Annotated in this window: 48 protein-coding genes and 3 pseudogenes (2 of these 51 only partly in view); 32 read left to right on the top strand and 19 right to left on the bottom strand. The window is 70.1% G+C overall.

The genetic code is table 11. From position 1 onward, the window contains the following. A protein-coding gene (locus ACZ7M2_RS30995; RefSeq protein ID WP_471598104.1) for a glycoside hydrolase family 43 protein crosses the window boundary here: on the top strand, positions 1–1,254 show its 3' portion. The gene continues 258 nt to the left of window position 1, outside the view; 1,254 of the gene's 1,512 nt are visible here — the last part of the coding sequence; its start codon lies beyond the left edge, outside the window; the stop codon is at positions 1,252–1,254. A gap of 640 nt (positions 1,255–1,894) precedes the next feature. Here the strand turns inward: ACZ7M2_RS30995 and ACZ7M2_RS30990 are convergent. After that, on the bottom strand, positions 1,895–2,596 hold the full coding sequence (locus ACZ7M2_RS30990; protein WP_471598103.1) for a TetR/AcrR family transcriptional regulator: 702 nt from the start codon (positions 2,594–2,596) through the stop codon (positions 1,895–1,897). Positions 2,597–2,693: 97 nt separating this feature from the next. Between ACZ7M2_RS30990 and ACZ7M2_RS30985 the strand changes: the two genes are divergently transcribed. After that, positions 2,694–3,632, top strand: coding sequence for an NADP-dependent oxidoreductase (locus tag ACZ7M2_RS30985; RefSeq protein ID WP_471598102.1), 939 nt, complete (start codon positions 2,694–2,696; stop codon positions 3,630–3,632). Positions 3,633–3,708: 76 nt separating this feature from the next. Next, a complete protein-coding gene (locus tag ACZ7M2_RS30980) occupies positions 3,709–4,389 on the top strand; it encodes an SDR family NAD(P)-dependent oxidoreductase (protein ID WP_471598101.1) in 681 nt (226 codons plus the stop codon). Positions 4,390–4,589: 200 nt separating this feature from the next. On the opposite strand, the gene ACZ7M2_RS30975 is transcribed toward ACZ7M2_RS30980, so the two are convergent. The 4 genes from ACZ7M2_RS30975 to ACZ7M2_RS30960 all read right to left on the bottom strand — a co-directional run bounded on the left by ACZ7M2_RS30975 (position 4,590) and on the right by ACZ7M2_RS30960 (position 7,948). Beyond that, positions 4,590–5,606: a zinc-dependent alcohol dehydrogenase family protein gene (locus tag ACZ7M2_RS30975; RefSeq protein WP_471598100.1), complete on the bottom strand. Its 1,017-nt coding sequence runs from the start codon at positions 5,604–5,606 to the stop codon at positions 4,590–4,592. 32 nt (positions 5,607–5,638) lie between these two features. Beyond that, the gene (locus ACZ7M2_RS30970; protein ID WP_471598099.1) at positions 5,639–6,037 is read right to left on the bottom strand and encodes a (R)-mandelonitrile lyase; all 399 of its coding nucleotides are present in this window, start codon (positions 6,035–6,037) and stop codon (positions 5,639–5,641) included. Between the two features lie 70 nt (positions 6,038–6,107). Next, positions 6,108–6,395, bottom strand: a complete 288-nt coding sequence (locus ACZ7M2_RS30965) for a carboxymuconolactone decarboxylase family protein (protein WP_471598166.1) — start codon at positions 6,393–6,395, stop codon at positions 6,108–6,110. 161 nt (positions 6,396–6,556) lie between these two features. Further along, the gene (locus ACZ7M2_RS30960; RefSeq protein ID WP_471598098.1) at positions 6,557–7,948 is read right to left on the bottom strand and encodes an MFS transporter; all 1,392 of its coding nucleotides are present in this window, start codon (positions 7,946–7,948) and stop codon (positions 6,557–6,559) included. 157 nt (positions 7,949–8,105) lie between these two features. On the opposite strand from ACZ7M2_RS30960, the gene ACZ7M2_RS30955 reads away from it, so the two are divergent. Both ACZ7M2_RS30955 and ACZ7M2_RS30950 read left to right on the top strand, forming a co-directional pair. After that, complete coding sequence (locus ACZ7M2_RS30955) at positions 8,106–9,002, top strand: helix-turn-helix transcriptional regulator (RefSeq protein WP_471598097.1); 897 nt, start codon at positions 8,106–8,108, stop codon at positions 9,000–9,002. 427 nt (positions 9,003–9,429) lie between these two features. After that, positions 9,430–9,534: pseudogene (locus ACZ7M2_RS30950) on the top strand (IS3 family transposase); the annotation flags it as partial. 252 nt (positions 9,535–9,786) lie between these two features. Here the strand turns inward: ACZ7M2_RS30950 and ACZ7M2_RS30945 are convergent. The 5 genes from ACZ7M2_RS30945 to ACZ7M2_RS30925 all read right to left on the bottom strand — a co-directional run bounded on the left by ACZ7M2_RS30945 (position 9,787) and on the right by ACZ7M2_RS30925 (position 16,464). Continuing rightward, the gene (locus ACZ7M2_RS30945; protein ID WP_471598096.1) at positions 9,787–10,482 is read right to left on the bottom strand and encodes a LuxR C-terminal-related transcriptional regulator; all 696 of its coding nucleotides are present in this window, start codon (positions 10,480–10,482) and stop codon (positions 9,787–9,789) included. Between the two features lie 332 nt (positions 10,483–10,814). Next, the gene (locus ACZ7M2_RS30940; protein WP_471598095.1) at positions 10,815–11,741 is read right to left on the bottom strand and encodes an SGNH/GDSL hydrolase family protein; all 927 of its coding nucleotides are present in this window, start codon (positions 11,739–11,741) and stop codon (positions 10,815–10,817) included. A 137-nt stretch (positions 11,742–11,878) separates the two neighbouring features. Further along, positions 11,879–12,535, bottom strand: a complete 657-nt coding sequence (locus ACZ7M2_RS30935) for a response regulator (protein ID WP_471598094.1) — start codon at positions 12,533–12,535, stop codon at positions 11,879–11,881. Next, the gene (locus ACZ7M2_RS30930; RefSeq protein WP_471598093.1) at positions 12,532–13,854 is read right to left on the bottom strand and encodes a sensor histidine kinase; all 1,323 of its coding nucleotides are present in this window, start codon (positions 13,852–13,854) and stop codon (positions 12,532–12,534) included. The genes ACZ7M2_RS30935 and ACZ7M2_RS30930 overlap by 4 nt, the downstream gene beginning before the upstream one ends. Positions 13,855–13,992: 138 nt before the next feature. Next, on the bottom strand, positions 13,993–16,464 hold the full coding sequence (locus ACZ7M2_RS30925; RefSeq protein WP_471598092.1) for an MMPL family transporter: 2,472 nt from the start codon (positions 16,462–16,464) through the stop codon (positions 13,993–13,995). A gap of 478 nt (positions 16,465–16,942) precedes the next feature. Here ACZ7M2_RS30925 and ACZ7M2_RS30920 point away from each other — a divergent pair, with 478 nt between their 5' ends. Next, positions 16,943–17,116, top strand: a complete 174-nt coding sequence (locus ACZ7M2_RS30920) for a hypothetical protein (RefSeq protein ID WP_471598091.1) — start codon at positions 16,943–16,945, stop codon at positions 17,114–17,116. A gap of 562 nt (positions 17,117–17,678) precedes the next feature. On the opposite strand, the gene ACZ7M2_RS30915 is transcribed toward ACZ7M2_RS30920, so the two are convergent. Then, complete coding sequence (locus ACZ7M2_RS30915) at positions 17,679–18,398, bottom strand: TetR/AcrR family transcriptional regulator (protein WP_471598090.1); 720 nt, start codon at positions 18,396–18,398, stop codon at positions 17,679–17,681. Positions 18,399–18,497: 99 nt separating this feature from the next. Between ACZ7M2_RS30915 and ACZ7M2_RS30910 the strand changes: the two genes are divergently transcribed. From ACZ7M2_RS30910 to ACZ7M2_RS30895, 4 genes are all read left to right on the top strand, one after another. Further along, complete coding sequence (locus ACZ7M2_RS30910) at positions 18,498–19,409, top strand: SDR family oxidoreductase (protein WP_471598089.1); 912 nt, start codon at positions 18,498–18,500, stop codon at positions 19,407–19,409. Between the two features lie 142 nt (positions 19,410–19,551). Beyond that, the gene (locus tag ACZ7M2_RS30905; protein ID WP_471598088.1) at positions 19,552–21,003 is read left to right on the top strand and encodes an aldehyde dehydrogenase; all 1,452 of its coding nucleotides are present in this window, start codon (positions 19,552–19,554) and stop codon (positions 21,001–21,003) included. A gap of 546 nt (positions 21,004–21,549) precedes the next feature. Then, complete coding sequence (locus ACZ7M2_RS30900; protein ID WP_471598087.1) at positions 21,550–21,711, top strand: hypothetical protein; 162 nt, start codon at positions 21,550–21,552, stop codon at positions 21,709–21,711. A 500-nt stretch (positions 21,712–22,211) separates the two neighbouring features. Then, the gene (locus ACZ7M2_RS30895) at positions 22,212–22,682 is read left to right on the top strand and encodes a hypothetical protein (RefSeq protein ID WP_471598086.1); all 471 of its coding nucleotides are present in this window, start codon (positions 22,212–22,214) and stop codon (positions 22,680–22,682) included. On the opposite strand, the gene ACZ7M2_RS30890 is transcribed toward ACZ7M2_RS30895, so the two are convergent. Next, positions 22,677–23,620 (bottom strand): IS5 family transposase gene (locus ACZ7M2_RS30890; protein ID WP_471598085.1). Its coding sequence is split into 2 segments (ribosomal slippage): positions 22,677–23,224 and positions 23,224–23,620, totalling 945 coding nucleotides; the frame shifts between segments, so codons are not numbered across the junction. The two genes, ACZ7M2_RS30895 and ACZ7M2_RS30890, sit on opposite strands and share 6 nt — an antisense overlap. Positions 23,621–24,047: 427 nt before the next feature. Then, positions 24,048–25,229, bottom strand: coding sequence for an aromatic acid exporter family protein (locus ACZ7M2_RS30885; protein ID WP_471598084.1), 1,182 nt, complete (start codon positions 25,227–25,229; stop codon positions 24,048–24,050). A gap of 260 nt (positions 25,230–25,489) precedes the next feature. Here ACZ7M2_RS30885 and ACZ7M2_RS30880 point away from each other — a divergent pair, with 260 nt between their 5' ends. Then, positions 25,490–25,762, top strand: coding sequence for a hypothetical protein (locus tag ACZ7M2_RS30880; RefSeq protein WP_471598172.1), 273 nt, complete (start codon positions 25,490–25,492; stop codon positions 25,760–25,762). Positions 25,763–25,787: 25 nt separating this feature from the next. Here ACZ7M2_RS30880 and ACZ7M2_RS30875 read toward each other — a convergent pair. The 3 genes and pseudogenes from ACZ7M2_RS30875 to ACZ7M2_RS30865 form a co-directional block, all read right to left on the bottom strand. Then, positions 25,788–26,201, bottom strand: a pseudogene (locus ACZ7M2_RS30875) (helix-turn-helix domain-containing protein); the annotation flags it as partial. A gap of 55 nt (positions 26,202–26,256) precedes the next feature. Further along, complete coding sequence (locus ACZ7M2_RS30870) at positions 26,257–26,595, bottom strand: aldo/keto reductase (protein WP_471598165.1); 339 nt, start codon at positions 26,593–26,595, stop codon at positions 26,257–26,259. Positions 26,596–26,603: 8 nt separating this feature from the next. Continuing rightward, on the bottom strand, positions 26,604–26,798 hold the full coding sequence (locus ACZ7M2_RS30865; protein ID WP_471598083.1) for an aldo/keto reductase: 195 nt from the start codon (positions 26,796–26,798) through the stop codon (positions 26,604–26,606). Positions 26,799–26,929: 131 nt separating this feature from the next. Between ACZ7M2_RS30865 and ACZ7M2_RS30860 the strand changes: the two genes are divergently transcribed. Continuing rightward, positions 26,930–27,553, top strand: a complete 624-nt coding sequence (locus ACZ7M2_RS30860; RefSeq protein WP_471598082.1) for a helix-turn-helix transcriptional regulator — start codon at positions 26,930–26,932, stop codon at positions 27,551–27,553. A gap of 199 nt (positions 27,554–27,752) precedes the next feature. Here the strand turns inward: ACZ7M2_RS30860 and ACZ7M2_RS30855 are convergent, their stop codons facing one another. Further along, entirely contained in the window at positions 27,753–28,208 is a 456-nt protein-coding gene (locus ACZ7M2_RS30855) for a MarR family winged helix-turn-helix transcriptional regulator (protein ID WP_471598081.1), read from the bottom strand. Positions 28,209–28,333: 125 nt separating this feature from the next. Between ACZ7M2_RS30855 and ACZ7M2_RS30850 the strand changes: the two genes are divergently transcribed. Then, complete coding sequence (locus tag ACZ7M2_RS30850) at positions 28,334–29,197, top strand: NAD(P)H-binding protein (RefSeq protein ID WP_471598080.1); 864 nt, start codon at positions 28,334–28,336, stop codon at positions 29,195–29,197. Between the two features lie 161 nt (positions 29,198–29,358). On the opposite strand, the gene ACZ7M2_RS30845 is transcribed toward ACZ7M2_RS30850, so the two are convergent. Continuing rightward, complete coding sequence (locus ACZ7M2_RS30845) at positions 29,359–30,684, bottom strand: lipase family protein (RefSeq protein ID WP_471598079.1); 1,326 nt, start codon at positions 30,682–30,684, stop codon at positions 29,359–29,361. Positions 30,685–32,276: 1,592 nt separating this feature from the next. Continuing rightward, positions 32,277–32,351, bottom strand: a pseudogene (locus ACZ7M2_RS30840) (IS5/IS1182 family transposase); the annotation flags it as partial. Positions 32,352–33,182: 831 nt separating this feature from the next. Here ACZ7M2_RS30840 and ACZ7M2_RS30835 point away from each other — a divergent pair. The 19 genes from ACZ7M2_RS30835 to ACZ7M2_RS30745 form a co-directional block, all read left to right on the top strand. Then, a complete protein-coding gene (locus ACZ7M2_RS30835; protein WP_471598078.1) occupies positions 33,183–34,655 on the top strand; it encodes a sugar transferase in 1,473 nt (490 codons plus the stop codon). A 70-nt stretch (positions 34,656–34,725) separates the two neighbouring features. Next, positions 34,726–36,051 (top strand): nucleotide sugar dehydrogenase, encoded by a 1,326-nt coding sequence (locus tag ACZ7M2_RS30830; protein WP_471598077.1) that lies wholly within the window; start codon positions 34,726–34,728, stop codon positions 36,049–36,051. Beyond that, positions 36,041–37,306, top strand: coding sequence for a glycosyltransferase family 4 protein (locus tag ACZ7M2_RS30825; RefSeq protein WP_471598076.1), 1,266 nt, complete (start codon positions 36,041–36,043; stop codon positions 37,304–37,306). The genes ACZ7M2_RS30830 and ACZ7M2_RS30825 overlap by 11 nt, the downstream gene beginning before the upstream one ends. Then, the gene (locus ACZ7M2_RS30820) at positions 37,303–38,673 is read left to right on the top strand and encodes a Wzz/FepE/Etk N-terminal domain-containing protein (protein WP_471598075.1); all 1,371 of its coding nucleotides are present in this window, start codon (positions 37,303–37,305) and stop codon (positions 38,671–38,673) included. Before ACZ7M2_RS30825 ends, ACZ7M2_RS30820 begins: the two co-directional genes overlap by 4 nt. Then, positions 38,670–40,223 (top strand): Wzz/FepE/Etk N-terminal domain-containing protein, encoded by a 1,554-nt coding sequence (locus tag ACZ7M2_RS30815; protein ID WP_471598074.1) that lies wholly within the window; start codon positions 38,670–38,672, stop codon positions 40,221–40,223. Before ACZ7M2_RS30820 ends, ACZ7M2_RS30815 begins: the two co-directional genes overlap by 4 nt. Positions 40,224–40,226: 3 nt before the next feature. Further along, positions 40,227–42,161 (top strand): asparagine synthase (glutamine-hydrolyzing), encoded by a 1,935-nt coding sequence (gene asnB, locus ACZ7M2_RS30810; RefSeq protein ID WP_471598073.1) that lies wholly within the window; start codon positions 40,227–40,229, stop codon positions 42,159–42,161. Positions 42,162–42,177: 16 nt separating this feature from the next. Further along, positions 42,178–44,358: a bi-domain-containing oxidoreductase gene (locus ACZ7M2_RS30805; RefSeq protein WP_471598072.1), complete on the top strand. Its 2,181-nt coding sequence runs from the start codon at positions 42,178–42,180 to the stop codon at positions 44,356–44,358. After that, the gene (locus ACZ7M2_RS30800) at positions 44,355–46,295 is read left to right on the top strand and encodes a heparinase II/III family protein (protein WP_471598071.1); all 1,941 of its coding nucleotides are present in this window, start codon (positions 44,355–44,357) and stop codon (positions 46,293–46,295) included. The genes ACZ7M2_RS30805 and ACZ7M2_RS30800 overlap by 4 nt, the downstream gene beginning before the upstream one ends. Positions 46,296–46,303: 8 nt before the next feature. Further along, positions 46,304–47,851, top strand: a complete 1,548-nt coding sequence (locus tag ACZ7M2_RS30795) for a right-handed parallel beta-helix repeat-containing protein (RefSeq protein ID WP_471598070.1) — start codon at positions 46,304–46,306, stop codon at positions 47,849–47,851. A gap of 1 nt (position 47,852) precedes the next feature. Then, entirely contained in the window at positions 47,853–49,085 is a 1,233-nt protein-coding gene (locus tag ACZ7M2_RS30790; protein ID WP_471598069.1) for an O-antigen ligase domain-containing protein, read from the top strand. A gap of 2 nt (positions 49,086–49,087) precedes the next feature. After that, positions 49,088–50,329 carry a glycosyltransferase gene (locus ACZ7M2_RS30785; protein WP_471598068.1) on the top strand — a complete coding sequence of 414 codons (1,242 nt, stop codon included), beginning with the start codon at positions 49,088–49,090 and terminating at the stop codon, positions 50,327–50,329. Further along, positions 50,326–51,576 (top strand): class I SAM-dependent methyltransferase, encoded by a 1,251-nt coding sequence (locus tag ACZ7M2_RS30780; protein ID WP_471598067.1) that lies wholly within the window; start codon positions 50,326–50,328, stop codon positions 51,574–51,576. The genes ACZ7M2_RS30785 and ACZ7M2_RS30780 overlap by 4 nt, the downstream gene beginning before the upstream one ends. After that, complete coding sequence (locus ACZ7M2_RS30775; protein WP_471598066.1) at positions 51,573–52,358, top strand: sugar phosphate nucleotidyltransferase; 786 nt, start codon at positions 51,573–51,575, stop codon at positions 52,356–52,358. Before ACZ7M2_RS30780 ends, ACZ7M2_RS30775 begins: the two co-directional genes overlap by 4 nt. Then, positions 52,355–53,002, top strand: coding sequence for a PIG-L deacetylase family protein (locus ACZ7M2_RS30770; RefSeq protein WP_471598065.1), 648 nt, complete (start codon positions 52,355–52,357; stop codon positions 53,000–53,002). Before ACZ7M2_RS30775 ends, ACZ7M2_RS30770 begins: the two co-directional genes overlap by 4 nt. Positions 53,003–53,005: 3 nt before the next feature. After that, on the top strand, positions 53,006–54,031 hold the full coding sequence (locus tag ACZ7M2_RS30765; RefSeq protein WP_471598064.1) for an NAD-dependent epimerase/dehydratase family protein: 1,026 nt from the start codon (positions 53,006–53,008) through the stop codon (positions 54,029–54,031). Continuing rightward, on the top strand, positions 54,019–55,302 hold the full coding sequence (locus ACZ7M2_RS30760) for a DUF4910 domain-containing protein (RefSeq protein ID WP_471598063.1): 1,284 nt from the start codon (positions 54,019–54,021) through the stop codon (positions 55,300–55,302). The genes ACZ7M2_RS30765 and ACZ7M2_RS30760 overlap by 13 nt, the downstream gene beginning before the upstream one ends. After that, complete coding sequence (locus ACZ7M2_RS30755; RefSeq protein ID WP_471598062.1) at positions 55,299–56,606, top strand: hypothetical protein; 1,308 nt, start codon at positions 55,299–55,301, stop codon at positions 56,604–56,606. Before ACZ7M2_RS30760 ends, ACZ7M2_RS30755 begins: the two co-directional genes overlap by 4 nt. Then, positions 56,603–57,550 (top strand): glycosyltransferase family 2 protein, encoded by a 948-nt coding sequence (locus tag ACZ7M2_RS30750; protein WP_471598061.1) that lies wholly within the window; start codon positions 56,603–56,605, stop codon positions 57,548–57,550. The genes ACZ7M2_RS30755 and ACZ7M2_RS30750 overlap by 4 nt, the downstream gene beginning before the upstream one ends. Further along, positions 57,547–57,671, top strand: partial view of a polysaccharide pyruvyl transferase family protein gene (locus ACZ7M2_RS30745; RefSeq protein ID WP_471598060.1) — the start only. Its footprint extends 1,105 nt past the window's final position; only the first 125 of its 1,230 coding nucleotides appear in the window; its start codon is at positions 57,547–57,549; the stop codon falls past the right edge of the window. Before ACZ7M2_RS30750 ends, ACZ7M2_RS30745 begins: the two co-directional genes overlap by 4 nt.

Below are 57,671 nucleotides of genomic sequence, written 5' to 3'. Positions count from 1 at the left end.
CGCTACCACGACGGCCGCTTCTGGCTGATCGTCACGAACGTCAGTGGCGACGGCAATGTACTGTTCACGGCCACCGACCCGGCCGGCCCCTGGTCCGATCCGATCCGGCTGCCCGGGGTCCACGGCATCGACCCGGACCTCGCCTGGGACGATGCCGGCAGTTGCTGGTGCACCGTCGCGGGGGTCAGCCAGGTCCGCATCGATCCGCACACGGGGGAGACCTTCGGTGAGCCGCGGCGCCTCTGGTCCGGCACACCTGGCGCCAAAGCTCCGGAGGCGCCGCATCTCCACCGCGTCGGCGACTACTGGTACCTGCTCATCGCCGAGGGCGGCACCGAGCGCTGCCACGGCGTCTCGATCGCCCGCGGCCGCACCCCCAACGGGCCGTTCGAACCCTGCCCGGCCAACCCGATCCTGACGCACCGCGGCACCGAGCATCCCATCCAGAACACCGGCCACGGGGACCTGGTACAGGGGCCGGACGGCTCATGGTGGATGGTGTTCCTCGGAGTCCGACCGCGCGGTGGCACACCCGGCTGGCATGTACTGGGCCGCGAGACGTTCCTGGCTCCGGTGACCTGGGTCGACGACTGGCCGGTCGTCGGCGAGGTGTCACTCGCCATGTCCTCGCCCCCGTGGCCGCTTCACGAGCCTGCCGTCGTACCGCTCCGCGACGACTTCGACCTCAGCGAACTCGCCCACGGCTGGATCTCGTTGCGCTCCCGGCCGACGGAGAACTGCACCACGAAGGAACGGGCCGGCTGGCTGAGCCTGCGCGCCCGCGGCGCATCGCTGGACGATCCCGAGGTAACGTTCGTCGGCCGCCGTCAGCAGCATCTTTCCTGCCGTACGCGCGTCCTGGTCGACCCGGCCCAAGGACGCGGGGGCCTGACCGTCCGTCTCGACGAGCAGCACCACTACGAGGTCGAGGCGATGCCGGGCCAGGTGCAGGTCCTTGCCCGCATCGGCCCTCTGCGATCGATCGTGGCGTCCCGTCCGACGGCGGGCGGCCCGGTGACGCTCAGGATCGAGGTGGCCGCCACCCAGGAGGTCACCGACGCGCGCCAGGGGCCGGACACCATCTCGCTCGGCGTCGAGGATGTGGAGGGCACGTTCGTCGAGCTTGCCTCGCTCGACGGCCGGTACCTGTCCACCGAGGTCGCCGGCGGCTTCACCGGCCGGGTCATCGGTGTGTACGCCGCGGCCGGAACCGTCCATTTCGACTGGTTCGACCACGCGCGGCTCGAGGACTGACGTGTGACCGTCCGGCTCTCGGCCGAAGCGGCTCGGGCGGGAGTCGGCACATCCCACTCGGCAACGTACCGAACAGTGACTCGCCGATCGGTACGTGTCCGAGCTGGTCGCGAGGTCTGCCGAACCACCCACTCATCACTCGATGGCCGGACTTTCTCCCAGCGCCCGTTCGCTGCGACGCAGAGGGCGCGATTTTTCCGTGCTGGCCCGCGCCGAAGGCGCCGTAGGGCCTCGGGGGCGACGTCCAGCTGCAAGGGGCGGAGGAGGGCGTCGGCGCGATGTTCCGCAAGCTGCCCTTCGTCATTCTGGTGCCGGCCGCCGGGGTGTTTCTCACGGGCACCCCCGCAATGCGTCATCGGGGGCCTGTTGTGCGAGACGGCGGTCCATCTGGGCGTCAGGGTGTCTCACGCGGGCCTGCTGATCACATGATGACGATCATGCGGCCCGGCGAAGACTGAACGGGGGACCGAAGCGGGGGAAGGCCACGGAGGGCCTTCCCCCGCTTCGTCCTTACGCGGCCCGCTTCGGCCCGGACCGGAAGGGAGCGTCTGTTGGAGATGGGGGTTCGGCCTGGAGGCGCGGTGTGAAACCGCATCAGCGCCCCGGCGCTCTGAGTGGTGGCGGGCGCTCGCGCCTGCTGTCAGCGTGCGGGCCGGGTGTCGTGGGGCCGGCCGAGTCGGATCATGGCTCGGTAAAGGGCGGTGGGTGCGGGCGCGTCGGCCAGTGGGGGGATGGCGGTGCCGGGGGTGGCGTAGGAGCGGAGCATGTGGCCGACGAGGCGGCGCCAGGTGTCGGGGGCGGCGTCTGCGGTGGCGGCGACGACGCCGGCGTTGGCCATGAGCAGGATGACGAGATCCTCTGAGACGAAGTCGTCGCGCAGGTGGCCGGTGGCCTTGGCGCGGTCGATGAGTTCGAGGAAGCCGTTGTACGCCTCGGTGCGGCGGGCCTCGAGGGTTTTGGCAGCGGGGAAGGTCATGGTCAGGACGTCGGCGAAGCCGCGGTCGGCGGCCTGCATGGCGCAGACGGCCTGGATGTAGCGGGTGAAGCCGTGCCAGGGGTCGGTGTCGGTGAGGGCTTCGGTGACGGCGATGGCGTAGGCGTCCATGCGGTCGGCGAAGACCGCGTTGATGAGGTCTTCGCGGGTGGCGAAGCGGCGGGAGAGAGTGGCCTTGCCGACGCCGGCCTCGCGGGCGACGGAGGCCATCGAGGCGCCGAGCCCTTCGGTGGCGTAGAGGCGGCGGGCGGCGGCGAGGATGAGGTCGCGGTTGCGTTCGGCGTCGGCGCGCAGTCCCGGTTCGGGTTGCCTGCCTGGGGTTTCGTCGGGGGCTGCGGATGCGGTCATACCCCCATCCTAGCGAAGTGGAACAGGCGGCCCACTTGAGGTGTTACCTTGTGGCGGGAAGCGGGAAGCCCGTTCCACTTATGTGAAGGTGATGGTCATGCGTGCTGTAACCCTGGATTCCGTTCCTGCCACCCCGGTTGTGGGCGAGGTGGAGCTGCCGCGCCCGGAGGCCGGCGAACTCCTGGTAAAGGTGGCTGTCTCCTCCGTGAACGGCTTCGACGCGGCGACCGCGGCCGGCTACCTGCAAGGAGCGATGGAGCACCGCTTCCCGCTGGTGGTGGGCAAGGACTTCGCGGGCACCGTCGAGGCCCTCGGTGAGGGCGTGGAGGGCTTCGCGGTCGGTGACGCGGTCTTCGGTGTGGTGATGAAGCCGTTCCTGGGCACCGGCTCGCTGGCCGAGTACGTCACCGTGCCCGCCGGCTACGGCGTCGCGGCGATCCCGGAGGGTGTGGACGTGCGGGACGCGGGCGCGCTGGGGCTGGCCGGGACGGCGGCGCGGGACAGTGTCGACGCGGTGGCTCCTCAGCGGGGCGAGACGCTGCTGGTGTCCGGTGCCACCGGTGGCGTGGGCGCTCTGGCCGTGCAGATCGCCGCCGCGCGGGGCGCGAAGGTGATCGCCACCGCTCGCCCCGGCGCGGAGGCCGACTTCGTCACCGCGCTGACGGATACCGAGGTCCACCTGGTCGACTTCACCGGTGACCTCGCGGCCCAGGTCCGCACGCTCGCCCCGGGCGGGGTGGACGCGGTGCTGCACCTGGCGGGCGACGGCGCCCAGCTCGCGGGCCTGCTGCGGCCGGGCGGCCGCATCGCCTCGACCCTCGGCTTCGGCCCCGACGCCGTCGAGGAGCTGGACGTCACCGCGTACTCGGTGATGGCCGACGCGAACACGCAGACCCTCGCCGTCCTGGCAGCCGAGGTCGCCTCCGGCGCGCTGCGCGTCCCGGTGACCGCCACCTACGCCCTGGAGCAGGCCCCGGAGGCCTTCGCCGCGTTCGGCGTCGGGGCGCTCGGCAAGCTCGCGGTCACCTGCTGCTGACCTGCCCGCACCACCCCATTCCCACCGCCACCTTCCGACCAATCGCATTCGCACCTCTCACGGAAGAGACCTGATCATGCCCACTCTCGCCATCGTCGGCGCCGGCCCCGGCATGGGCCTGGCCATCGCCCGCACCTTCGGCACCCGCGGCTTCGACGTCGCGCTGCTCGCCCGCACCCCGCAGAAGCTCGACGACCTCGTCGCGCAGCTCGGGCAGGAGGGAATCACGGCCGCCGCGTTCCCCGCGGACGTGCTGGACCGCCCGTCCCTGACCACCGCCCTGGACGCCGTCCGTGCCCGCTTCGGCCCGATCGATGTTCTGGAGTACTCCCCGGCGCCGCACTCCCCGGTGCCCGGCTTCACCATGGCCCCGCCCAGCGAGGTCACGGTCGACAACCTTCAGCCACAGATCGAGTACACCTTCTACGGCGCGGTCACCGCCGCCCGCGCGGTGCTGCCCGCGATGCGCGCGGCCGGAGCGGGGACGCTGCTGTTCACCACCGGCGGCGGCTCGATCCATCCGGTCCCCATGTTCGGCAACGTCAACGCCGTAGGCGGCGCCCTGCGCAACTGGGTGCTCAACCTGCACAACGAACTGGCCGGCAGCGGTGTCCTCGCCGCGCACGTGGCGATCAGCACGTGGATCGGCGAGGGCGGCCCCGAGGGCATTCCCTCGGCCACCCCCGAGCAGATCGCGCCGCTGTACTGGGACCTGCACGAACGCCGTGACCAGGCCGAGATCGTCTTCAACGGCTAGGGGTCGGCCAGGGGCTGTCCGGCCGATCACGGTGGAGGGAAGCAGCGGGGCCGGGAACCAGGCTCGCCACCATCCGTCTCGCACTGCTGAAGGACGGTGCTCAACTCCGCCCGGCCGGGTCCCGTCCGGGCCGCCCGAGGCGGAGCTGAATCGTCTGGGGGTCGAATCCACCGCCGCGTGAAGCGCCGACATACGACGGTTCAGGGACGCAGGAGCGTCTTGATGGCGCGGCGTTCGTCCATGGCCTGGTAGCCCTCGGCGGCCCGGTCGAGAGGCAGGGCGAGGTCGAAGACACGGCCGGGGTTGATGCGGCCGGTCATGACACGGTCGATGAGGTCGGGCAGGAATCGGCGCACGGGGGCGGGGCCGCCCTGGACGGCGACGTGGGAGTAGAACAGGGCCGCGCCGTCGATCTGGACACCGTGGGGGACGCCGGCGATGCCGACGCCGCCGCCGGGGCGGGTGGAGTTCAGGGCCTGCCGGGTGGACTGCGCGGTGCCGACGCATTCCAGGACGCGCCCGGCGCCGATGCCGCCGGTCATGTCCTTGATGCGGGCCACGCCCTCCTCGCCGCGTTCGGCGACGATGTCGGTGGCACCGAACTCACGGGCCAGTTTCTGGCGGCTTTCGTGGCGGGACATCGCGATGATGCGTTCGGCGCCGAGTTCGCGGGCGGCCAGGACTGCTGAGAGTCCGACGGCTCCGTCGCCGACGACTGCGACCGTGTCGCCGCGCTGCACGCCGGCGGCCATGGCGGCCCACCAGCCGGTGCCCATCACGTCGGAGCAGGCCAGCAGGTCGGGCACCTGTGCGTCGGTGGGCAGTTCGGGGGTGGCCACGAGGGTGCCGTCCGCCCACGGGATGCGGATGTACTCGGCCTGGCAGCCGCCGACGAACTCGCGGTGGAGGCAGTTGCTCGGGTAGCCGTTTCGGCAGTGGGGGCAGGTGCCGTCGCCGGCGAAGAAGGAGCCGACGACGAACTGGCCCGGCCGCACCGTGGCCACCTGGTCGCCGACTTCCTCGACAAGGCCGACGTACTCGTGCCCCATGGGGGCGGGGTCCTTGGCGGGGTTGATACCGCGGTAGTCCCACAGGTCGGAACCGCACACGCAGGTGGCGAAAGTGCGGATCACAGCGTCGGTGGGCTTGAGGATCTTCGGGCTGTCGCGTTCCTCGACGCGCACGTCCTTGGGGCCGTAGAGGATGGCTCCACGCATGGCGATGCTCCTTGCTGGTGTTCGCGGGTGGCTCAAAGGGCGTGCGTACGGGGGCCGCCGTATTCGGCGTCGGTGACGTGGTCGAGCCAGCTGACGTCGTCGCCTTCCCACAGGGCGATGTGGGTCATGAAGTGGTCGGGGGCGGCGCCGTGCCAGTGCTCCTCGTCCGGCGGGGTCCAGATGACCTGGCCCGGGTGGGCTTCGAGGATGTTTCCGCCGCGGGACTGGATCAGGGCGATCCCGGAGACGATGTAGAGGGTCTGGCCCACGCCGTGGGAATGCCAGGCGGTACGGGCGCCGGGCGCGAAGTTCACCGCGTTCACCCGCGCGTGCGACGGTTCTTCACCGCGGTAGATGACATCGGCCCAGGCGTCGCCAGTGAAGTTCGCCTCCGGCAGCTTGCGGGTGGCGGGCCGCTTCAACAGCTCCATGAGATGGCTCCTTGTCGGGTGGGCCGCGCGGGGTGCGCGGCGGTTCGGCGGGTCGAGCTGACCGGGCGGGTCAACTCCTGAAGAGGTCCTTGGCGACGGCCATGGCGGACATGGCGTGAGGCCAGCCGGTGTAGAAGGCGAGGTGCGTGATGGCCTCTGTCAGCTCGGCTTCGCTGACCCCGTTGTCCTTGGCCCGGCCGAGGTGGTGGCGCAGCTGCTCGGTACTGCCGCTGGTGACCAGGCTCGCCACCGTGATCAGCGAGCGGTCGCGGGCGGCGAGGCCGGGGCGCTGCCACACCTCGCCGAACAGGACGTCGTCAGTGAAGTGCACGAGCTGCGGGGCGAAGTCGCCGAACATCCGGGCGGCGCCTGAGGGTTCGTTAATGGCCACGGTCTGCTCCTTTCGTCGGGCCGGCCCGCCCTGCCCAGCCATGGCGGGGCGGTCGCGGTATCGGCTGAGGGGGAATGGGGGTGTCCTGGTGTGTGTGACCGGCGTCCGGTCACGGCCGGACGGCGAGATCACTCGCCGGTGCGGGCGCCCATGCGCGGGGCAGTCAGGGCCGCCAGGAGCGCGATGGCGGCGGCCAGCGCGAGGCTGATGCGCAGGCCGTGCTGGAAACCGGCCGGGGCGGAGATCAGTGCGCCGAAGACGGCCACGGCCAGGGCGCCGCCGATCTGGCGGCTGGTGTTGAACACCCCGCTGGCAGTGCCCGTCTGCTCGGCGGGCACATGCTCGAGGAGCAGGGCGGTGGTCGGGGGCATCACCAGCGGGCCGGCCATGCCGACGGGGATCAGCAGCAGCGCGCTTCCCCAGACCGGCACCGAGGCGGGTACCAGCGCGAGGGCGAGGGAACCGGCCGCGATCAGGATCAGCCCGGCGATGACCGGAACCCGGGGCCCGGTGCGCTCGGCGATCCGCGCGGAGAACGGGGTCAGGACGGCGCTGAGCAGCATCATGGGCAAGAACGCGATCCCGGCGCCCAGCGCGGACAGGCCGTGCTGCTGCTGGAAGTACAGGGAGAACAGGAACGGCAGGCCGTAGAAGCCGACCATGAACGCGAACCCGATACCGGTGGCGACGAGCACGGTCCGGGAGCGAAACAGGGCGAGCGGCACCATCGGGTGGGTCACCTTGGCCTGCGCGGTCACGAACCCGGCCAGCGCGACGATCGCGATGCCGAGCGAGACCAGTACCTGTGGCGCGGTGATTCCGGCGTCACCGGCCTCGATCGCCCCGAAGGTGAGCCCGCCCATCGCGAGGACAGCGGTGATCTGCCCGATCCAGTCGAACGGCGCGGGCCTGGTCGGCGAGTGCTGGGTGCGGGACAGCAGCACCAGGGTCAGGATGCCGGCCGGCAGATTGATCCAGAAGATCGTCCGCCAGGAGACCAGGCTCAGCAGACCGCCGAACACCGGGCCCGCGGCGGCAGCCACGGCGCCGCCCATCGCCCACACGCCCACCGCGCGCGCTCGGCGGGCCGGGTCGGGGAACGCCTGGCGCACCAGCGCCATCGAGGTCGGCATGGTCACCGCGGCACCGATGCCCTGCACCACCCGAGCGGCGATGAGCACCGGCAGCGACGGGGCCAGTCCGCACACCACCGACGCGACGATGAACAGGCTCAGGCCGCCGGCGAACGCGCGGCGCGCCCCGATCCGGTCCGAGAGGGCGCCCGCGGACAGCAACAGCGCGGCGAACATCAGCGTGTAGGCGTCGACCACCCACTGAAGGCCGGTGATCCCGCCGCCCAGCGCGTCACGGATCGAGGGCAGAGCGACGTTCACGATCGTCGCGTCCAGGGTGATCACGAAGAAGCCGAGGACGGCGGCGGCCAGCGTCGCTGTGGCTCGCCGGTCCGTCTCGGGCGCGCCCGCTTCCGACGACCGGTGCCGTGAAGCAGTGAGAGACATGGCGGTAGGTGATCCTTCCGTGCGAGGGGCCTGATGCCGGGCTTGCTGGCCCGGTCACACGTTCACGGAATCATGAACCCCATCTGACCTGGGAGTTCTTGTCAGGAGGGGTACTGGCAGGGACCCCCCGACCCGGGGGCTGTCCTACGCTGAAGCCGTGCCAGCCGATCCCGTCCGTGAGGACATCAGCAAGTTCCTCACCAGCCGCCGCGCCCGCCTCACCCCGACGAAAGCCGGTCTGCCCGACTTCGGCGGACGGCGCCAGGTCAGCGGCCTGCGGCGCTCAGAGGTCGCCCAGCTCGCCACGATCAGCGTCGAGTACTACACCCGCCTCGAGCGCGGCAATGTCCGTGGTGTCTCCGAGGAGATCCTCGACAGCCTCGCCACCGCCCTCCAGCTCGACGACGTGGAACGCGCCCACCTGGCCGCCCTCGTGCGCGCCGCCAACGCCCCGCACCGCACCACCGACCGCGACGGCGGCACCTCGCATGTGCGCGCCAGCCTTCAGCAGATCCTCGACGCCATGACCGGCGCCGCCGCCTTCGTCCGCAACGCCCATCTCGACATCCTCGCCACCAACCAACTCGCCCGCGCCCTGTACGCGGACGCACTGGACACCACCGGGCAGCCACCCAACCTGGCCCGCTTCGTCTTCGGCGACCCCCGCGCCCGCCGCTTCTACCGCGACTGGGACGGCATCGCCCACGACGCCGTCGGCAGCCTGCGCACCGAAGCCGCCCGCACCCCCGGCAACACCGACCTTGCGGACCTCATCGACGAACTCGCCACCCACAGCGCCGAGTTCGCCATGCGCTGGGATGCGCACGACGTCGAGTACTACCGCAGCGGCCAACAACGCTTCCACCACCACACCGTCGGCGACCTCGACCTCGACTACGACGCCCTCGAAATTCCTGCCGACCCCGGACTGACGATCGTCACCTACACCGTCGCCCCCGCCTCGCCTTGTACCTCCGCGTTCCTCCGGCTGCGGCAACACAGCCCGGTCTCCGCTGAGGAATCGAGCTCGAGGACAAGCAGCAGCCCGTCTTGAGCCCCCGGCAACAGCCTGCCGCCGGATCTGAGGAAGTGACACGCGCGTGAGACAAGGGCGCCCTGACACGACCTCAGACAGCCGGCGAGCACCGGCCGGAGGATGAGTGCCGTGTCGTCGGCGGCCGTCGCCACGTCTTTGAGAGCTCTGACAGGCCTGTCGGTTGTCATTTCCAGCTCGGTGCCGACAGCTGCGCGAAGTCGCTGATCCGGTGTTCCGAGCGGGACCGCAGGATTGCTCGCCCCCCGAGAACTGCTGAAGTCGGCGCTCAACGCGGACGGGTAGGGACGCTGATGCGCCCCAGAACGGTTCAAGAGAGCCTCAACCGGCCGGCGCACCAAAGACCAGCATCAGCTGGCCGGGATCGGTGAGCAACAGGCGGGCGACCCGGTGAGGGGGCAGGGCCGGGCCTCGACAGTCCGGCGGGATCCACGGCGCGCCGCGCGTGCACGCCGTCCTCGAACGCGGAGGCGTGTCCGTGGGCCGCAAGCGGGTCCAGCGACTGATGCGCGACGCCGATCTCGCGGGCCTCAGCCCGCGCCGAGGGTTCCACCCGTCGCGGGCCGAAGGCCCGCAGGGACGCCGGCATGGTCCCGTCCTCGCTGAAGTACGCCCTGACCATCCGCGAGGTCGAGCCCGACCGGCTCATCCACCATGCCGACCACCGCTGACCGCGCGTTGGTGCGCGCCACCGCTGGGGTCGTGGACCGCACCGGCAACCCGCGTGAACCAGTTCGGTGACCCGAAGCGTGCCTGGCGTACGGCTATGGTCGGGACCCTCATGTCAGGGCGGTGTGACAAGGCCTGTCTCGTACGCGAAGACGACGGCCTGTGCGCGGGCACGCACACCGATCTTGGCGAGGATGCTGCTCACATGCGTCTTCACCGTGGTCTGGGCGATGGACAGTCGTTCGGCGATCTCCGTGTTGCTCCAGCCGGAGGCCAGGGCGGTCAGCACTTCGCGTTCCCGCACGGTGAGATGAGAGAGCTGACGGCTGCGTTCCGGGCAGTCGGCCGGGGTCCGCGCGCGGACGGCGTCGATGAGTCTGCGCGTCAGCTGGGGAGAAAGGACGGAGCCTCCGAGAGCGACGATGTGGATGGCCGCCGTCAACTGCTCAGGGAGGGCATCCCTGGCGAGGATCCCGCCGACGCCGACGCGCAGGGCGGCGCAGGCGTACTCGTCGGCGTGGTCGGCGATGAGGACGAGTACCCGAGGATGGTTCCGGTTCCCAGGGTCGGGGCCGACCGCCTCGGGGAGGGTGCCGGGTCCGGCGATACGGCGTATCGCCTGAAGGCTGTTCTCATCGGGTGGGCCCATGTCCATGAGGACGATGTCGGGGCGGAGGTTCTGGGCGGCTCGGACGGCCGCGGCGCCGTCGGTCGCCTCACCGACGACCGTGAGGCCGGGTTCGGCTTCCAGGAGGAGGCGAAGGCCAAGACGCTGCAGAGCCTGATCGTTGACGATGAGTACGGTGGTCATGCGGGGGTTCTCCAAGCGGGCGGGGAGAGGAGAAATGTCTGTCTCGCCGACGGCCGGGCGTGGCGCCCCGGGCCGGGCAGCAGGGTGTCAGCCGCTCTGCCGGGTCGCAGGGTGGGCGCGTTGACCGGCCCCGGGAGGATCGGTCGTCGGCGTTCGGAGCGGGACGGGAAGGCGTGGAGGGGTCGGGCGAAAGACCCGGCCGCTGATCGTGGGCGCACGGACCGCGACCGAGCCCTTCACCCGCACCGGCTGCCTGTCCCCACGGGCGTCGGCGCGGACCGGGTGCGCTCCGCTCGCGCGCGCCCGGGGTCTTGAGCGGTGGTGCGGTGCGTTCAGCTCTTGAGTGCGTGCAGGACGGCGGTGGCCATGCCCCGTTCGCCGCGTTCGTTCGGGTGGACGACCGCTGCCGGGCTGCTGGGTCTGAGGGGCTCGATCCAGCGGGTGGCCGCTGTTGAGCAGGCGTCGTGGCCGAGGGACGGGGTGAAGGTGTCGACGTACCGTGCCCCGGCGGCATTCGCCCGGTCGCGGAGCATGGTGTTCAGTTGTTGTTCCTTCTGGTGCAGGAACGTCACGTCGCCGGATGCGAGTGGCATTTCGTCTCCGCAGCCGACGTCCTTGGCAGGCAGGATCGCCGGGTAGCCGACGACAAAGATCCGAGCCCCGGGCGCCCGTTCCTTGATCGCGGTCAGGGTTCGGGCCAGCCGGTCGCCCGCCGTGTCGATCTTCTGCGCCACCTTGTCGGTTTCGCCGGAGGAGTACTTCTCTTTGCAGGGAGCCTTGTCCGAGATGTCGGCGATCTTGTCGGCCATCTTGAAGAGGACTCCCGTGGTGACGCACTTGGTGATCATCGAGCTGAATCCGATGTCGTTGCCGCCGACGCCGAGGGTGACCAGGCGCGTGGTGGCGGACAGCGCGGAGAGCTGTGCGGGGTTGGTGCCGTTGTCGGTGGACTGGGCGGAGGTGAGGTCGGCGATGGTGGCGCCGCTGCAGCTGACGTCGCGGAAGTCGGCCGCCTTGATGCGCAACTCCTTCGCCACGAGGGCCGGGTAGTTGCGACCGGAGCGGTCACAGCCGACCGGATCACCGGTCTGGGGAGGGATCTTGGGGCCTGAGGTGTACGAGTCGCCGAGGGAGACGTACGGCCCTTTGGGAGGGTTTTTGTCGTCATCACTGTGGGAGTTCTGTCCGATGCTGACGGCGGTGACGAGTACGCCGCACGCCAGGACCACGCCTGTGCCGGTTCGTGCCAACGGTCCCATTGCTGTGTCCTGTTCTTGATCGCGGATGCTCGACTGGGGTGTGCCGAGGAGGGTTGGCTTCGGGGACGTGTGGGTGAACGCGGGGCGGGGGAGACGGAGCGGCCGTCAGGCGGTTTCGGTGAGCGGGGTGGATCGGTTCAGGCAGGTCGCACGAGTCCGGTGTCGTAGGCGAAGATCACGGCCTGGACGCGGTCGCGGGCGTCGATCTTGGTGAGGATGCGGCTGATGTGGGACTTGACGGTGGATTCGGCGACATGGAAGCGATCGGCGATCTCTGCGTTGGTCCAGCCGCTGGCGATGGCGGTGAGGACCTCGCGTTCGCGTTCGGTCAGGTCGGCGAGCCTGCGCTGCTGTTGAGGGGAGTGGCCGGGCAGGCGGTCACCGAAGGTGTCGATGAGTTTGCGGGTGAGGCCGGGGGAGATGACGGCGTCGCCGGCGGCGACCGCGCGGACACCGGCGACGAGTTCTTCGGGCTGGGCGTCCTTGAGGAGGAAGCCGCTGGCGCCGGCGCGCAGGGCGTCGTAGGCGTACTCGTCGAGGTCGAAGGTGGTCAGCACCAGGATGCGGGAGCGGCCGCCGGCCTCGACGATGCGGCGGGTGGCTTCGATGCCGTCCATGCCAGGCATGCGTACGTCCATCAGCACGACGTCGGGCCTGAGTTCGGCAGCCGTGCGGACTGCTTCGCTGCCGTTGGTGGCCTCGCCGATGACGGTCATGTCGCTCTGGGCCTCCAGGAGCATGCTGAAGCCCATGCGCTGCAGGGCCTGGTCGTCGACGATGAGGACAGTGGTCATGCGGGGTGCTTCTCCGGAAGGTCGGTGGGCGGGTTGGGGATGAGGAGGGCACGGACGGTCCAGCCGCCGCGGGCGTTGGGTCCTGCGGTGACGTTGCCCTGGTAGAGGGCGGCGCGTTCGCGCATGCCTACCAGCCCCCGGCCGCCGCCCGCGCGCCGGTGGCGGCTCCTGTCCGGGGCACGGGCGGGACCGGTGTCCTCGACGGTGACGTGCACGGCTTCGGGACCGGCCGCGAGGGACACATGGACCGAGGTGTCGGGTGCGGCGTATTTGACGGTGTTGGTCAGGGCCTCCTGGACGATGCGGTAGACGGAGAGCTGGAGACCCGAGGGCAGGTCGGGGACGTTGCCGTGGGCTTCGAAGGTGACGGTGGGGCCGGCGGCGCGGACGCGTTCCAGCAGGGCGTCCAGGTCGGTCAGGCCCGGCTGCGGGGCGAGCGGGGTGTGCTGGGGCCGGTCCTTGCCCCCGTGGTCGTCGTCGCCGATGACGGCGAGCAGGCGGCGCAGTTCGGCAAGGGCGTCGCGGCCGCTGGCGCTGATGATGCGCAGCGTCTGAGCACCGCGTTCGGGTTTGGTCTCGGCGAGGGCGGCCGCGCCGTCGGCGAGTCCGACGATGACGGCGAGGGTGTGGCCCAGGATGTCGTGCATCTCGCGGGAGACGCGGGCGCGTTCCTGCGCGGTGGCGAGGCGGGCCTGCTGGTCGCGTTGTTTCTTCAGGGCAGCGATGTAGGCGTGCGCCAGCCGGGCGAGCAGGCCGAGTGCGGCGAACGCCACCACGGCGGTCATCGCCAGCAAGGTCACCGGCTCCGGACGGGTGGCGTGTGCGAGTTGCCCGCCGTGCACGAAGATGGTGAACCAGGCCACCAACTGTATGAGGGTGATGCCGACGGCGAGAGCCACTTGGCGCGGGGTGCAGTAGCGGCCGACGTTGAAGAGGGCCACGATGCGTGCGGACTCGGCGCCGGTGAGTACGCCCAGGGGGAGCGCCGCCACGGAGGCGGCGGTGGTGAGGGCGAAGACCAGCATGGGTCGGCGTTCCCGCCACAGGAGCGGGACGCCGAAGGCTACGAGGAGTGCCACCTGTCCCGCGATGTCGCCGACGTTGGAAGGGTTGAGGAAGGACGTGAGGCCGAGTGCGGCGCAGAACGCCGGGACGCCCCAGTGCCGGATCCGGGGATGGGCCTGGTCGGTCCTCCGCAGCGCGGCCAGCCGAGAGATGACCGATACGATCACGCGCTGCTCGGGATCGACGGCCAGGGTTTCCAGGGTCCACCGTTCGTCGCGGCGAGGGTCGGGAGCGGGGGCGCTCGGTGCGGTCACGGGTGGCCCTTCACGGTGTCGGAGGCCGCCCGCCGGCCTCGGGGGAACGGGGCGGCGGGCGGGGCTGGGGAGACGGCCGGGTGGGAGTCGGCCGCTCTGTCGGCGGTCGTGCGGCAGCTGTTGCTGCGGCTGATTCCGTCAGTTCTTCCAGGGCAGTTTCTTACGCAACTTGCTCACCATCCCGGTTGGCGACCCCGTCGTGTCGTTGGTGTCGGCGTTGCGTGCGCGGCGCTGCCTGAGTCCGGACACTCCCCCTACCCTCCCGTGGTGAGGCCGGGGAAGCGGCGACGTGACCGCGGCCCTGTCCGTGTCAGCGGAGCCGGAGCCGGCCTCGGAGGCGTTGAGGCCGCTGAAGACGGGCGGGGCACTGTGACTCTCCGAACCTGCTTGGCCACCGGCAGCCACGCCCGCGAATGCGGGTTCAGGTGAGGTGCTCGCCTGCTCGGCAGCCAGGGCATGGCGCAGCTTCTCGCCCTCGACGTCCACGTTGGGCATGGCGCGGTCGAGCCACCTGGGCAGGGCCCAGGCTCGGTGGCCCATCAGTGCCATGACGGCGGGGACGATGGTCATACGGACCACGAAGGCGTCGAAGAACACGGCGGAGGCGAGGCCGAGGCCGATGGACTTGATCAGTGCCGCGTCGTCGAGGAGGAAGCCGGAGAACACGGAGATCATGATGACGGCGGCAGCGGTGACCACGCGGGCGCTGTGCCGGAAGCCCTGGACGATGGCCTTGGTGGGTTCGGCTCCGTGGACGTACTCCTCGCGCATGCGGGTGACGAGGAAGACCTCGTAGTCCATGGCGAGTCCGAAGACGACGCCGATCAGCAGGATGGGAAGGAGGCTGACGATGGGGCCTGTCTGGTCGATGCCGAAGACGTCCTTCAGCCAGCCCCACTGGAAGACCGCGACCAGCAGGCCGAGGGTGGCGACCACGCTGAGCAGGAAGCCGAGGGCTGCCTTCAGCGGGACCAGGATCGAGCGGAAGACGAGCAGCAGCAGGATCAGGGCCATGCCGACGACGATGGACAGATAGGGGAGGAGGGCCTGGCCGAGCTTCGTGGAGACGTCGACGTTGACCGCGGTGAATCCGGTGACCATCAGGTCGGCGCCGGTGTCCTGGCGCAGGGCCGCACTTTGGTCGCGGATGTCGGTGACCAGGTCCTTGGTCGCCTGGCTGCTGGGAGCACTCTGGGGAATGGCGCCGATCAGGGCCACGTCGCCGGCCTCGTTGAAGGCCGCTCCACGGACACTGGCGATGTCGTCCAACTTGCCCAGCATCGTGGTGGCTTGCTTGGCGGCGGCCTTGGGGTCGTCGCTGCCCCGGGCGTCGACGACGACCGTCAGCGGTCCGTTGAAGCCCGGTCCGAAGCCTTCGCTGAGGGTGTCGTAGGAGACGCGCTGGGTGCTGCCCGGAGGCTTCATGGAGCCGTCGGGCAAGGCCAGCCGCAGCGACATGGCGGGCAGGGCCAGCAGGGCCAGGCCGACCACGGAGACGGCGAGGACCTTGACCGGGTTGCGCGTCACGAACTGCGCCCAGCGCACGCCCATTCCATCGCCCTCGCCGCGCTCCAGCGCCTTCATGCGGCGGCTCAGCAGCTTGCCCTTCATGATCCGCATACCGGCGAAGCCGAGGACGGCGGGCAGCAGGGTCAGCGCGATCACCACGGCGACGGCGACGGCGAAGGCGGAAGCCAGGCCCATGGAGGTGAGCGACGCGATGCCGATGACGCTCAGACCGCTCAGTGCGACGATCACGGTCAGGCCCGCGAAGACGACCGCCGAGCCCGCCGTGCCCAGGGCGCGTCCTGCGGCCTCCTCCGGTTCGTGGCCGTCCTGGATCTCGTTGCGGTAGCGGGAGACGATGAACAGGGCGTAGTCGATGGCCACCGCCAGACCCAGCATCAGCGCCAGCGTGGAGGCCGTGGACGCCATGTCCCAGAACTGGGTGGCGATGGTGATCGAGAGGACAGCCGCTCCCACGCCCATGATCGCCGTGAGCAGAGGCAGTCCGGCCGCGATCAGCGAACCGAAGGTGATCACCAGGACGACGGCGGCGACCGCGAGGCCGAGCAACTCTGCCAGCTTGCTGGAGGCCTTGTCCTGGACGGCGTTGCCGCCCATGCTCACCGTCAGGCCGGTCTTCTCGCCCTGGGTGACGACGTCGGTCTGAACCCCATGTGCTGCGGCACTGACGTCGGCCTGGGCGACCTTGTACGTGACCTGGGTGTAGGCGATGGTGCCGGACTTGCTGACCTGACCGTTGGTGAAGGGGTCGGAGACGCTTGACACCTGCGGCGACTTCGCCAGCTTCGCCACCAAGGCCTGGACCTCGGTCTTGTGGGCGCCGGAGGTCAGCTTCTGCCCGCCGGGTGCTTCGAACACCACCTGCGCGGTGGCGCCGGAGGCGGATGCCTGCGGGAACTCCTTCTGCAGGAGGTCGATCGCCTTCTGCGACTGGGTACCGGGAAGGCTCAGGCCCTCCGAGGTGGTGCCGGTGGAGCTCATGGCGCCTATGCCGATGGCGGCGAGGACGGCGATCCACAACATCAGGACAAGGCGTCGTCGCCGGAATGTCAGCCGGCCGAGCCGATAGAGGAAGGTGGCCACGGATTACTCCCACCAGGAGATAGAGATCATTACGTGAGCGGGGGCCTGACGGACCCTTGATCTCAAGCTATGAGCGCGTTTCCGTGTCTCCTGCCTCCTGCGGGACACAATCCGCGGGAGTTCGCTTAGTACCGCAGTACTAGTGGCTCTCATCCTCGGAGCGCGGCGGTCGGCAACGTAGCTGGTCAGCGAGGGGCGGTGGGCAGGACACGGCCGTAGGCGCGGGCGCGGACGTGGGCCTTGGCGTTGTCATCGAGCGAGTGGTCCGCGATGTGGTCGCTCATCCTCTCCTCCTGCGTCATTTCCGCCGGTGTCGGCTTCTGCCTCGGTGCCATGCCACGCTCATCATGAGCGCCGTACTGGTGTCCGAGACCGCGTCAGCCAACGGGTTCCACTCTCTGATGCGCTCCGTCGGCACCACTTCCTCCAGTACTGCGGCCGGCCTGATCCTCGCCCACATGACCATCAGCTCGGCGGGATGCGCGCGCCGTCCGAGAACGGCCTGCGGGTGGCCCCAGCGCTCGGCGTCGGTGCCGCCGCGGTCGTCCTCGTCATCGCGACCTTCATCCCCGGACGCCGGCCGGCCATCGCGGAGCCTGGCCAGTCCCTCGTCAAGACGACGACTGCCACGCCCGCCGCCGACGGCGGGTGACCCACCATTGGCCACGGAGACGGGCGGGCTCATCTGGACGGACGGGCTCATCTGAAGGGGACCCTCGCGGTACCGCGGAGGCCTGGGAATTCGGCTCCGTGGTGCTCCGGTTTCGAGCGCCCGCACTCGCCGCCCTGTCAGGGCAGCAGCGGCGTGAGCCGGTGTACGTGGTCGCGAAGCAGAGCGACCAGATCGCCATGAGACTGCCCGATGCGCTCGGAAGGGCCGCGCGGAGCAGGCGTCCGTCCCGACCTGACAGGGCTCGTCCTGGTGGTCAGGGCGATGTCGCTCATGGTGCTGTGGACCACTGCCAAGCTGCTCCTGGTCGCGCGGCGGCTCTGCGGCGACAGGGCGAGGGGCGACCGCGGCACCCGGACGCGGGTCAACTGCGGCAGGGCGTCGGATGAACGGCGTCCGCTGGCGGCCACGGCCACGGCCTCGGCCTCCGGGCGCGAGGCGCGCGTGATGGCTCGGTCGGACGTCTGTGAACGCGATGACTCGGTCGGACCTCTGCGCATACGTCACGGTGACGCGTGTCGCGGCAGCGCGGCTCGGCCGGGGCTCACTTCTGCTCGATGTGGGGTGGGATCGTGTCGAGGGGCCCGGCTCCCAGCGGCACGTCCTCCTGACGGGTGAGCAGCCCGGAGATGGCTACCTCCAGTGACTGACGGACCACATCTGCGAAATCGACGTGCATGGCGACGACGACCGGGTCCTCGGGGTACGCCGCCACCAGCTCCTGTGACGGCTGGAGGTACGGCCAGCTCGCTCCTGCCGCGAGCGAGGTGAAGCCCGTCAGCCGGAAGGCGTCCTCCTTGCCGAGCTCCGGCAGGTGACGCCGGGCCAGCTGGGCCAGGGACTGGTAGCTGCGCAGGAGGGCGTATTTGTGCTCGCGGGCGACCTCGGCGGACACGTTGCGTTCCAGCACCGCGGCCTGCGCGCTGATCAGATCGCACAGCACCGGCCGCTCGGCCAGGGACTCGGCCAGAATCCGGGCGAGCCGGTCCCCGCGCTCTCGTGGTGTGCCTTGGACGGGCTCGGGCCATCGCTCCAGTTCGGCGAGCCAGTCCTGGAGTTCGACGTCCAGGAGCTGGAGCAGGATCGCCTCGCGCGACTCGAAGTAGCGCAGCACATTGGCCTTGGCCAGGCCGACGCGGCGGCTCAGCTCGTTCAGGCTCAGCTTCGCGACGGGCATCTCCGTCAGCATCGCGGCCGTGGTGTCCAGGATGTGCCGCCGCCTCTGGCTTCGTTGCTCGTCGGTACGGGCGCGTTGGAAGTTCACTTTCACATCGTACATACCGGTGGTCTTTTGCTAAGTGACCGGCGGTCCGTTATGGTGATGAAGGCAAGATACCGGTAGTACTTAATTAAGGGGTTCGTCATGTACCAGGTTCCTGACCAGGGAGGAAAGCTCGCCGTCGTGACCGGCGCGAACAGCGGCACCGGCAAGGAAGCCGCCAAGCGCCTGGCTGGAGCCGGTGCTCGCGTGGTGATCGCGGTACGCACGCCGGCCAAGGGCGAGCAGGCCCGCGCCGAGATGCTGGCCGCGCACCCCTCGGCCCAGGTGGAAGTACGGCGCATCGACCTGGCCGACCTCTCCTCGGTCCGTGACTTCGCCGACGGCCTGATCGCCGAGGGCAGACCGCTGGACCTGCTGCTGAACAACGCCGGAGTGATGTTCCCGCCGGTCCGTCACGAAACGGTCGACGGGTTCGAGCTTCAGATGGGCAGCAATTACCTCGGCCCGTTCGCCCTGACCGTCCGGCTGCTGCCGCTCCTGCTGGCCGCACCGGCGCCGCGGGTGGCGACGATGAGCAGCGGAATGGCAGCCAGGGGTCGCATCAACTTCGACGACATGCAAGGGGAGCGCGCGTACAGCCCGACCGGCGCCTACGCCCAGTCCAAGCTCGCCGACCTGCTGATGAGCCGGCACCTGGCCCGGCTCGCCACCGAGCGAGGATGGTCGCTGCTGTCCACTGGTGCGCACCCGGGTGCCGCAGCGACGAACATCGCCGCCTCCGGCCCCCACCTCGGCGGCCGTCCGAGCCTGCTGTTCCGCATCGCATCGAAGGTCGTGCCCCATCAGGACGCGGCAGGCGGCGCCCAGCCGCTGCTGTACGCGGCCACCAGCCCGGATGCGGCGCAGGGCGGCTACTACGGCCCTCGCTGGTCGATGGTCGGCCCCGCGGGACCGGCGCGTCCGACACGGAAGGGACTCGACCGTGACGTGGCGGCACGTCTGTGGTCCGAATCCGAACACCTCACTGGCGTCTCCCTCCCCGCCCACATCTGACCCGCGGCACCACACGCTCAGCGACGGAACAACCAGCTGAACTCGAACAGCGAGCGCAGCCCTTCACCAACCGTTGCCTGCAGCCCGCAGGCAAGTAACCCCGCAGGCAAGTAACCCCGCAGGCAAGTAACAAGGAACCGACATGCACAAGTTCGAGCACTTCTTCATCGACGGCCAGTGGCAGGATCCGGCCAGTGACCGGACCGTCGAGGTGGTTTCTCCCTCCACCCGGAAGCAGGTCGGCCGGGCGCCGCTGGGCGTGGAGGCCGACATCGACACAGCTGTCGCCGCCGCGCGCCGCGCGTTCGACGACGGCCCATGGTCGCGTATGACGCCCGCCGAGCGTGGCGTGATCCTGCGCCGGCTGGCGGAGGGGCTGATGGCGTCCGGCGAGAAGATCGCCGACGTGATGACCGATGAGGTCGGCACCACCCGCGCGAACAACCTGTGGATCGGCCAGGCCGGTGCCGGTCTGCTCCACTACTACGCCGAGATGGCCGAGAAGGACGGCGTGGAGGAAGTACGCAACGGTCTGAACGGCACCCCGTTCACGGTGCGTCATGAGCCGGTGGGTGTCGTCGCCGCGATCGTGCCGTGGAACAGTCCGCTGTTCCTGCTGATGGCCAAGATCGCCCCGGCGCTGGCCGCCGGCTGCACCATCGTCGCCAAGGCACCCGAGGAAACCCCGCTGGAGTTCTACCTCCTGGCTCTGGCGGCGAAGGAGGCCGACGTCCCGGCCGGTGTGCTCAACATCGTCACCGCCGACCGCGACGTCAGTGAGTACCTGGTGCGCCATGCCGGCATCGACAAGGTGTCGTTCACCGGCAGCACGGCCGCCGGCCGCAGGATAGCCTCGATCTGCGGCAACGACATCAGGCGCGCCAGCCTGGAACTGGGCGGCAAGTCCGCCGCGATCGTGCTCGACGACGCCAGTCCGGACACCGTGGTCCAGTACGCCCTGGCCGGTGGCATCGTGCCCAACAACGGCCAGGCCTGCATGGCGCTCACCCGCATCCTGCTGCCGCGCGCCCGCTACGACGAGTTCGCCGCCGCCATCACCGCCGCCGTCAAGTCGCTGAAGGTCGGTGACCCGTGGGCCGAGGACACTCGGATCGGCCCGCTGATCTCGGAAAGGCAGCGTGACCGCGTCGAGGGCTACATCGAGGCCGGCCTGGCCGAGGGCGCGCACATCACGACCGGCGGCGGCCGGCCCGAAGGGCTGGAGAACGGCTGGTATGTGGAGCCGACCGTCTTCACCGGCGTCGACAACAGCATGAAGATCGCACAGGAGGAGATCTTCGGCCCGGTCCTGGTGCTGATCGCGCACGACGGCGACGACGACGCGATCCGCCTCGCCAACGACTCGATCTACGGCCTGGGCGGAGCGGTCTTCACCGAAGACCCGGCACGTGGCTTCGAGGTCGCCCGGGCGGTCCGTACCGGCTCGTTCGGTCTGAACAGCTACGGACCGGACTTCGGCGCGCCGGGTGGTGGCTTCAAGGCATCGGGCATCGGCCGCGAGATGGGCGCAGAGGGCTTCGGTGTCTACCGCGAGACCAAGACCATCTACGGGGTCGATCCGGCACGCGCCTGAGGTCCGGGATCCGGGGCGTCGGCGTGGAGCCGCGCGGAAGCCGCCTCTCGGCCCGGGTACCGCGCCCTCCGCGCCCGACGGCACCCATCCGGACCTTGCCTACCGAACAGCAGTGGCCGACGCTCCATCGACTGAGCCGACGCAGCAAGCCCACCATCGACGCCGACACGATCGACCTCCCGTACTCCCCGGCAAGGGCATCCGAGATGACCACCAGCACCGCGCACCCCTCAGCACGGCGAGATGGTTTCTGCAGGCCCTCGCGGGCGCCGAACGACCGCCCGCTGTTCCTGTGCCAGTGGCCGCGCTCACCGGCCCGCATGGGGCCATCGCCCCCAGCTCACCGCACCTGGCCCAGGCGGTCTGCGTGCCGGTGCCCGAACGCGGTCGGCCCGTCGTGGTGGGACTGGGTTCCGGCACCGGTCCGTTCACGGCGAAGATCCGGCGCAGGCTCTGCGGCCCCCTGCCTCCCACGACGCGACCGGCTTCGGCAAGGAGAATACGACGCGTCATGCCATTGATCCGGAGCTTGTCCCCGTCGTGGAGATGCTTCCGACCCTTTCGTACGACGATGTCGAGGCGACACGGAGGACAGCCACCGAGCACGGCGCGATGACCGGCCGCCCCGAGACGCCCGTCCCGGTGGACGTACGGGATGCGACCGTGCCGGGGCCCGGTAGCGCGCCGGAGGTGGCGGTGCGGATCTAGACCCCCGCCGAGCAACTGAGCGCTGCACCGTCGGTACCGACCGTGGCGCCGGGCCACGGTCCGGGGTATCCGCTCCACAGCACGCCCTGGAGTTGATCGCGTTCCCGAGCGGGAAGCGGCTCGCTGCCGAGGATGGCTTCAGCCACATGCTCAAGACGGTCGTCCGAGCACTCTTGCAGGCCGGCCGACAGACGCTGGTGCTTTGTATGGCTGTCCTGGGAGGGCGAAGCCGCTCGCACAGCGCAGGCAAGTCCTGGTGGCGGTGCCTCGCGTACAGGTCGACGAGAGGCAATCGTTGGTTGATGCGGCAGTAGTTCGCCACCAGGACACGGGGGATGTAACGGCACATGGACGAACGGCGGCGGTGCACGCCGACGAGAGGACCCGTCACTGGTCCGAATCAAGGTTGATCTCATCCGCGACTAGGAGCTGTCCGGCCGATCATTGGTCGGTGAGCACGGTCGGTGGTGGTTGTCTGCGCGGTCCCATAACCTGCGCCCATGATCACCGAGGAGTACCTCTCGACGATTGACGCGTTGGTTGTGCAGCCGTTCCCGGAGGTGACCTATGTCGATGCCTCCGGAGGCGGTGGACCAGAGCATCATGTGCGCGAACTGCAGGTCAGTCGGGACTTCTGGGATGACGACGACGGGCAGGCCTGGGTTGAGGCCGAAGCTGACCTGCAGGCCTGCCTCGACGACCTGGCAGCACGCCTGACGGCTCGGTGGGGCAATGCGTTCGTCGTGGACCTCGGACCGTATCTGAGTGCCGGTTGCGAGGGAGTGCCGGTGCCCGAGCCGTTCGACTACCTCAGCCAACAGGTCGTGAGCATGCAGGTGTGGCCGCTCCCCGACAGCGGCCGTTGGCTCGCGCTGGCGATCGGGCAGGCCGACAAGGAGCTGCCACTCATCCTGTTTGCCACGGTCGGCCAGGGTTCCGCGTTCGACTTGAGCATGAGTGGCCGGTCATGAGCGGAGCCATACGATGACAGCTGCAACTGAGACAGTGCCGAGGAACACGTAGCCGCGCTTGTCATACCGCGTAGCCACCGCACGGAAGTTCTTCAGCCTGTTCACGGCTCGTTCGACGGTGTTGCGCTTCTTGTACCGCTCCTCATCGAACCCAGGTGGCCGTCCGCCTCGTGATCCTTTGCGCAGGCGGGCCGCCCGGCTGTCGGCCTTCTCCGGGATCGTGTGCCGGATGCCGCGCCGCCGCAGGTATTGACGGCAAGGGCCATTGCTGTAGCCCTTGTCTGCTGCGACGCTGTCCGGCTTCTTGCGTGGCCTGCCCGAACAGGGCCGGGGAACCCGGATCTTCTCCAGCACCTGCACGAACTGGGTGCAGTCGGCCCGCTGCCCCGGTGTGACGATCAAGGACAACGGACGGCAGCGGCCGTCCGCGCTCAGGTGGATCTTGCTGGTGAAGCCACCGCGCGAACGCCCCAGGCCCTCGCCTCCTGCACCACCTCCACCAGCCGGTCGACGAGACTTTGCCACGGAGTTTCGTCCTGGTGTTCCAGCGGCTCGCCCCCCTTTGGGACGGCGAGGGCCAGCGGCGGGTCGGTGCGGGCGCCGGCCGCGTGCTGGTGCGCGCGCACGATGGTGGAATCCACCGAGACATCCCAGTCGATCGCGCCCACCGCATCGGCCTCAGCCTGGACCTGCTGCAGCAGCCGTTCCCAGGTGCCGTCCGCAGACCAGAGCCGATGGCGCTCGTAGACCGTTTTCCACGGCCCGAACCGCTCCGGCAGATCGCGCCAGTGCACCCCGGTCCGCACCCGGTGCAAAATCCCGTCGATCACCTGCCGGTGGTCGCGCCACCGCCCGCACCGACCATTGCTGACGGGCAGGAACGGCCGTAACCGTTCCCACTCCGCGTCCGACAGATCACCGCGTCCACCCCGCCCCATGCACGGGACAACGATCCGACCAGGCGACAGTCACATGATCGGCTGGACAGCTCCTAACCGGATGGGGGGTGTTCCTGGCGATCCTGCACGCCAAGGCTGAAAGCGCCGGACGGGAAGTGGTCGCCGTTTCCCCCGCAACACTTCCTGGCGGTATGCCCCGAATGCGGGTACACCGCCGGGGAGAACCGGCCCACACAGGAGAAGTTCCACCGCGTTTCGTGTGGCCACAGCGCACACGCGGACACGGTGGGAGCCCTGAATGTTCTACGTGCCGGGCTGGTCCGTCGTGAAGCTCAACCCGCTCAGCGAGAAGCCACCTCGATTGTCGGCTTGAGGAGTCACTGTCTCCCTGGAACGCGTCCGCGGCCCGCAACCGGCACGTCGCGCATCCTCGCGCCCGGGTCGTAGGCCCTGCGGAGGCCGAGTGTCACCGAACACCCTGTCGCGGAAGGCTCTTTGAGCGCGCATCCGCCTGGTCCAGGTCCGTGAGGAGCCTTTCCATGTCGGTCATGAGCGAGCCGTAGACGTGCCACGCACCGGGCTTGGTGAGGGTGCCCCCACCGATCAGGCTGGTCATGGTGTTGTGCCAGGCCGATGCCCCGTCCATCGCTCGCCGTAGACGTTTACGGCGTATCGCGTCGGGTGAACCGGCCGGGCCGGTCCGCTGGACGAACTCTTGGACGGCCGCTCCCGCCAACTGCAGCGTCTCGGCATAGCGGTCGAGGAACTGGTGGCCCAGGTGGTGATCGGTGTGGTGGTCGTGGGCATTGTCGGCAAGAGTCCGTGCGATGCCGCGTACCTGCAGGGAGACGCCACACAGTGCCCCGAATGCCTCGCTCGAGGGCACTTCCCTGCGGCGGGCATGGGCGACGCAGCGGGTGTTCCAATGCAGGCTTTCGTGGGCCTGGCGCACCTGCTCCTCCGCCTGGGCGAGGCGCTCGTCCAGGCTGCGTGCGCGGTGAAGCCAGCCGTGAGCCCTGGAGGCGAGCTGCCGGCCTTCCAGGCCGGCCCCCATGTCGCGCAGCAGTGACCCCATGGCGTCGGCGAGTTCGCGTACGGCGGAGTCGGACTCGTCGAGATACAGCGGAGGCAGCAGCAGAGCGTTCACGGCAATGCCCACAACCGCTCCAGTGAGGGTCTGCAGGATGGGGGCCACGACACCGCCCAGGGGATCGGTCGCCGTGGCGGCCAGCGCGATGACCGCGGTCGAGGCGATCTGCAGCCGGTCATCGGCGGTGCGGCGGGGGCCCGCCAGCGCCGCGAGGAGGGCGATGACCGCCGCGGCGCCTGCGGTCGGCCCCAGCAGCCGAGTGGCCCCGAGCGCGAGGGCCAGGCCCGCGATCCGTGCGGCTACGTTGTGCACCGCCTTCGTCACGGACTGGTGCACGGTGGACGCGTTGACCATCAGCAGAGCCGTGGCCACTGCCAGGAACGGGCGCCCCGCCGCAGCCCACGGCGCCGCGGCACCCCACGCGAGCAGGGCCGCGATCAGCGTCTTGGCCCCGTGCACCGCATGGCCGGGGCGCCGGGCGGACCGGCGTAGGACGGGCCCTGCCAGGCGTGACACCCTCGCGGGAAGCAGTCGCGGCAGAGTGGTTGAAAGTTGCACGATATCGAGGGTGGCACGTTCTCCCGTCATGAGCCTCGTGATGTCCGCCACGGCCGCGTCGCCAGCGTGAAGGGCGGGTGCGATCCGGACCCGGTGGGTGCCGCCCTCCGTCCTGGAATGGGTCGTCGAGGTGACGTTCCCCACGGTAGTGGTTTATTGTTCAACTACTTGTCTCGTGCATAGCCTTCATCCCGCCGTCACCACGGCAGGATCCACAGCTCGTCGTCCCACGACGACGCGCTGCACAGGAAGGCATGATGATGACCAAGCTCATTCGGCGTACGGCGACCATGGGTGTCTCCGCTGTCCTCGCGGGAGCCGCCCTCCTGGCCGCCGGCGGCTCCGCCGTCGCGGCCCCCGACCGCCTCGACGCACGCACTCCGGCTCACGCCGCCGTAGTCGTGGATGCCAAGGCCCACACCGCCCACCACCACCACGGCGCCACCCGTCCCGACCCCTGGATCGCAGGCCAGCTGACGATGATCGACCCCTGGATCTCCGATCAGCTGGCACTGTTTGCGGCTCGCGCTTGAGAGCGTCCCGCGCGAGGCAGCGGCGCACGGTAGAGGCCGACAAGAAGGCAACGATGCCGCGCATGACGGCCTCGCGGGACAGTTCGGGAGGAGTCCAGCGGGACAACGGCGTGCCGGTCTCGGCGGGCAGTTGACAGGCTAGGGCCTCGACCTGGGCGGCCTGTGGCGGGGTCAAGGAGGGCGGGCGTCCGGTGTGCTTGCGGTCAGTCAGGCCGGGCATGCCCGGCTCGGCGAAGCGGCTCCGCCACGTTCGCACGGTGTCCACGTGCACGCCGACCCGCTCGGCGATCCGCGCGTTCGGCGGCCCGCGGGCCGCGTACAGCAGGCTCTGCGCGCGCTCCCGAGGCCGGTGCTCGGTCTTGTAGCCCCAGGCTGCCTTCTTCGACCGGTGCCGCTCGGTGGCGGTCGGGGATGTCGGGCGTGGGGCGGCAACGGGCACGGCAGGCAAACCGACTTCCAGAGCCGGTCAGCCTCGCAGGTCGGACAAGTCCTCATCACTGAGGCGGAGGATGGTTCGCCGCGAGGTTCTCCTCCAGGTGATCGAGAGAACCGGTGTCCGGAATCGACAGCACCGACGACGAGGTCGCCGGCAGCGAGGCGAGCTGCACCTGCATGGCGGTCACGCCCAGGCGAGCTGTGACCTTGCCGAGCTGTCCAGCGTCCAGCGGACTGACGCCACCGCCGAGCGGGAAGTACGGCACGCACGCGATGCCCCATTCCTCACATTCCGTCAGCAGCCCCATGTCACCGGTGTACCGGTTCTGCACCGCCGCGACAGGCGCGATCTCCCGGGCCTCGGCGAACTGTACGGCGTCGACGTTACTGACGCCCAGGTGCTGGATCAGCCCCTCCGCGCGGAGCTTGGCAGCTGATCAGGCGTCACCTGCCCACTCGGCACACCGTCTGGTGTGGGGAGCGGCCCAACCTTCGTCGCGATCACCAGATCGTCACGGTACGGGGACAGCGCCCTACGGATCAGCTCGTTGGCCCGCACCGCATCCCTGCGGTAGAAGCCAGCCGTGTCGATGTGGTTCACGCCCAGTTCCACGGAGCGCCGAAGCACCGTGATGCCGTTCTCAGGGGCTCGCGGCGGGTCGTCAAAGGTGCCTGCCGCCAGACTTGAAGTATGCGGAACGAGCAGGTGTTCTCCGTCCGAGGGGACACAAGTTGATCGTGCGTGCCGGCCATCTCTTCGAGTCCCCGCAGACCGAGTTCCTCTGCGCCGCCCGAGACCTCAAGACCTCCTCGCAGCCACAGGCCAGGGCTTCGATCCGCACCCGGATCCGCGCCGCGCGCTCCCCGGACTTCATCCCCCGCAAGCTGCTCAGCCCGGTCGCGCTCGCCGACGAGGAGGCCCGCGCGCATCTCCGGCTGGTGCAGAACCAGGGGGCTCTCGTCCGGATCAGCGGCTCGCGGCTGCCGCGCGAGACCATCATCATCGACCGGCGGGTGATGATCCTCGTCGGCGCAGAGACCCCCACCGGCCGCGACTACACCGTGACGACGTCGCAGATCCTGGTCGACGGCGTCCACTCGTTGTTCCAGGCGATCTGGGACACCGCCGTCGATCCCGACGCCTATCTGCGAAAGAACATCCCCCACCTCGATGCTGACGGCCGCGTGATCCTCGAAGCCCTCGCTTCGGGACTCACCGACGAATCGGCGGCCAAACAGCTCGGTCTTTCGCTACGCACCTACCGGCGGCGCGTGGCCGAGCTGATGGTCAAGCTGGAGGCCAACTCCCGCTTCCAGGCCGGGCTGCGTTCGGGCGAGCTGGGACCACACCGCTGAGAGCGCAGTAGTCGCATCCCTTGAGCGGTCTGCGCATCACTGGTCTGCACACGCGAGCGAGATTGTGTGGGTTCTCACGGTGTCGGGGTAGTGGCCGGTCGCGCAGGCCAAGACATCCTCGGGGGATCGAGGAAGTCGTCGATGGGCAGGAAGCCGTCTGCGTGCTTGTCGGATCTGGTCAGACAAGGGCGTGGCAGTGTCAGGTGATGGCCGAGTCGCCGTTGTCGATGGGCTCTTGCAGTAGCCTGCCCGCCGCCCGGTGAACCTTCGCCAGGGTGTTCAAGAGGGATTCGAGTTCGGTCTCGCTGAGATCCGCGGTGACCTTCTCCTCGATCAACTGCCGTTCCGCCTCGACCGGTTTCTGCAGCGCACGCCCCGCGTCGGTGAGCCAGAGCCGGACGAGGCGGTTGTCCCTGTTGTCACGGCGACGGGTGAGCAGCCCGGCCGTGGTCATCCGGTCGGCCATCTTGACGACGGTGGGCGTCGTGACGTTCAGGGCGGCGGCGACTTCTCCGGGCGTGCTGCCGTCCCGCTCCCACAGCGCGGCGAGCAGGTAGTTCTGTCCGACGTGCAGTCCATGGCGTCGCATGGCCGCGTCGGCCAGAGCCCGGAGCGACTTCGACGTTCTGCCGTGCAGGTCCAGGAACTCTGACATCGCGGCCTTTCGGTGGTGTGCGGGAGCGGCTGTCCGAGCCGTGAGCAAGTCAATTGACGGCTAATCATTTACTGGCTAACGTTCCTTCGGATTCGCTAGACGGCAAACGACTTTGGGGAGCCACGATGATACTGGTCACCGGAGCCACCGGGAACATCGGCCGGGAACTCACCCGCGAACTCGACGCGAAAGGCGCGAAGTTACGTCTCCTCGTCCGCGATCCCGCCCGCGCCGCCGGACTGCCCGAGCGTGCCGAGCGCGCCGTCGGCGACCTGGGGGAACCCACGACACTGACTCCCGCCTTCGCCGGCGTCGACACACTCTTCCTGCTCACGCAGGGCATCGGTACCGACTACACCGCCGCAGCCATCGCCGCCGCCGAGGCCGCCGGGGTGCACCACATCGTGCATCTGTCCTCTTTCCATGTCGTCCTCGACCCGATACCTGCCATGGGACGCTGGCACCACGAACGCGAGAAGATCATCCGCGCCAGCGGCATACCTGCCACGTTCCTGCGGCCCGGCGGCTTCATGACCAACGCCCTCGACTGGCTGCCCACGATCCGCGAGGGAAACTACGTCCTCGACCCGGTCGGCCCGGGCCGCTACGCGCCGATCGACCCCGCGGACATCGCCGCGGTCGCCGCCCTCGCCCTGACCGAGGCCGGCCACCAGGGCAAGGAGTACGTCCTCACCGGCGACGAGATGTTCACCGTTACCGAGCAGGTCCGGATCATCTCCGAGACGACCGGCCGCGACATCGAGGTCCGGGAAACAGTCACACCGGCCGAGGCCGTTCGGTTCCGCTTCCCCAACGGGGCACCCCGGGCACTCGCCGACGCCGTCACGGAGGGCTTCACCCTCATGCGTGCCGACACCGTCGGGTTCCGCACGGACACCGTGGAGCGGCTGCTCGGACGCAGGCCGCGGACCTTCGCGGACTGGTGCGCGCGCAACGCGGAGGCGTTCCGACGGCCCGAAACCGCCTGAGCCGGCGGACGACCACGTCCTCTTTCGCTTCCGCTGATCGGTCTGCCCGCCATGCCGGCCTACGCCGCCCGCCCGATTGGGCTGACCGCCTCCGAACGCGGGCGGGGGGCGTCGAGGCGAAGCGGGCGGCCCGCATGGCGTGCCGCCCGCTGTTCGGCAGATCAGGGCTGTACGGGCATGCTCCAGCAGTTGGAGGTGGTCGCCTTGCCCGCGAGCCGGTCGGTCAGCCAGTTGACGGCGTCGCCCTGGTCGGTGAGCAGCGGGGCGAAGTGGTTGAGCAGCGCGCTGCCGACATTGGGCAGTATGACGGGCTTGTACGTGACGTCGGCTCCCTTGCGGCACCAGTCGACGGCGAGTTGGCGTGCCTGGGCGTGCGGGACGAGGTTGTCGCTGGTGCCCGTCACCAGGCGGACGGGCCCGGACGGTTTGAGCGTGCCGATGCGCTGGCTGTCCAGGAAGGCCTGCAGCGCGGGTGTGGCGGCGATGATGTCGCTGATGGACTGTCCGTCGGTCGTCCACTTGGTGCTCTTCGCGTAGCCGTAGCCGAAGAGCGCGTCCCCCACACACATGGTCGACAGGTCGGCGAGGGCGGCCTTGCCCGCGGCGTTCAGATGCGCCTCGGCGATGGGCTTCAGGGACGGGTCGGACTGGAGGAAGCCGTTGAGCGACCAGCCCAGCGCGCCGGCCAGCTCGCTGCCGTCGATGGCTTTGGTGACCGAGGTCAGATCGGCGGGCGGCGCGCCCGCGTAGGTCCCGGCGAGTGTGACGTCGGGGGCGTAGGAGGACTGGAGTTCGGCCGCGGCGGCGGTCGCTCCACCGCCCTGGCTGTAGCCGAACAGCCCCACGGGGGACGCGTCGGTGACGGAGGCTCCGCCGACCGAGCGGGCGGCGCGGACGGCGTCGAGTACCGCGTGCCCCTCGTCGACGCGATTGACGTAGGTGTGCAGCCGGTCGGTCGCGCCGAGCCCGACGTAGTCGGTGACGACCACCGCGGCGCCTTTGGTGAGCAGGCGGTAGATCGCCAGATCCTCGTAACCGACGGACACCGTTTGGCCGTTGAGCGCCAGCGGGTGCTCCAGGCCCATGGACGCGGCGCACTGGTCGCCCTGTCCCATGGTGCCGGGTGCCACCGCGACCAGGGGGCGCGGTCCGTCGCCCTTCCAGGCGGCAGTCGGTTCGATGTAGGCACCGGTGACGGCCACCGGCTGACCGCCTGAGTCGGTGGACTTGTACATCAGGCGGGTCGCGCGGCCGGGAAGCGGCCCGTCGAGGCCGGGCAGGCTGAGGGCGAGCGGAAGGGGCTCGGTGCGGATGAGGGAGCCGTTGGCTGCGGGCAGGGTGGCGGGTGGGTTGTAGAACGTGGGGATGGTGACGCCCCGGGACACGATCTCGTCCGCTGCCGTGGCGGCGGTGTCCGAGACGGCCTGGGCGCCGAGGCAGGCGGCAGCGGTGACTGCTGCGGCCAGGAGCCGTTTGCGTGGGGGCATGGCGAACCTCCTGTGAAGCGGCTGGCAGAAGAGGTGCACAGGTGAATGCGGCACGGGAGCACAGCCGTCCCACGGGCCGGCTCAGGCCGCTCTGAAGTGGTTCGCCAGAACCTTACCTGCGAGTAAGTTACTCGTGGCAGCACCACGTAGGTTACGGTTCGGTAATTTGGCTGATCGCCTAGTCGGGGGTGTGTGGTGGTCGTGGTCCGCGCGTGCGGACGTCCCTGAGCTGGGCACGCTGCTCGCGTCGATGATGAGCGGTGCGCCACCGCAACCGGGAAGGCGGACCGACTACTCCACGTTCACGCCGATCAACGACGTGCTGTTCGATGTCATGCCGACTGGAGGAGCCGGCGCCGACTGCCGGACGCCGCGATTGGGGGAAGCGGAAACCCCGAAGGGCTCAGGGGTCACTGAGGTGGTGGTCGTTCTGGTGTAACGCGACCGGTAAGGCCACCCAGGTCCGATCTGGATCTGGCGGGTCTTCAGCGACCTGCGCTTTCCATCAGTGTCAGCCAAGCCTCGGAAACTCCTGCAAAAGCTGCCGGCGGCCAATAGGGATGGATCACGTCTTCAGATGAGGCATCTCGGTGGCGAGTCATGGAAGAAGCCCGGCTTGCGTGGCGAGTACGACACCAGGAGGCTCTTGGTCTGCTTTTGGTCCACGGCCTTCCTTGCTTCCGAACTGCGGAAATGGGCAGCATCGCCCCCTGTGAAACCGAGTTGGTCCGCGTCTGGTCCGGATCTTGGTGTGCGGTGCGAAGGGGGACGTGGCACTCCACGGCACGGATTGTCGAAAGTGACTCTTGGCTTCCATGTGGTCCAGGGCGGGCCGTTTGCCCGGGTGGGCGCGGTGAGGAACCTTCGACGGGTTGGCCTCCCGCGGGGGGTTTCTGCGTTCGGGGGCGGCCTGGTGCGCGGTGTTCGGTGCGGTCTTGTCGCGCTCCCGTACCAGGCCGTTTTCTTCGGATCATGTCGCTGTCGAGATGAAGATGGCGGCGATGTGGAGTCCGGCGAGGAGGATGGTTGCGCTGCATTTAGACCTCGCGGCCGAAGACCTCGCGGCCGGCCATCGGATCTGCCACGGCGTTTGCATGCGGCGATCCGATTGGCCGGTTGCGGCACCACTGCACGGATGTCCCGCCTGCTGAGGCGAGTTCGCATGGCTCGCGAGGAGTATGCCTGATGGAAAGTGGAGGTCGGCAAGAATTGGCCTTCAGGGCGCGAGCTGGCCTGCTGCTGTCGGCTATGTCTGGGCGTTCGTCTCCCTTACCCGCTCGCCTGGCGCCAGAGCTCACCATGACCGTCGCCGAGAGGGCGGCGATCGCCATGTCGTCGCGCAGAGGAGCCACTTCAGCCGCTGTAGGGGAATGAAGTTCCACTGCCTCCGGAATGGTCACAGCTACGACGGAGTCAGCGCCTTCCCGCAACCGTCCCCCGAACTTGCTGCGGCAACGGCTTGACGCTTGACCGGGTGGGATGTCTTGTCGGCCAGGACCGCAGCCGACGTCGTGCGGGGTGGTCGATCTGCCTGGGCATCCGCAAACGGGCCATGACCTGTGTATGCGGGGGCGTCTTCGGCCTGTTGGGAAGGCGAGCGGGCGGCAACGGCCGTCGGCCACCAAGTGGATCTTCGTGGTCAGTCCGCCGCGGGAGCGTCCGAGGGCGTGGTCATGCGGCTCGCCGGCCGGGGCCCGTTCGGGCGGGCTCCGGCGACGTGCCGGTGAGCGCGCACGATCGTGGAGTCGACGGCGACGACCCGGTCGAGGTCGTCCTCGGCGCCTGCCTGCGCGAGCGGAGCGGTGAAGATCCGTTCCCGCGTGCCGTCGATCGCTCACACCCGCAACCACCGCCCCGTGCTCATCGACAAGATTCCGCCGAACTTGCCCTGAGTGCAGCCCAGTCGACGGTGCCGGGACGCCTCGGGGTTGCCGGTGCCGGCAGCCCGGAGAACTCCGTCATCACAGGTCACAAGGCACGACTTCGTTGTCAAGGCACTCGCAGGTGATCACCCGTCCGAGGATCAACCTCCAAATCTTGAGCACAAATTCCACACACCCCTCTCTTCAGGAGGGGTCGGATGGTCTAGATTGACCTTGCTTCGCATGCTGGGACACGAGGCGACAAATGATGATCTATAGGTCCGGCGTTACGGACGGCCAGCAACGGCGTCTCCGGCGCCGGACGTGGGGGTGATCAATTCTTGTGGCCCGAGAGGGGCTTTGGGTGCGGGGAGCACCCGAGGTTTCGACGGGTTCCCGCGCACCTCGAGAGTCCGGCAGGATATGCGAGCTTGGTGCCGCCAGGGCGGGTTGTTCAAGTAGCCCTGTAGCAGCCGGGATGTCATGCACGGGCCAGGGGCTTCCTCTGGGGAGGAACAGCGCGGCGCGGGGGGCGGGGGCCTCCCGAGGGGAGGAAGCGTGCGGGAGGCGGGGGCCTCCCAGGGGAGGAACCGTGTGGGGCGAACACGTCGTACCACTGGGAACCGGGGGGGTTCTGTGCGGCAGGGGGGAGTAGTCGACCCTTTTTCGTCGGCGCGCCGGCGTCTGGCGAATGAGGCGATCAGCCAGCCCGCGAGCGATTGGGAGCAGCGGTACCGCCGTACCGTGATCACCAGCGACACCGTGGTCACCGCCTGTGTGGTGGCGGCGATCGGCGAGTTCTTCGGGGCCCGGGACGCGGCCAACTGGCATGAGAAGTGGGGAATTCTCGCGTTCGGCACCGAGCTGCTGGTGCTGGGAGCGCTTGCGGTGAGCCGGTCGTGGGCTCCGGCGGTGCTCGGCCAGGGTGCCGAGGAATTCCGCCGGCTCGGACGCTCACTGTTCACGGCGACCGTCGTACTCGCGCTCGGCGGGATCGCCCTCACCTCGCGCAACATCAAGCTCTGGATATTCGTCGCGATCCCCGCGATCGCGCTCGTCACCATGACCGCGCGGTATCTGCTCCGCCTCTCGCTGCACAAACAGCGGAAGGAAGGGCAGTGTCTGAGACCGGTGCTCGCCGCCGGGAGCCCGGACACCGTGCGCGACCTGATCACCCGAACCCGTAAGTTCCCGCACCTCGGGTGGCGCGTGGACGGAGTGTGCACGACGGACGGGATCGACGGTGACGAACTGGACGGAGTGCCGGTCGTCGGCCGGCTGACCGACGTCGCCAAGTACGTCGAGCACGACGGCTACCGGGTCGTCGCGGTCACGCCGGACGCGTACTGGACACCGGACCGGCTGCAGCGGCTGGCCTGGAACCTCGAAGGCAGCGACGCCGAGATGGTCGTGGCCCCCGTGCTGATGGAGGTGGCCGGCCCGCGGCTGCACGTCGACGCGGTGCTCGGGATCCCGCTGCTGCGGGTCAGCATGCCGACCTTCACCGGGGGCCGCCGGGCGATAAAGGGAGTCGTCGACCGGATGGGCGCAGCGATCCTGCTGATGCTGTTCGCGCCGCTGATGGTTTTCGTCGGACTGCTCGTGGTGATCGATAGCCGGGGCGGGGCGTTCTACCGCCAGCGCAGGGTCGGCAAGGACGGCTGCGAGTTCACCATCCTCAAGTTCCGCACCATGGTCGTCGGGGCCGACCGGGCACGTGCCGAACTGGCCGACCGCAACGAGGGTGCGGGGCTGCTGTTCAAGCTCCGCCGGGATCCGCGGGTGACCCGGGTGGGAACAGTGCTGCGCCGGTACTCGCTCGACGAACTCCCGCAGCTTTTCAACGTACTCACCGGATCGATGTCGCTCGTCGGTCCGCGGCCTCCGCTGCCGGAGGAGTCCGCCGCGTACGGCCCGGACATCCGGCGGCGGCTGCTGGTCAAGCCCGGACTCACCGGCCTGTGGCAGATCAGCGGACGCAGCGACCTGCCGTGGGAGGAAGCGGTCCGCCTCGACCTGCGGTACGTGGAGGACTGGTCGCTCGCCCTGGACACAGTGATCTTGTGGAAGACGCTGCGTGCGGTGCTCCACGGGCAGGGGGCCTACTGATGCGCGGGGGTCGTCCGACCGAAGCACGGACCGCAGGCCACAAGGGCCTGCCTGGGGGGAGAGACGGGTCATGAGAATCAGCGTGTTCGGGCTCGGCTACGTGGGCTGCGTGTCGGCCGCGTGCCTGGCCAGCATGGGGCACGAGGTCATCGGGGTGGATGTCAACCAGGTGAAGGTCGACCTGGTCAACGACGGCAAGGCCCCGGTGGTCGAGGAGCGGATCGGCGAGCTCACCGCCGAGGTCGTGCGGACCGGAGCGCTGCGCGCCACCACCGACGTCCGCGAGGCGATCATGGACAGCGAGGTGTCGCTGGTCTGCGTGGGCACCCCGTCGGAGCCCAACGGCAGCCTCTGCACCACGTACTTGGAGCGGGTCACCGAGCAGATCGGTGCCGCGCTGGCGGATCGAAGTGGGCGCAGTGGGCGGCACACCGTCGTGTTCCGCAGCACCATGCTCCCGGGCACCTGCCTGAACCTGCTGGTACCGATCCTGGAGAAGAACGTCGGCGGCACGGCCGGGGCGGACATCGGGGTCGCGGTCAACCCGGAGTTCCTGCGCGAGGGCACGAGCGTGCGGGACTTCTTCGACCCGCCCAAGACCGTCATCGGCGAGCTCGACCCGGCAAGCGGCGACGCGGTGGCGGCACTGTACGAGGGCTTGCCAGGCGAGGTGTTCCGGGTGCCGGTCCCGACGGCCGAGGCGATCAAGTACGCGGACAACGCGTTCCACGGCCTGAAGATCGGCTTCGCGAACGAGCTGGGCGCGGTGTGCCAGGCGCTCGGGGTGGACTCGCACCAGGTGATGGACGTGTTCCTGGCCGACCGAAAGCTGAACATCAGCCCCGCCTATCTGCGGCCCGGCTTCGCCTTCGGCGGCTCCTGCCTGCCCAAGGACCTGCGCAGCCTGGTCCACGCGGCGCAGCGGGCCGACGTCTCGGTGCCCATCCTCTCCCACGTGCTGCCCTCCAACTCCGACCATCTGCAGCGCGCGGTGGAACTGGTCGAGCGCACCGGCAAGCGCCGGGTGGGCCTGTTCGGGCTGTCCTTCAAACCCGGCACCGACGACCTCCGCGAGAGCCCGCTCGTCGAGTTGGCGGAGAGGCTCTACGGCAAGGGTTACGACCTGAAGATCTACGACGCCAACGTGAGCCTGTCCCGGCTGATCGGCGCGAACCGCGAGTACATCGAGACCCGGCTGCCGCACCTCGCGCAGCTGCTCGCGGAGTCCGTCGACGAGGTGCTCGAACACGCCGAGGTGTGCCTGGTCGGGACCAGGGATCCGGCCGTCCTGTCGGCGCTGCCCCATGGCGACGGTCCGGTGATAGTCGACCTCATCCACCTTCCCGACGCCGAGGCGCGCCGGGCCGAACCGGGGTACGTGGGCCTTGCTTGGTAATGCAATCAGCGGTGACGGGTTGGGCCGACGCGCGCTGATCCTGGTGGAGAACCTGTCGGTGCCGTTCGACCGGCGGGTGTGGCAGGAGTGCACGACCCTGCGCGACGCGGGCTGGGAGGTGCACGTCATCTGTCCCCGCGGGGAGAAGCGGGACACGGAGCCGGAGGCGGTGATCGACGGGGTGCGGATCCACCGCTACCCGTTGCGCGCGGCCACCGGAGGACCGGCCGGCTACCTGCGGGAGTACGGAGCGGCGTTGTGGCACACGGCCCGGCTGGCCCGCAAGGTCGGCCCGGTCGACGTGGTCCACGCCTGCAACCCGCCGGACCTGCTGTTCCTGCCGGCGCTGTGGCTGAAGCGGCGCGGCGCGCGGTTCGTCTTCGACCAGCACGACCTGGTACCCGAGCTGTACCTGTCCCGGTTCGGCCGCGGTGAAGACCGGCTCTACCGCGCCGTGTGCGCGCTGGAACGGCTGACCTACCGGGCCGCGGACATCGTGCTCGCCACGAACGAGAGCTACCGGGACGTCGCGATGCGCCGTGGCGGCCGGCGGCCGGAGGACGTTTTCGTGGTGCGCAGTGCGCCCCAGATCGACCGGTTCCAACCGGTGCCGCCCGAGCCGGAGTTGAAGCGCGGCAAACCTCATCTGCTGTGCTACCTCGGCGTCATGGGCCCTCAGGACGGCGTCGACTACGCCTTGCGGGCCCTCGCGAAGCTGCGCGACGAGCTCGGGCGGACCGACTGGCATGCGGTGTTCGTCGGCGCGGGCGACGCCTTCGACGCGATGGTGGAGCTGTCCCGGCAGCTCGGACTCACGGAGCAGGTGCAGTTCACCGGGCGCATTCCGGACGCCGACCTGGTGCGCTACCTGTCCACCGCGGACGTGTGCCTTTCCCCCGACCCGCGCAATCCGCTGAACGACGTGTCGACCATGAACAAGGTCCTGGAGTACATGGCGATGGGCCGGCCGATCGTCTCGTTCGACCTGAAGGAGGCGCGCGTCTCCGCCGGTGACGCCGCCGTCTACGCGCCCGCCAACGACGAGGCCCAGTTCGCCAAGCTCATCACGGTGTTGCTGGACGATCCGGAGAAGCGGGCCCGGATGGGCAAGATCGGCCAGGAGCGAATTGGCGGGCAGCTTTCCTGGCGTAACTCGCAGGCATCGCTGCTCGCCGCCTACGCCGCCGCGTGCCGTGACCGCACTGCGGTCTCGGCGGGCGGTCCGGTGCGCACAAGGAAGAGGCAGCGCAGTTGAACGAAGACACCATCCGCCTCGTCACGATCGGGCGGATACTCCGTCGGCGGTGGCGGCTTCTCGCCGCCCTCGCCGTGGTGGGCGCACTCGTCGGCTTCGGCACCTCGGTGCTGGTGTTCCCGCCGCGATACACCGCGTCGGCACCGGTACTGCTGCCAGGGGTGTGGGAGGAGCGCGAGCTGCTCACCCAGGTGGACATCGCCACCAGTTCGGCAGTGATCGGCCGCGCGGCCGACGCTCTCCACTGGTCCGGCGTCAGCGACACCGAGCTGCAGAAGAACGTGAGCGCCAAGGCCGCGGACGGGAACATCATCACGATCTCGGGTACGGCCGACACCCCGGAGCGCGCGCAGCGGCTCGCCGACCGGGTGGCCCAGCAATTCGTGCAGTTCACCGCGCAGATCGCGGGTGGCGGCACCGACGCCGGAGCGACCACGGAGACCGAAGCGCTGCGGAAGCAGGTGGCGGAGACCAACCGCCGCATCAGCGACCTGGCCAAGGCGGCCGATCCGGGGCAGACCGTGGAGAGCGTGCAGGCCCGCACCGCGCTCGAGAACCTGCGCACCTCGCTGGAGGACGCCATGAAGAAGCTGGCCGAGGCCAACCCGGCGACCAGCAAGGCAGGCATGGTCGTCATGGGCCCGGCCGCCCGGCCGACCGGTGAGGCGCCGCCGACGAGGACGCAGCTCATCGTCGGCGGGGCGCTGCTGTTCTTCCTGCTCGCGGTCATCGGCCATCTCGTCGCCGCACGGATGAACCGCCGACTGCGCACCGAACCGGAGATCGCCGCGGCACTGGGCTCGACGTTCCTCGGCACCGTCGACGTGCCCGGTGAACGGCGAGCGCAGCGGCCGGAAGGCGGGGGCCCACGAGCCCGGATCAGCCGACTCCTCGGCGTCGACACGCGGTGGGACGTACCGGCCCCGCAGAAGTCCGGCGACGAGGCCGGCAGACAGCTCCGCTACCGGCGGGTGTGCGCCCGCCTCCGGGAGCAACTGCCGGCTCCCCGGCGGCTGCTGGTCGTCGTACCGGACGGCGACGAGATCGCCCGCCGGGCCGCCGGACAGCTCGCCGCCGAGGCCAAGGGTGATCCGCTGCTACGGGTGGTGGCGGTGTCGGTGGACCGGCCGATGGTGCCGGACCACGACACCGAGTCCGGCGCCCTGGTGGTGCTCAGCGCGAGCAGCTGGACCGCGGAGGAGCTCACCGGCATCGCCGAGGCATGCGCGGACGGCAGGCACGAGGTCGTCGGCGTCGTCGTCGCCGGCACGGTCGAGGCCCGCCCCGCGCGGTCCGCCGACCAACTTCCTGACGACGCCACTCTGACGTTCGCGGTGCCCGGCCACGTGAGGGGAGGTTCAGCGTGACGACGAGCACGACTTCGGAGTCGCCGGCGGCCGCCCCGCTCCTCGACCTGCAGGCGCTGGTGGTGGCGGTGCGCAGGCGCCGCCGCCTGTGGAGCGCCATGGCACTCCTCGGCCTGCTGGCCGGTGCGGCGGTGGCGGTGCTGATGCCGCCGCCGCCGAGCGCGATGACCAAGGTGCTGGTCGCGCACGCGGAGGACCAGCCGAACGACACCGGAACGCTGATCCGTACCGACGTCGCGGTGCTGCAGACCACACGGGTCGCCGACATGGCCCTGAAGTCCCTCAAGTCCCCGGAAAAACCCGAGGACTTCATGCGGGACTACCGGGGTACCGGCCTGACCAACAACCTGCTGCAGATCGATGTGACCGCCGACAGCGAGGCGGAGGCGGTGGCCCGGGCCAAGGCGCTGGCCGACGCGTTCGTCACGGACCACGTGACGCGGATGCAGGAAACCGCGAAGGCCGAGTCCAAGGCCCTGCTCGACCAGCGTGACCGCACGCGGGACGAGCTCGCCCAGGTCAACAAGGAGATCGGCGACCGGTCGCCGAACAGCGACCCGACAGCGTCGGCGAGCATCGAGTCGCTCTTCGCCCGCCGGGCCGAACTCAACTCGCGGATCGCCGATTTCGACCAGCGCGCCGCGGATGCGCGTACCGGCACGCCCAGCGTCATCGCCGGCACGCAGGTCGTGGACGCGGCGCGCGCGGTGCGACAGTCCCTGCCCAAGGCCGCGGTCACCGCCGCCGCGGTCGGGCTCGTCCTCGGGCTCGTCCTCGGGCTCGCGCTGGCGGCGGTCGGCGTGGTGGTGGCGGACCGCCCCGTGCTGCGCCGGGACATCGCGGCGAACCTGGGTGCCTCGGTCATCGCGGAGCTGCCCCGCCGGTCGGGCAGGCTGTGGCAGCGCCGACGGACCCGGGTGGCACGCGAACGGCTCACCGGGACTCTGGCCCGTACCGTGCGCGGCTCCGGGGAACCGGTGTCGCTGCTGGAACTGGGCTGTGCGCGCAGTACGAGCGTGCTCGCGCTGAACGTCGCCAGGGCACTGTCGGCCGAGGGACCCGTGGCCATCATCGACGGTCTGCCTGGCCCGCAGCTCTCCGGCCGCCGCCCCAAGCCAGGAGATCCCACCGTCGTCAGCGGCGAGCAAGCCACGGCCGTGCCGGACCAGGGGCACCTGCTCGGCGTCGGCTCGGTCGCACCCGGCACCGCGTGGACCGACCTCCAGTACCTCGGCACCCAGACCGTGCTCGTCGTGCGTGCCGGGCACGGCAGCGCGGCATGGTTGCACACCGTGGCCCGGCAGCTCGCGGACCAGAGCATCCCGGTGATCGGTGTGGTGCTGATCGACCCCGATCCGCGGGACCGGACCGACGGCACGCTGTGGGACGGGCTGCACATCGCGCTGCGCGGCCAGAACGAGCGGCTGGCCCGACGGAACGGTGGGGGTACCTCCCACGCCGTTCAGGCAGTGGGGGAGGGCCGGCGGCAGACGGAGCGGCTGCCGATGTGGGCGGCACGGGTCCCGGACAACAACGAGGAGGTGCGGTAGCACATGTGTGGCATCGCGGGCACTTATCGATGGCCGGACGGGAAGATCGTTACCGACCGGCTCACCGAGACCCTCGCCCACCGCGGTCCGGACGGGGCGGGCCGGTACAGCCACCCCGTCGGTAACGGCGAGGTGCACCTCGGGCACCGCCGGCTGTCCATCATCGACCTGTCCGAGACCGGCGCCCAGCCGATGGCCAAGGACGGCCTCGTCCTGACGTACAACGGAGAGCTGTACAACGCGCCCGAGCTGCGTGCCGAGCTGGCGGCCGCCGGGGTGCGCTTTCGCGGCACCTCCGACACCGAGGTGCTCCTTGAGGCCTGGCGGCGCTGGGGTACCGACTGTCTGCCCCGGCTGCGCGGCATGTTCGCGTTCGGGATCTTCGACGAGCGCACCGGCGAACTGGTGCTGGTCCGGGACCAGTTGGGCATCAAGCCGCTGTTCCTGCTCCGGCGCGGCGAGGGCCTGGTGTTCGCCTCCGAGCTCAAGGCGCTCGCCGTCGCGACCGGCGGCAAGTTGGAGGTGGACCACGCGGCCATGGTGGCCTCGCTGCTCTACTACTGGGTGCCGGACTCGCGGTGCGCGCTCCGCGAGGCGGAGAAGCTGCCGCCAGGTAGCTGGCTGCGGTGCCGGGCCGACGGCCGGGTGGAGCGCGGCCGGTTCTGGAACCTGAAGGACGTCGCCGCCGAGGGCCGGGAGCGCGCCCGGAGTGGCGAACTGCCGGACCTGGCAGCCATCGTCGAGGACTCGACCCGGCAGCACCTGCTCTCCGACGTACCCGTGGCGACCTTCCTCTCCGGTGGGCTCGACTCCAGCTACCTGACCGCGCTGGCGGCCCGCGACCACCCCGGGATCTCCGCCTACACGATCGGGTTCCGCGCCGAGGACGCCAAGTTCGAGGCGATGCCGGACGACCTGCGCTATGCCCACCAGGTGGCCGAGCGGTTCGGCGTCGACCTGCACGAGATCGAGATCGCCCCGAACGTACTCGACCTGCTGCCGCAGATGACGTACCACCTGGACGAGCCGATCGGCGACCCCGCCGCGATCAACACCTTCCTGATCTGCTCGGCCGCCCGGGAGGCCGGGGTCAAGGTGATGCTCTCGGGGATGGGCGCCGACGAGCTGTTCGCCGGGTACCGCAAGCACCTGGCCAACCAGCTCGCGCTGCGTTACCAGCGCGTCCCGCGGCCGCTGCGGCGCGGGGTGTCCGCGGCCGTGGGACGGCTGCCGGTCGCCACGTCCCGCCGGGGGTTCCGGTCGGTGCGCTTCGCGAAGCGGTTCCTCTCCTTCGCCGATCTGCCGGAGGAGACCGCGTTCCGGCGCAGCTACACCATGTACGACCAGGACGAGCTGCTCGCCCTGGTCGACCCGGACCTGGCCGGAACGGTCGACGACGTACTCACCGAGCACGCGGACATCTACCAGGACAACGACCTCGACGACTTCGTCAACCGCATGTGCCTGGGCGACGCCCGGATGTTCCTGCCAGGCCTGAACCTCGCCTACACGGACCGGTCGAGCATGGCCGCGTCGACCGAGGTGCGGGTGCCGTATGTGGACGTCGAGGTGGTCAAGGCGGCGTTCGCCGTGCCCGGCGACCGCAAGATCGTCGGACGGCAGGGCAAGGCCGTCCTCAAGGAGGCGGCCACCTCGATCCTGCCCCGGGAGATCGTGTACCGGCCCAAGGGACTGTTCAGCGCCCCGCTGCGGGCCTGGATGAGCCGGGATCTGGCACCGCTGGTGCGCGAGGTGGTCAACGACGGCGAGCTCGTCCGCTCCGGGTTCCTGCGCCGCGACGCGCTGGCGCGGATGGTCGCCGAGGACGCCGCCGGGCAGCAGGACTTCTCCAAGCATCTGTGGCATGTGCTGACCCTCGAGTACTGGTATCGCGACGCGACCTCCGGGTCCGGCCAGAACTCCCCCGTGACGGCGTAGAAACAAGAGGACTTCGGTGAAACAGGTCGTACAGAACTACAAGAGCGGCGAGCTGGCGGTGCTCGACGTTCCGGTGCCTGGGTGCAAGCCGGGCGGTGTGCTGGTCCGCAGCGCCTACTCGCTGATCTCCACCGGCACAGAGCTCATGAAGGTGTCCGAGGCCGGCATGTCGATGCTGGGCAAGGCCCGCTCGCGGCCCGACCAGGTGGCCAAAGTCATGCAGAGCGTGGCCACCAACGGGGTGCCCGCCACGTACCGCAAGGTGATGGGCAAGCTGGACTCCTACACGCCGCTGGGCTACTCGCTGTGCGGGGTGGTCGAACAGGTCGGCGCCGGCATCGACGACGTGAAGGTCGGCGACCTCGTGGCCTGCGCCGGCAACGAGCACGCGTTGCACGCCGAGCTGAACTGGGTGCCGAAGAACCTCTACACCCCGGTGCCGGACGGCCTCGCGCCGCGGCACGCGGCCTTCGGCACCGTCGGGTCGATCGCCATGCAGGGCGTCCGCCAGGGCGAGCCGCAGCTCGGCGAGGTGGCACTCGTCATCGGCCTCGGCCTGATCGGGCAGCTGGTGGCGCAGCTCCTCACCGCCGCCGGAGTCCGTGTCGTCGGCGCCGACCCCGACCCGGCGCGCTGCGAACTCGCCGAGCGCCTGGGCGCCGCGGCCTGCGGCGACCCCGGGTCCGCGGCCGTGGAAGCCGCCGTCGCCGAACTCACCGACGGCCATGGCGTCGACCAGGTGTACCTGGCGGCCGGCGGCGGCAGCAACCAGCCCGTCGAGCTCGCCGCCCGCCTCTGCCGGGACCGCGGCCGGGTCGTCGACATCGGCAAGTGCCGCCTGGACCTGCCGTGGAACGCGTACTACGAGAAGGAACTCGACGTCCGGTTCTCGCGTTCCTACGGGCCCGGGCGCTACGACCCGTCGTACGAGCTGGAGGGGCGCGACTACCCGATCGGCTATGTGCGCTGGACCGAGCGCCGCAACCTGGCCTGCTTCCTCGACCTCGTCGCCCGCGGCAGGGTCGACGTGGAACCCCTGATCTCCCACGTCGCCGCCTTCGACGATGCCGTCGAGACGTACCAGCGCCTGAAGGACGGCGAACTCAAGGCCGTGGCCGTGCTGTTCCGGTACCCCGAACAGGACGCCGAGAAGGCCGAGCCGGCGGCCCCGGCGGTGGCCGTGCCCGCGGTGACCGTGAAGCCGAGTCCGGCCCGGGCCACCAACTCGCCGGTGCGTCTGGCGTTCATCGGCGCGGGGAACTACGCGACGTCGATGCTGTTGCCGCACCTGGCCCAGCGCGAAGGCGTGAAGTTGTCGACGGTGGTCACCACGACGGCGCTGTCCGCGGCCAACGCCCAGCGGAAGTTCGGCTTCGAAGAGGCGACCACCGACCTCGACGCCGTGCTCGGCGACAAGTCCGTCGACGCGGTGTTCGTCGTCACCCGGCACAGCTCGCACGCCGAACTGACCCGGCAGGCACTGCTGGCCGGCAAGACCGTGTTCGTCGAGAAGCCATTGGCCCTCACCGAGGACGAGCTGGCTGGCGTGCTCGCGGCGGTGGAGGAGTCCGGCAACGACCGGCTGCAGGTGGGCTTCAACCGCCGGTTCGCGCCGCTGCTCCAGGAGGCCAAGAACAGGTTCGGCGCCCGGACCGGTCCGGCGAACCTCCGCTACCTGGTCAACGCGGGCCGACTGCAGCACGGCAGCTGGTACCTCCAACAGGGCACCGAGGGCTCCCGGTTCGCCGGTGAGGGCGGCCACTTCATCGACACGGCGAGCTGGCTGCTCGACGCGGACCCGGTCTCCGTGTACGCGACCGCCACCTCCGGTAACGAGGACCTCCAGGTCGTACTGCGCTACCCGGACGGATCCACCGCCACCATCAGTTACGTCACCACCGGCCCGTCCGGCTTTCCCAAGGAGACCCTGGACCTGGTCGCGGACGGCAGCGCACTGCGGCTCGACGACTTCGTCCGTGCCTCGGTGTACGGCCGTAAGAAGTGGGTCAGTTCGCGGCTGCCCAAGGCCCGGGACAAGGGCCAGAACGCCGAACTGGCCGCGTTCATCAGGGCCGTTCGGACCGGCGGGCCGATGCCGGTGCCGCTGGAGTCGCTGGTCGCCACCACGGCGGCCACCCTCGCCGTGCAGGCCGGCCTGGCCGGTGGCGCGCCGGTGACCCTGGCGAGGTCCCGATGACCATGAGCGCGGGCTGGTACCTCCGGCGGCTGTCCCGGATGGGACCGCAGGAGATCGCCGGCCGGGTGAGCGACACGGTGCGCAGGCGCCGCTGGCGGTCGGCGCAGCCCGACTGTCCGAGCGTGACTGGCGCCCGGTTCACCGCCGTCCTGCCCGCGGGCACGATCGCCGCCATCGCTCCGGACGCCGCGAAACGTCTCGGCGCCGAGGCGGACCGGCTGATGGACGGGCACGGCGAGTTCTTCGGGGTGGACCGTGACGACCTGGTCGACCCGGACTGGTCGTACGACCCGAAGACCGGCCGCCGGGCTCCGCAGGTCTACGCCTTCGACGTGCCGTACCGCGACGAGGGCGCGGTCGGGGACATCAAGCAGATCTGGGAGCCGTCCCGGCACCAGTACCTCACCCAGCTCGCCGCCGCCTACGCGATCAGCGGGAACGAGCGGTACGCCGAGCGCGTGGCCGAGCATCTGCGGTCGTGGTGGTCGGCCAACCCGCCGCTGCGCGGCGTCCATTGGGTCAGCGGCATCGAGCTGGGCATCCGGCTGCTGTCCTGGGTGTGGATCCGCCGACTGCTCGAAGGCTGGCCGGGCGCGGCCGGGCTGTTCGAGGACAACCCGGTGGCGCTGAACCAGATCTGGCACCACCAGCGCTGGCTGGCCGCCTTCCCCAGCCGGGGCTCTTCGGCCAACAATCACGTCATCGCCGAGGATGCCGGCCAGTTGGCCGCGGCCTGCGCGTTCGACTGGTTCCCCGACTCGGCGCGCTGGCGGGCCGGCGCACTGCGGTCGCTGGAGCGGCAACTGCGCGGCAACACCTACCTCTCCGGCCTCAACCGCGAGCTGGCCACCGAGTACCACGGACTGGTCCTGGAGCTCGGCCTGGCCGCCGTGGCCGAGGCGGATGCCGCAGGCGTTCAAGTCCCCGCGACCGTCCGCCTGGTACTGCTGCGCATGACCGACGCGCTCGCGGCCGTCGTCGACAACCGGCTCCGGCCGCCGCGTCAGGGGGACGCGGACGACGGGCACGGTCTGATCGTGGACGGCGCGGGCACCGATCGCTGGGGCTCGCTGCTGGCCACCGGGGAGGCCGTGTTCGGCCGGCTCGACTGGTGGCCGACGGTGACCGGCACCGATGTGCGCACCCCGCTGCTGGCCGCGCTCGTCAAGCCCACCGAACCGTCCGGGACCCGCCCGGCGAGCCGACCGGCCCACTTCGCCGACGCCGGCATGACGATCCTGCGCGGCCCGGAGGAGATCTGGTGCCGCTGCGACGGTGGTCCGCACGGCTTCCTGTCCATCGCCGCGCACGCCCACGCGGACGCGCTGTCCGTGGAGGTCCGGCAAGACGGGGTCGACGTACTCGCCGACCCGGGGACGTACTGCTATCACGGGCAGCCCGAGTGGCGGCAGTACTTCCGGTCGACCCTCGGCCACAACACCCTCCAGTTGGACGGCGCTGACCAGTCCGTCTCCGGCGGCCCGTTCCTGTGGACCCGGCATGCCGAGAGCCGTGTCCTGGTCGCGGACCCGTCCGGCGAGGTGGCCCGCTGGTCTGCCGAGCACGACGGTTACCAGGGCTCCGTGCATCGCCGCCGGGTGGAACTGATCGCCGAGAGCCAGGAGTTGAAGCTGGTCGACGAGGTGAGCGGCCCGCGCCGGACCGTGCGGCTGGCTTTCCACCTCGGCCCGGCGATCACCGCGGACCTGGTCGGAAGCCGGGCCCGGCTCACCTGGACCCGCGACGGCGAGGACCGTTCCGCCGTACTCGACCTGCCCGAGGAGCTGTCCTGGCAGGCGCATCACGGCGAGAGCGAGCCGCCGCTGGGCTGGTACTCCGCCGGCTTCGGGCGCAAGGAACCCGCCACCACCCTGATCGGCAGCGGCTCCACCGACGGCACGGCGGGTTTCACCACCGTGCTCAGGTTCCGCGGCTAGGGGGGCGCGTGGGGATCAAGAGGCGGCCCTGGGCGTTGGCGGTGGCACCGCTGGCGCTGGCCCTGTTGGCGGCGACCGGCTGTGACAGCAGCACGCCGGAAGGCGATGCGAAACCGACCGCAGTGCCGACCACGTCCGGGGCCCGGTCCACGTCCCTGGCCCGGGTGTGCGCCAACCCCGCGGCCGGGCCGACCAAGGCACCGGCGGGTGCGGTGACGGTCGACCCGGCGAAGGTCGGTGACCTGGCGGCGAAGACCAAGAGCAACCCGCCGAACACCACGTTCTGGCTCCGGCCGGGCAAGCACCGGCTCGACCCGGACCGCTACGCCCAGGTCGTCCCAAAGAAGGGGGACCGCTACATCGGTGCGCCGGGCGCGGTGCTCGACGGCGGGAAGAAGAACCAGTACGCGTTCAGCGGCAGCGCCAGTGGCGTCAGCATCCGCTACCTGACCGTGCAGCGTTTCGCGGCGCCGTCCGACGAGGGGGTGGTCAACCACGACTCGGCCGACGGATGGGTGATCGAGGACTCGACGATCCAGGACAACGACGGTGCCGGGCTGATGGCCGGTGGCCGCCAGCAGGTCCGCGCCAACTGCCTGAAGAACAACGGCCAGTACGGCATGAACGCGTACAAGGGCAACGGCCGTCTCACCGGCCTGGTGGTCGAGGGCAACGAGATCGTCGGCAACAACACCGGCGACTGGGAGCGGCGCAAGCCGGGCTGCGGCTGCACCGGCGGCATCAAGTTCTGGGACGTCAACGGCGCGGACATCCGTGGGAACTGGGTGCACGACAACCGGGGCACCGGGTTGTGGGCGGACACCAACAACAACGACTTCCTCATCGAGAACAACGTCATCGAGGCCAACGACGGTGCCGCGCTGATCTACGAGATCAGCTACAACGCGATCATCCGGAACAACACGATCCGGCGGAACAACTGGGTCGAGGGCCGCAAGGCGGCCGACGCCGGCGACAGCTTCCCGTTCGCGACGATCTACCTGTCCGAGTCGGGCGGCGAACCACGGATCAAGGCCCGCACCGACAAGATCGAGATCTACAAGAACGCGCTGGAGAACAACTGGTCCGGGATCACCCTGTGGGAGAACGCCGACCGGTTCTGCAACAGCCCGGCCAACACCTCCTCCGGTGACTGCACGTTGCTGGTGAAGAAGACCGGCAGCTGCAGGAATCCCGCGATCGCCAAGGCGCCGCTCTACTCCGACTGCCGGTGGAAGACCCAGCGGGTGGACATCCACGACAACCGCTTCGTGCTCGACAAGTCCGTCCTCAAGTGCACGGAGAAGTGCGACCGCATGGCGGTGCTGTCCAACTACGGCACCTATCCGGACTGGTCGCCGTACCACGGCGAGCCGGTGGCCGACGCGATCACCACCAAGCAGCACAACCGCTGGCACGACAACGTCTACGTCGGACCGTGGAAGTTCGTCGCCCACGACCCGGCCCGCGTGCTCGACTTCACGCAGTGGCAGGGCACGCCGTACCAGCAGGACAAGGGCAGCACCCTCGACCTCACCGCGAAGGTCGGTGGTTGAGATGGAGGCGGAGCGCACGCCGAAGATCGTCGGGGTGGTCTGGGGACTGCTGGTCCTCAACACGCTCGGCTCCGCCGGGGCGAAGACCATCGTCCCGCTGCCCCGTTCCCTCATCCAGCTGGTCACCATGGGTGCGCTGGTCGCCGCGTTCACGCTGGCGCTCGCGGTCAATCTCCGGCTGCGCATCCGAGCCAGTGCGTACGTGCTCCTGCTCACCCTGCTGCTGGTGACGAGCCTGATCTCCAGCGTGCAACTGGAGTCCGGGTTCGGCGCCCTGTTCCGCTGCTTCCGGCTGACTCTCTTCGTCAGCACGCTGTGGTTGCTCAGCCGCTGGTGGGACAGCAGTCTGACGTTCGTACGGCACCACATCCGGATGTACTTCGCGGTGCTTGGGTCGGTGGCCGCCGGCCTGCTCGTCTCACCAGGCGCGGCCCTGCCCGACCTCTACGGCGGGCGCCTGGTCGGCGCGTTGTGGCCACTCACCCCGCCGCAGATCGGACAGTACGCCGCGGTGATCATCGGGCTCACCGTGCTGCTCGTACTGGGCCGCCGGGTCGACAGGACCAGCGCGGCGCTGGTCATCGTGCCGTCACTCGTCCTGCTCGCGCTGACCCATACCCGGACGGCCACGCTCGGCCTGGTGCTCGGGCTGGTGCTGGCGATCGGCTCGCTCCTGCTCACCAGCGCCGCGGCCCGCCGCTTCTTCACCTGGGCGGTGGCGATCGCCACGGTGGCCGCGGTGGGATTCGCCTCCATGCTCCAGACGTGGTTCCTGCGCGGACAGAGCAAGGAGAACTTCTCCAGCCTCACCGGCCGGGCCAAGGTATGGGACGCCCTGCTGGCCGCGCCCCGGACGACCGGGGAGAAGCTGTTCGGCGTGGGCCTGGGCGACAAGTCCTTCGGCGGCCTGCCGATCGACAACAGTTGGCTGGCCGTCTACAACGAGCAGGGCCTGATCGGCGTCACCCTCGTCGCGGCGATCATCATCGTGCTGGGCGGCGTCGCGTTGCTGCGGCCACCCTCGCTGCAGCGGGCCTGCGCGATCTTCCTGATCAGCTACTGCGCGATCGCGTCGTACACCGAGGCCGGTCTCGGCGACGCCTCGCCGTATCTGCTGCATCTGGCCCTGGCCGCCTCGCTGTTGGCGACACCTGCCCAGGCCACACCCCTCGCGCTGCCCGAGGTCCCTCGACGGCATGTCCCGCGCTGGGCCCAGAGATCGGAGGTGAGGTGAGCATGCACATCCTCGTGGTGCACAACCGCTACGGCTCGGCGCAGCCGAGCGGGGAGAACAAGGTCGTCGACCAGGAGGTGGAGCTGCTGCGCGCGGCCGGCCACCGGGTCGAGGTGTTCGAGCGGCGCAGCGACGACATCGGCGCCATGTCCCTCCTCGCCAAGGTCGCGGTGCCCCTGCGGGTGCCGTGGAACCCGGCGGTCCGCACAGAGCTCGCCAACCGGCTCCGCGCCGAGCGGCCGGACGTGGTCCACGTCCACAACGTCTTCCCGCTCCTGTCGCCCGCGGTGCTGGCCGCCTGCGCCGACGCCGGGGTGCCCGCCGTCGCCACGCTGCACAACTACACCCAGGTCTGCCCGCCCGGCACGCTGCAGCGGGACGGCCGGCCGTGCACCGAGTGCGTCGGATCGACGCCGCTTCCCGCCGTCCGGCACGGCTGCTACCGCAACTCCCGCCTGGCGACCGTGCCGCTCGCCGTCAGCCTGTCGGCCAACCGGCGGCGGTGGTGGTCCGGCGTGGAGCGGTTCCTCTGCATCTCCGCGGCGCAGCGCGACGTCCTGGTGCGGGCCGGCATGCCGGCCGAGCGGCTGGCGGTGAAGCACAACTTCGTGCCGGAGCCGGGCACTTGCCGAGTGGGCGGGGGAGAGCAGCTGCTCTATCTCGGCCGGCTCGCGGAGGCCAAGGGCGTACGGCTGCTCATGACCGCATGGGACGAGATCGCGGCGAGCGGCGGTGTGGGCGTACCGCTCGCGATCGCCGGCACGGGTCCACTGGAGCGAGAGGTGACCGCCTGGGCAGCGGGCCGGGACGACGTGCGTTACGTCGGCCTGCTGGATCCGGCGGAGTGCCAAAAGGCCATCGCGCAATCGGTCGCCGTGGTGGCTCCCTCGACGTGGCTGGAGGCGTTCGGCCTGGTGGTCGTGGAGGCGATGGCGGCCGGGGTCCCGACCGTCGCCGCGGGTCACGGCGCCTTCGTCGAACTCGTCGAGGACGGCGTGACCGGGCTGCTGCACCGGCCGGGCGAGCCCGCCTCGCTCGCGTCCTGCATACGCCGGATCGCGGCCGAGCCGGCTCTTGGCCGGGAGATGGGCCAGGCGGCCCGGCTCCGTTACGAACAGGGTTTCAGCCCGGAAGTCGGGCTGGAGCGCCTGCTGGAGGAGTACCGCACCGCGATCGCGGGTCGGTCAGCACAGACTCGCGGCGGGGACACCCGCGTGAGCAGGGGGGATGGGAACAGCAGATGACACGATGCCGACTCTGCGGCTCGGCGACACTGGCGAGCGTCGTCGATCTTGGGGCGACGCCACCATGTGAGAGCTTCCTCGCCGCGGACCAACTGGACAAGCCGGAACCGGCGTACCCGCTGCACCTGCGGGTCTGCACCGAATGCTGGCTCGCGCAGATCCCTCCGCTGATCACGCCGGAGGAGACGTTCAGCGAGTACGCGTACTTCTCCTCCTTCTCGACCTCCTGGGTGGAGCACGCGCGCACGTTCGTCGCCGACGCCGTGGAGCGGGTGGGGCTCGGCACCGCCGCCTTCGTGGTCGAGGTCGCGAGCAACGACGGGTATCTGCTGCGGCATGTGGTGGACCGGGGGATCCGCTGCCTCGGCATCGAGCCCTCGGTGAACGTCGGCGCCGCTGCGCGGGACGCCGGTGTGCCCACGCTCACGGAGTTCCTGAGCCCGGACACCGGCTCGGCCGTCCGTGCCGAACACGGCCCGGCGGACCTGGTCGTGGCCAACAACGTCTACGCGCACATCCCCGACGTGGTCGGGTTCACCCAAGGGCTGCGCGCCCTGGTCGCCGACGACGGCTGGGTCTCCATCGAGGTGCAGCACCTGCTGACCCTGATCGAGGAGAACCAGTACGACACGATCTACCACGAGCACTTCCAGTACTACACGGTCGCGTCCGCGATCCGGGCCCTCGCCAGCGGCGGACTCGCGCTCGTGGACGTCGAGCTGCTGCCCACGCACGGCGGCTCGATCCGGCTGTGGGCCCGGCCCACCGAGGTGGCCGGCGAGCCGACCTCGCGGGTGGCCGACGTGCTGGACCGGGAGAAGGCCGCCGGGCTGCAGGAGCTGTCCGGGTACACCGAGTTCTCCGCCCGGGTGGCCAAGGTGCGCCGGGACCTGCTGCGGTTCCTCATCGAGGCGGCCGAGCGTGGTGAGACGGTCGTCGGCTACGGCGCCCCGGGCAAGGGCAACACCCTGCTCAACCACTGCGGCATCCGGCCCGACCTGCTCCCGTACACGGTCGACCGCAACCCCTACAAGCACGGCCGGTTCACCCCGGGCACCCGCATCCCGATCCTGCCGCCCGAGCAGATAGCCGCCGACAAGCCGGACTACGTCCTCGTCCTCCCGTGGAACCTGCGCGCCGAACTGGTCGAGCAGCTGTCCTTCGTGCACGACTGGGGCGGTCGGCTGGTCTTTCCCATCCCGGAACTGAGCATTGTCGAGGCCGCGTCTCGAAAGGTCACAGCATGAAGGTCGTTCTGTTCTGCGGCGGTTACGGGATGCGGATGCGCAACGGAACCTCCGACGACGTGCCCAAGCCGATGGCGATGGTCGGCCCCAGGCCGCTGATCTGGCACGTCATGCGCTACTACGCGCACTTCGGGCACACGGAGTTCATCCTGTGTCTCGGGTACGGGGCCCACCACATCAAGGACTTCTTCCTCAACTACGAGGAGACGACGTCCAACGACTTCGTGCTGCGCGACGGGCGGACCGAGCTGCTGTCCACCGACATCTCGGACTGGACGATCACGTTCGCGCAGACGGGCATCGAGTCACCGATCGGGGAGCGGCTGCGCCGCGTGCGCCACCACCTGGACGGCGACGAGATGTTCCTCGCCAACTACGCCGACGTCCTCACCGACGCCCCGCTGCCGGAGATGATCGAGAAGTTCGCGCAACGCGACGCCGGTGCGTCGATGATGGTGGTGCCGCCGCAGTCGTCGTTCCACTGCGTGGAGTTGGGCGAGGACGGGCTGGTGGGCGGCATCACCGCGGTGAGCGAACTGCCGCTGTGGGAGAACGGCGGCTACTTCGTGCTCCGCCAGGAGGTCTTCGACCACATACCGGAGAACGGGGACCTGGTGGCCGACGGATGCGCCCAACTGGCCAAGCGTGGACGGCTGGTGGCGCACCAGCACCGCGGCTTCTGGAAGCCGACCGACACCGTGAAGGAGCGGGCCGCGCTCGACGCCGCCTACGCCCAGGGCGACCGCCCGTGGGCCGTGTGGGAGCAGGGGGTGCGCGCGTGATCCGACTCGGGACCGGGTCCCTGGACCGGATCGTCGCCGTGGGCGCGCACTGCGACGACATCGCCATCGGCGCCGGCGGCACGCTGCTCGCCATGTGCCTCGCGCGGCCGGGTCTCCGGGTCGACGCGCTGGTGCTCTCCGGTGGGGGCAGCGAACGCGAGCAGGAGGAGCGGGCCGCGCTCGCCGCCTTCTGCCCGGGCGCCGACCTGCGGCTGACCGTGCTCAAACTGCCGGACGGCCGCATGCCCGTGCACTGGGACGAGGCCAAGGCCGCCGTCGAGGAACTGCGCGGACAGACCGACCCGGATCTGATCCTGGCCCCGCGCACCGACGACGCACACCAGGACCACCGCGGCCTGGCGAAGCTGATCCCCACCGCCTTCCGCGACCACCTCGTGCTCGGCTACGAGATCGTCAAGTGGGACGGCGACCTCGGCCGTCCGGCCGTGTACCAGCCACTGTCGCCGGAGATCGCCGAACAGAAGGTGCGACTGCTGCAGGAGCACTACCCCTCGCAGCGGCACCGGCCCTGGTACGACCGGGAGGCCTTCCTCGGCCTCGCGCGGATCCGCGGCATCGAATGCCACGAGCGATACGCCGAAGCGTTCGCCGTCACCAAACTCACGCTCAACCTGGGGGGTTGAACCATGCGCGTACTGCTGACCGGACACCAGGGATACCTGGGAACCGTCATGGCCCCGGTCCTCGCCGCCGCCGGACACGAGGTCGTCGGCCTCGACGCAGGCCTGTTCGCCGACTGTGTCCTTGGTCCGACGCCCGCGGACCCGCCGGGCCACCGGGTTGACCTGCGCGACGTCACGGCCGAACACGTGGCAGACGTCGACGCCGTGATCCACATGGCCGCGCTCTCCAACGACCCGCTGGGATCGCTGGCACCGGAACTCACCTACGACATCAACCACCACGCGTCCGTACGGCTTGCCCAGTTGGCCCGCGACGCCGGAGTGCGGCGCTTCCTCTACGCGTCGACGTGCTCGGTCTACGGCGCCTCCGGCGGCGACGACCTGGTGGCCGAAGACGCCCCGCTGCGCCCCGTGACGCCGTACGCGGAGTCCAAGGTGCGGGTGGAGGACGACCTGCACGCGCTGGCCGACAACGACTTCACCCCGGTGTTCATGCGCAACGCCACCGCCTTCGGCTACTCGCCCCGGCTGCGTGCCGACATCGTGCTGAACAACCTGGTGGGCCACGCGCTGCTGTCCGGCGAGGTGCTGGTGCTCTCCGACGGCACCCCGTGGCGCCCGCTGGTGCACGCCGTCGACATCGCACGGGCCTTCACTGCCGCGCTGACCGCGCCACGGGAAGCGGTGCACGACCGGGCGTTCAACATCGGCAGCGAGACCAACAACGTCACGGTCGCCGAGATCGCCGAGCAGGTCGCCGAGGCGGTGTCCGGCGCGAAGGTGGTGATCACCGGGGAGAACGGTGCCGATCCGCGGTCGTACCGGGTCGACTTCTCCCGGTTCCGTACGGCGATCCCCGGCTTCGACTGCGAGTGGACGGTGAAGCAGGGCGCGCTCGACCTCGCCGACGCCTACCGGAAACACGGGCTGACCCGGGAGGACTTCGAGCAGCGCTTCACCCGCCTCGCCGTGCTGCGCGCGGCGTCCGAGGCCGGCACCGTCGACGACACCCTGCGGTGGCGCCGGTGACCATGCACGGCGAAGAGATGCACGCGCTGGTGGAGCGGCTGTACCCGCTGTGCCGGAGCATCACCGGCGACGGCGTCCGCGCCACCTTGGACATCGTCGGCGAGTACATCCCGCTGCAGGTGCACGAGGTGCCGACCGGGACTCAGGTGCTCGACTGGACGGTGCCGCAGGAGTGGAACATCCGGGACGCGTACGTCGCCGACGCCTCCGGCAACCGGGTCGTCGACCTCGCCGCGTCCAGCCTGCACGTGCTCGGCTACAGCGTCCCGGTGTCGGCGACGATGCCCCTGTCCGAGCTGCGCGGACACCTGCACACCCTGCCGGACCAGCCGTCCTGGGTGCCGTACCGCACCAGCTACTACAAGCCGGAGTGGGGCTTCTGCCTGGCCCAGGACACCCTGGACGCCATGCCGGACGGCGAGTACGAGGTGCGCATCGACTCCACCCTCGCCGATGGCCATCTCACCTACGCCGAGCACGTGGTGCCCGGGCAGGTCGCCGACGAGGTGATCGTCTCCTGCCACGTCTGCCACCCGTCGCTGGCCAACGACAACATGGCCGGCGTCGCGGTGGCGACGTACCTGGCCAAGGCGCTGGCCGAGGAAACGCCGTACTACACCTACCGGTTCATCTTCGCGCCCGGCACCATCGGGGCGATCACCTGGCTGGCCCGCAACGCGGAACGGGTGGAGCGGGTCAAGCACGGGTTGGTGCTGGCCTGCGCCGGCGACCCGGGCTCGTTGACGTACAAGCAGAGCCGACGCGGCGACGCCGAGATCGACCGGGTGCTGCGGCACGTCCTGGCCACCTCCGAACGCCCGCACCAGGTCAACGAGTTCACTCCGTACGGCTACGACGAGCGGCAGTACTGCTCGCCCGGGTTCAATCTCGGCGTGGGCTCGCTCACCCGTACCCCGTACGCGGGCTACCCCGAGTACCACACCTCGGCGGACAACCCGGACTTCGTCTCCCCAGAGGCGATGGCGGACACCCTCGCCGTCTGCCGCGAGGCGTTCGCCGTCCTGGACCGCAACCGGCAGTACGTCAACCTCAGCCCGTACGGCGAACCACAGCTGGGCCGACGCGGGTTGTACGACGCGCTCGGTGGGCGCAGTGACACCAAGCAGGCCCAGATGGCCATGCTCTGGGTGCTCAACCTCTCCGACGGCGAGCACAGTCTGCTGGACGTCGCCGAGCGGTCCGGGCTGCCGTTCAGCGCCGTCGCCGACGCGGCCGACGCCCTGCACGAGGCAGGGCTGATCAAGACATGACGTCCATGCCCGTCGAGGGGGAGAGTTCCCAGACAGCGGCGCCACCGGCCCGGTCCGCCAAGCGGGCCCTGGTCGGCCGGCTGTCCTGGGGACTGGCCGACCAGGCGGCCTCCAGCATCAGCAACTTCGCGGTGGGCATCTACGTGGCCCGCTCGCTGGGGGTCACCGCGTTCGGCGTGTTCAGCCTTGCCTGGGTGACCTACGGCGTGGTGCTCAACGTCTCCCGGGGCCTGGCCACCGACCCGCTCGTGGTGCGCTTCAGCGGCGTGCCGGAGGCGTCCTGGCGCGGGGCGGTGGCACGGTCAGCGGGTACCGCCCTCGGCGTCGGCTCGGCGCTCGGCGTGGTGTGTCTGGTGGCCGGGCTCGGTCTCGGCGGCCGGGTGGGGCCCGCCTTCGCGGCCCTGGGTCTCATGTTGCCGGGGCTGCTGCTCCAGGACGCCTGGCGGTTCTCGTTCTTCGCCGCCGGCGCCGGGCGGAAGGCATTCGTCAACGACGTCGTGTGGGGCGTCGCGCTCGTCCCGGCCATGGTGGTGGCGGCCCACGTGGGCACCGTGGCCGCCTTCGTGCTCGCCTGGGGCGCGTCCGCCACGGTGGCCGCCGGCTACGGCTACTTCCAGTCCGGCATCCGGCCCCGGATGGCCGAGGCGCGCGGGTGGCTGCGCGAACAGCGCGACCTCGGCTACCGGTACCTGGTCGAGAACGTCAGCCTCAGCGGCGCCAGCCAGGTGCGGGCATACGGGCTCGGCGTGATCGTCGGGGTCGGCGCGGTGGGCGCGGTGCGGGGCGCCGAGCTCCTGCTCGGCCCGTTCCTCGCCGTACTCATGGGGCTTTCGCTGGTCACCGTCCCCGAGGCGGCACGGGTGCTGCGGCAGGCCCCGCACCAACTGGGCAGGTTCTGCCTCCTCCTCGGCGGCGGGCAGGCCGCCGGAGCGCTGCTCTGGGGCTCGGCGCTGCTGCTGATGCCGGGCCGGCTCGGCGAACTGGCGCTCGGCGACGTCTGGCACTCCTCCTCGCACCTCATCGTGCAGATCACCCTCAGCGTCGCGGGAGCGGGCCTCGGCACCGGCGCGGCGGCCGGCCTGCGCGCGCTCGGCGCGGCCCGGCGCAGCCTGCGCTGCCAGTTGTTCGCCTCCGCCTGCTACGTCGGCGGCGGGCTCGGCGGCGCGGCCGTCGGCGGCACGGCCGGCTCCGCCTGGGGCGTCGCCGCCGCGACCCTCAGCGGCTCGGCCGTGTGGTGGCTGCAACTGCGATCCGCCCTGCGCGAGCACCGCCACAACCCCATCCCCGAAGTGAGGACCTCATGACCTCCCAACCCAGGCTGACCATCGGCCTGCCCGTGTACAACGGCGAGGAGTACCTGGCGGAATCGCTCGACGCCCTGCTCGGCCAGACCTACGAGGACTTCGAGCTGGTCATCTCCGACAACGCCTCCACCGACGGGACCGAGGACATCTGCCGCAAGTACGCCGCGCAGGACGCGCGCATCCGGTACCTCCGGCTGCCCCGGAACGTCGGCGCCACCCCGAACCACAACCGGGTGTTCGCCGAGTGCCGCGGCGAACTGTTCAAGTGGGCCTCGCACGACGACCTCTACGCCCGCGATCTGCTGCGCCGCTGCATCGAGGCGCTGGACGAGCGGCCGGACGTGATCCTCGCCCACGCCGACCAGGCGGTCATCGACGGCGACGGCCAGGTGAAGGTCCCCTACGAGTACACCCTTGCGACCGACTCACCGCACGCGCCGGAGCGCTTCCGCAGCATGCTCTTCGAGCCCGGCGGCGACGACTTCTACGGGGTGATCCGGGCCGACGCGCTGCGCCGGGTGAAGCCGATGGACAGCTACCACCACGCGGACCGCACCTTCGTCGCCGAGATCGCCCTGCACGGGCGCTTCCACCAGGTGCCGGAACTCCTGTACTTCCGCCGCGACCACCCCACCCGCGCCGAGCGGGCGAACCCCTCGAAGCGCTCCCGGTGCGTCAACCTGGACCCGCGCCGGGCGGGCCTGCTGCACCCGACACCCCGGCTGCTCGCCGAGTACGTCTGGGGCTTCACCTCGGCGGTCCGGCGGGCCCCGCTGTCCCCGGCCGACCGGCGCGCGTGCTACCGCCACCTGGCCGCATGGATGACCAGCCGGGTGCGGCCGGGCGCCGGCGAGCGGGTCGAGGACCGCGCCCCGGTCGACCCGGCCAAGCTGACCGTCTCCGTCGACGCCCTCGTCGCCGGCCGTGAGGGGAGGCAGGGATGACGTCAGCTGAAACTCCGGTGCGCGTCGGGGTGTTCGGCCTGCTCGGCTCCGGCAACCTCGGCAACGACGGATCGCTGGAAGCCGTGCTCGGCTACCTCCGCGCCGATCACCCGGACGCGTT

It is taken from the genome of Streptomyces sp. NPDC111507, assembly GCF_055638955.1.
Note: the sequence above shows the minus strand (reverse complement) of the source record. Positions and strands in the feature narration are given on the sequence as shown.

Excerpts from the sequence above, each read along its gene's own strand:
- asnB (WP_471598073.1), top strand. The coding sequence starts at position 40,227 with ATGTGTGGCATCGCGGGCACTTATCGATGGCCGGACGGGAAGATCGTT.
- ACZ7M2_RS30900 (WP_471598087.1), top strand. The coding sequence starts at position 21,550 with ATGCTTCCGACCCTTTCGTACGACGATGTCGAGGCGACACGGAGGACA.
- ACZ7M2_RS30960 (WP_471598098.1), bottom strand. The coding sequence starts at position 7,948 with ATGTCTCTCACTGCTTCACGGCACCGGTCGTCGGAAGCGGGCGCGCCC.
- ACZ7M2_RS30830 (WP_471598077.1), top strand. The coding sequence starts at position 34,726 with ATGAGAATCAGCGTGTTCGGGCTCGGCTACGTGGGCTGCGTGTCGGCC.
- ACZ7M2_RS30785 (WP_471598068.1), top strand. The coding sequence starts at position 49,088 with ATGCACATCCTCGTGGTGCACAACCGCTACGGCTCGGCGCAGCCGAGC.
- ACZ7M2_RS30775 (WP_471598066.1), top strand. The coding sequence starts at position 51,573 with ATGAAGGTCGTTCTGTTCTGCGGCGGTTACGGGATGCGGATGCGCAAC.
- ACZ7M2_RS30850 (WP_471598080.1), top strand. The coding sequence starts at position 28,334 with ATGATACTGGTCACCGGAGCCACCGGGAACATCGGCCGGGAACTCACC.
- ACZ7M2_RS30940 (WP_471598095.1), bottom strand. The coding sequence starts at position 11,741 with ATGGGACCGTTGGCACGAACCGGCACAGGCGTGGTCCTGGCGTGCGGC.
- ACZ7M2_RS30790 (WP_471598069.1), top strand. The coding sequence starts at position 47,853 with ATGGAGGCGGAGCGCACGCCGAAGATCGTCGGGGTGGTCTGGGGACTG.
- ACZ7M2_RS30755 (WP_471598062.1), top strand. The coding sequence starts at position 55,299 with ATGACGTCCATGCCCGTCGAGGGGGAGAGTTCCCAGACAGCGGCGCCA.
- ACZ7M2_RS30895 (WP_471598086.1), top strand. The coding sequence starts at position 22,212 with ATGATCACCGAGGAGTACCTCTCGACGATTGACGCGTTGGTTGTGCAG.
- ACZ7M2_RS30935 (WP_471598094.1), bottom strand. The coding sequence starts at position 12,535 with ATGACCACTGTCCTCATCGTCGACGACCAGGCCCTGCAGCGCATGGGC.
- ACZ7M2_RS30765 (WP_471598064.1), top strand. The coding sequence starts at position 53,006 with ATGCGCGTACTGCTGACCGGACACCAGGGATACCTGGGAACCGTCATG.
- ACZ7M2_RS30855 (WP_471598081.1), bottom strand. The coding sequence starts at position 28,208 with ATGTCAGAGTTCCTGGACCTGCACGGCAGAACGTCGAAGTCGCTCCGG.
- ACZ7M2_RS30880 (WP_471598172.1), top strand. The coding sequence starts at position 25,490 with ATGACCAAGCTCATTCGGCGTACGGCGACCATGGGTGTCTCCGCTGTC.
- ACZ7M2_RS30945 (WP_471598096.1), bottom strand. The coding sequence starts at position 10,482 with ATGACCACCGTACTCATCGTCAACGATCAGGCTCTGCAGCGTCTTGGC.
- ACZ7M2_RS30780 (WP_471598067.1), top strand. The coding sequence starts at position 50,326 with ATGACACGATGCCGACTCTGCGGCTCGGCGACACTGGCGAGCGTCGTC.
- ACZ7M2_RS30970 (WP_471598099.1), bottom strand. The coding sequence starts at position 6,037 with ATGGAGCTGTTGAAGCGGCCCGCCACCCGCAAGCTGCCGGAGGCGAAC.
- ACZ7M2_RS30845 (WP_471598079.1), bottom strand. The coding sequence starts at position 30,684 with ATGCCCCCACGCAAACGGCTCCTGGCCGCAGCAGTCACCGCTGCCGCC.
- ACZ7M2_RS30910 (WP_471598089.1), top strand. The coding sequence starts at position 18,498 with ATGTACCAGGTTCCTGACCAGGGAGGAAAGCTCGCCGTCGTGACCGGC.
- ACZ7M2_RS30990 (WP_471598103.1), bottom strand. The coding sequence starts at position 2,596 with ATGACCGCATCCGCAGCCCCCGACGAAACCCCAGGCAGGCAACCCGAA.
- ACZ7M2_RS30920 (WP_471598091.1), top strand. The coding sequence starts at position 16,943 with ATGCGCGCGCCGTCCGAGAACGGCCTGCGGGTGGCCCCAGCGCTCGGC.
- ACZ7M2_RS30975 (WP_471598100.1), bottom strand. The coding sequence starts at position 5,606 with ATGCGTGGAGCCATCCTCTACGGCCCCAAGGACGTGCGCGTCGAGGAA.
- ACZ7M2_RS30985 (WP_471598102.1), top strand. The coding sequence starts at position 2,694 with ATGCGTGCTGTAACCCTGGATTCCGTTCCTGCCACCCCGGTTGTGGGC.
- ACZ7M2_RS30965 (WP_471598166.1), bottom strand. The coding sequence starts at position 6,395 with ATGTTCGGCGACTTCGCCCCGCAGCTCGTGCACTTCACTGACGACGTC.
- ACZ7M2_RS30750 (WP_471598061.1), top strand. The coding sequence starts at position 56,603 with ATGACCTCCCAACCCAGGCTGACCATCGGCCTGCCCGTGTACAACGGC.
- ACZ7M2_RS30905 (WP_471598088.1), top strand. The coding sequence starts at position 19,552 with ATGCACAAGTTCGAGCACTTCTTCATCGACGGCCAGTGGCAGGATCCG.
- ACZ7M2_RS30980 (WP_471598101.1), top strand. The coding sequence starts at position 3,709 with ATGCCCACTCTCGCCATCGTCGGCGCCGGCCCCGGCATGGGCCTGGCC.
- ACZ7M2_RS30800 (WP_471598071.1), top strand. The coding sequence starts at position 44,355 with ATGACCATGAGCGCGGGCTGGTACCTCCGGCGGCTGTCCCGGATGGGA.